General features: G+C 45.9%; 58 protein-coding genes (2 of these 58 cut by a window edge). 47 read left to right on the plus strand and 11 right to left on the minus strand.

Annotated features, from left to right (window positions below; translation table 11 throughout):
• Positions 1-439, minus strand: partial view of a serine O-acetyltransferase gene (gene cysE / locus J0L70_RS20210; RefSeq protein ID WP_017289025.1) — the 5' portion only. 275 nt of this gene lie to the left of the window's left edge; the window shows 439 of its 714 coding nt (coding positions 1-439); the start codon lies at positions 437-439; its stop codon lies beyond the left edge, outside the window.
• A gap of 1255 nt (positions 440-1694) precedes the next feature.
• Between cysE and nifB the strand changes: the two genes are divergently transcribed.
• The 11 genes from nifB (at position 1695) to J0L70_RS20265 (ending at position 13216) form a co-directional block, all read left to right on the plus strand.
• Positions 1695-3176 (plus strand): nitrogenase cofactor biosynthesis protein NifB, encoded by a 1482-nt coding sequence (nifB, locus tag J0L70_RS20215; protein WP_026148745.1) that lies wholly within the window; start codon positions 1695-1697, stop codon positions 3174-3176.
• Positions 3177-3349: 173 nt separating this feature from the next.
• Positions 3350-3751, plus strand: a complete 402-nt coding sequence (locus J0L70_RS32145; protein WP_071596173.1) for a DUF362 domain-containing protein — start codon at positions 3350-3352, stop codon at positions 3749-3751.
• Complete coding sequence (nifS, locus tag J0L70_RS20225) at positions 3633-4931, plus strand: cysteine desulfurase NifS (protein ID WP_287455675.1); 1299 nt, start codon at positions 3633-3635, stop codon at positions 4929-4931. Before J0L70_RS32145 ends, nifS begins: the two co-directional genes overlap by 119 nt.
• A 21-nt stretch (positions 4932-4952) precedes the next feature.
• Positions 4953-5837 (plus strand): Fe-S cluster assembly protein NifU, encoded by an 885-nt coding sequence (nifU, locus tag J0L70_RS20230; RefSeq protein ID WP_287455676.1) that lies wholly within the window; start codon positions 4953-4955, stop codon positions 5835-5837.
• Positions 5838-6019: 182 nt separating this feature from the next.
• A complete protein-coding gene (nifH, locus tag J0L70_RS20235; protein ID WP_017289029.1) occupies positions 6020-6910 on the plus strand; it encodes a nitrogenase iron protein in 891 nt (296 codons plus the stop codon).
• 124 nt (positions 6911-7034) lie between these two features.
• Entirely contained in the window at positions 7035-8516 is a 1482-nt protein-coding gene (gene nifD / locus J0L70_RS20240) for a nitrogenase molybdenum-iron protein alpha chain (protein WP_287455677.1), read from the plus strand.
• Between the two features lie 255 nt (positions 8517-8771).
• On the plus strand, positions 8772-10310 hold the full coding sequence (gene nifK, locus J0L70_RS20245; RefSeq protein ID WP_287455678.1) for a nitrogenase molybdenum-iron protein subunit beta: 1539 nt from the start codon (positions 8772-8774) through the stop codon (positions 10308-10310).
• 98 nt (positions 10311-10408) lie between these two features.
• Complete coding sequence (gene nifV / locus J0L70_RS20250) at positions 10409-11518, plus strand: homocitrate synthase (RefSeq protein WP_268242626.1); 1110 nt, start codon at positions 10409-10411, stop codon at positions 11516-11518.
• A 10-nt stretch (positions 11519-11528) separates the two neighbouring features.
• Positions 11529-11795 (plus strand): nitrogen fixation protein NifZ, encoded by a 267-nt coding sequence (locus J0L70_RS20255; RefSeq protein ID WP_017289033.1) that lies wholly within the window; start codon positions 11529-11531, stop codon positions 11793-11795.
• On the plus strand, positions 11792-11992 hold the full coding sequence (gene nifT, locus J0L70_RS20260; protein WP_017289034.1) for a putative nitrogen fixation protein NifT: 201 nt from the start codon (positions 11792-11794) through the stop codon (positions 11990-11992). Before J0L70_RS20255 ends, nifT begins: the two co-directional genes overlap by 4 nt.
• Before the next feature lie 603 nt (positions 11993-12595).
• On the plus strand, positions 12596-13216 hold the full coding sequence (locus J0L70_RS20265) for a (2Fe-2S) ferredoxin domain-containing protein (protein ID WP_287455679.1): 621 nt from the start codon (positions 12596-12598) through the stop codon (positions 13214-13216).
• 15 nt (positions 13217-13231) lie between these two features.
• Here the strand turns inward: J0L70_RS20265 and J0L70_RS20270 are convergent, their stop codons facing one another.
• Positions 13232-14836 (minus strand): helix-turn-helix domain-containing protein, encoded by a 1605-nt coding sequence (locus tag J0L70_RS20270; protein ID WP_268242624.1) that lies wholly within the window; start codon positions 14834-14836, stop codon positions 13232-13234.
• A 655-nt stretch (positions 14837-15491) separates the two neighbouring features.
• Here J0L70_RS20270 and J0L70_RS20275 point away from each other — a divergent pair.
• The 9 genes from J0L70_RS20275 to J0L70_RS20315 all read left to right on the plus strand — a co-directional run bounded on the left by J0L70_RS20275 (position 15492) and on the right by J0L70_RS20315 (position 23079).
• A complete protein-coding gene (locus J0L70_RS20275; RefSeq protein WP_017289037.1) occupies positions 15492-16493 on the plus strand; it encodes a cytochrome c oxidase subunit II in 1002 nt (333 codons plus the stop codon).
• 4 nt (positions 16494-16497) lie between these two features.
• Positions 16498-18168, plus strand: a complete 1671-nt coding sequence (ctaD, locus tag J0L70_RS20280) for a cytochrome c oxidase subunit I (RefSeq protein WP_287455680.1) — start codon at positions 16498-16500, stop codon at positions 18166-18168.
• 329 nt (positions 18169-18497) lie between these two features.
• Positions 18498-19103: a cytochrome c oxidase subunit 3 gene (locus J0L70_RS20285; protein WP_287455681.1), complete on the plus strand. Its 606-nt coding sequence runs from the start codon at positions 18498-18500 to the stop codon at positions 19101-19103.
• A 2-nt stretch (positions 19104-19105) separates the two neighbouring features.
• Positions 19106-19585: a hypothetical protein gene (locus J0L70_RS20290; protein WP_017289041.1), complete on the plus strand. Its 480-nt coding sequence runs from the start codon at positions 19106-19108 to the stop codon at positions 19583-19585.
• A gap of 53 nt (positions 19586-19638) precedes the next feature.
• Entirely contained in the window at positions 19639-20259 is a 621-nt protein-coding gene (locus J0L70_RS20295) for a cysteine dioxygenase family protein (RefSeq protein ID WP_017289042.1), read from the plus strand.
• A gap of 13 nt (positions 20260-20272) precedes the next feature.
• Complete coding sequence (locus tag J0L70_RS20300) at positions 20273-20545, plus strand: hypothetical protein (RefSeq protein WP_017289043.1); 273 nt, start codon at positions 20273-20275, stop codon at positions 20543-20545.
• Between the two features lie 13 nt (positions 20546-20558).
• On the plus strand, positions 20559-20825 hold the full coding sequence (locus J0L70_RS20305) for a hypothetical protein (protein ID WP_268242621.1): 267 nt from the start codon (positions 20559-20561) through the stop codon (positions 20823-20825).
• Positions 20812-21138 carry a hypothetical protein gene (locus J0L70_RS20310; RefSeq protein WP_017289045.1) on the plus strand — a complete coding sequence of 109 codons (327 nt, stop codon included), beginning with the start codon at positions 20812-20814 and terminating at the stop codon, positions 21136-21138. Before J0L70_RS20305 ends, J0L70_RS20310 begins: the two co-directional genes overlap by 14 nt.
• A 360-nt stretch (positions 21139-21498) precedes the next feature.
• Positions 21499-23079 carry a B12-binding domain-containing radical SAM protein gene (locus J0L70_RS20315; protein ID WP_287455682.1) on the plus strand — a complete coding sequence of 527 codons (1581 nt, stop codon included), beginning with the start codon at positions 21499-21501 and terminating at the stop codon, positions 23077-23079.
• 101 nt (positions 23080-23180) lie between these two features.
• On the opposite strand, the gene J0L70_RS20320 is transcribed toward J0L70_RS20315, so the two are convergent.
• Complete coding sequence (locus J0L70_RS20320) at positions 23181-23684, minus strand: orange carotenoid protein N-terminal domain-containing protein (RefSeq protein WP_287455683.1); 504 nt, start codon at positions 23682-23684, stop codon at positions 23181-23183.
• A 68-nt stretch (positions 23685-23752) separates the two neighbouring features.
• A complete protein-coding gene (locus J0L70_RS20325) occupies positions 23753-24322 on the minus strand; it encodes a fasciclin domain-containing protein (RefSeq protein WP_287455684.1) in 570 nt (189 codons plus the stop codon).
• A gap of 540 nt (positions 24323-24862) precedes the next feature.
• On the opposite strand from J0L70_RS20325, the gene J0L70_RS20330 reads away from it, so the two are divergent.
• Positions 24863-26440: a phytoene desaturase family protein gene (locus J0L70_RS20330; RefSeq protein ID WP_026148749.1), complete on the plus strand. Its 1578-nt coding sequence runs from the start codon at positions 24863-24865 to the stop codon at positions 26438-26440.
• Positions 26441-26552: 112 nt separating this feature from the next.
• The gene (locus J0L70_RS20335) at positions 26553-26984 is read left to right on the plus strand and encodes a universal stress protein (protein WP_287455685.1); all 432 of its coding nucleotides are present in this window, start codon (positions 26553-26555) and stop codon (positions 26982-26984) included.
• Positions 26985-27170: 186 nt separating this feature from the next.
• On the opposite strand, the gene J0L70_RS20340 is transcribed toward J0L70_RS20335, so the two are convergent.
• The gene (locus J0L70_RS20340) at positions 27171-27371 is read right to left on the minus strand and encodes a chlorophyll a-b binding domain-containing protein (RefSeq protein ID WP_017289052.1); all 201 of its coding nucleotides are present in this window, start codon (positions 27369-27371) and stop codon (positions 27171-27173) included.
• Between the two features lie 382 nt (positions 27372-27753).
• On the opposite strand from J0L70_RS20340, the gene rbp reads away from it, so the two are divergent.
• The 16 genes from rbp to J0L70_RS20420 all read left to right on the plus strand — a co-directional run bounded on the left by rbp (position 27754) and on the right by J0L70_RS20420 (position 39559).
• Positions 27754-28056 carry an RNA-binding regulator gene (rbp, locus tag J0L70_RS20345; RefSeq protein WP_026148750.1) on the plus strand — a complete coding sequence of 101 codons (303 nt, stop codon included), beginning with the start codon at positions 27754-27756 and terminating at the stop codon, positions 28054-28056.
• A 182-nt stretch (positions 28057-28238) separates the two neighbouring features.
• Positions 28239-28601 carry a pentapeptide repeat-containing protein gene (locus tag J0L70_RS20350; protein WP_287455686.1) on the plus strand — a complete coding sequence of 121 codons (363 nt, stop codon included), beginning with the start codon at positions 28239-28241 and terminating at the stop codon, positions 28599-28601.
• 66 nt (positions 28602-28667) lie between these two features.
• On the plus strand, positions 28668-31076 hold the full coding sequence (locus J0L70_RS20355) for an ATP-dependent Clp protease ATP-binding subunit (protein WP_287455687.1): 2409 nt from the start codon (positions 28668-28670) through the stop codon (positions 31074-31076).
• A gap of 90 nt (positions 31077-31166) precedes the next feature.
• Complete coding sequence (locus tag J0L70_RS20360) at positions 31167-33512, plus strand: NACHT domain-containing protein (protein WP_287455688.1); 2346 nt, start codon at positions 31167-31169, stop codon at positions 33510-33512.
• An 83-nt stretch (positions 33513-33595) separates the two neighbouring features.
• Positions 33596-34081 carry an allophycocyanin subunit alpha gene (apcA, locus tag J0L70_RS20365; protein WP_287455689.1) on the plus strand — a complete coding sequence of 162 codons (486 nt, stop codon included), beginning with the start codon at positions 33596-33598 and terminating at the stop codon, positions 34079-34081.
• Positions 34082-34220: 139 nt separating this feature from the next.
• Entirely contained in the window at positions 34221-34664 is a 444-nt protein-coding gene (locus J0L70_RS20370) for a response regulator (RefSeq protein ID WP_287455690.1), read from the plus strand.
• Between the two features lie 96 nt (positions 34665-34760).
• Positions 34761-35060: a P-II family nitrogen regulator gene (locus J0L70_RS20375; protein WP_190653265.1), complete on the plus strand. Its 300-nt coding sequence runs from the start codon at positions 34761-34763 to the stop codon at positions 35058-35060.
• Positions 35061-35216: 156 nt separating this feature from the next.
• Positions 35217-35618: a fasciclin domain-containing protein gene (locus J0L70_RS20380; RefSeq protein ID WP_190653266.1), complete on the plus strand. Its 402-nt coding sequence runs from the start codon at positions 35217-35219 to the stop codon at positions 35616-35618.
• A 212-nt stretch (positions 35619-35830) separates the two neighbouring features.
• Positions 35831-36028 (plus strand): NblA/ycf18 family protein, encoded by a 198-nt coding sequence (locus J0L70_RS20385; RefSeq protein ID WP_190653267.1) that lies wholly within the window; start codon positions 35831-35833, stop codon positions 36026-36028.
• A gap of 16 nt (positions 36029-36044) precedes the next feature.
• On the plus strand, positions 36045-36599 hold the full coding sequence (locus J0L70_RS20390; protein ID WP_287455691.1) for a pentapeptide repeat-containing protein: 555 nt from the start codon (positions 36045-36047) through the stop codon (positions 36597-36599).
• A gap of 39 nt (positions 36600-36638) precedes the next feature.
• Positions 36639-37100, plus strand: a complete 462-nt coding sequence (locus J0L70_RS20395) for an SRPBCC family protein (RefSeq protein ID WP_190653269.1) — start codon at positions 36639-36641, stop codon at positions 37098-37100.
• A gap of 63 nt (positions 37101-37163) precedes the next feature.
• Positions 37164-37451, plus strand: a complete 288-nt coding sequence (locus J0L70_RS20400; protein WP_190653270.1) for a pentapeptide repeat-containing protein — start codon at positions 37164-37166, stop codon at positions 37449-37451.
• A gap of 38 nt (positions 37452-37489) precedes the next feature.
• On the plus strand, positions 37490-37624 hold the full coding sequence (locus J0L70_RS20405) for a hypothetical protein (RefSeq protein WP_277880469.1): 135 nt from the start codon (positions 37490-37492) through the stop codon (positions 37622-37624).
• A gap of 164 nt (positions 37625-37788) precedes the next feature.
• Positions 37789-37995 (plus strand): hypothetical protein, encoded by a 207-nt coding sequence (locus tag J0L70_RS20410; protein ID WP_287455692.1) that lies wholly within the window; start codon positions 37789-37791, stop codon positions 37993-37995.
• Between the two features lie 458 nt (positions 37996-38453).
• Entirely contained in the window at positions 38454-39152 is a 699-nt protein-coding gene (locus J0L70_RS20415; RefSeq protein WP_268242612.1) for a MotA/TolQ/ExbB proton channel family protein, read from the plus strand.
• A 2-nt stretch (positions 39153-39154) separates the two neighbouring features.
• Entirely contained in the window at positions 39155-39559 is a 405-nt protein-coding gene (locus J0L70_RS20420) for an ExbD/TolR family protein (protein WP_190653273.1), read from the plus strand.
• 56 nt (positions 39560-39615) lie between these two features.
• On the opposite strand, the gene J0L70_RS20425 is transcribed toward J0L70_RS20420, so the two are convergent.
• Entirely contained in the window at positions 39616-40698 is a 1083-nt protein-coding gene (locus J0L70_RS20425) for a hypothetical protein (RefSeq protein ID WP_287455693.1), read from the minus strand.
• A gap of 531 nt (positions 40699-41229) precedes the next feature.
• On the opposite strand from J0L70_RS20425, the gene pstS reads away from it, so the two are divergent.
• From pstS to recR, 7 genes are all read left to right on the plus strand, one after another.
• Positions 41230-42267 (plus strand): phosphate ABC transporter substrate-binding protein PstS, encoded by a 1038-nt coding sequence (gene pstS, locus J0L70_RS20430; RefSeq protein WP_287455694.1) that lies wholly within the window; start codon positions 41230-41232, stop codon positions 42265-42267.
• Positions 42268-42456: 189 nt separating this feature from the next.
• Positions 42457-44265 carry an iron uptake porin gene (locus J0L70_RS20435; RefSeq protein ID WP_287455695.1) on the plus strand — a complete coding sequence of 603 codons (1809 nt, stop codon included), beginning with the start codon at positions 42457-42459 and terminating at the stop codon, positions 44263-44265.
• An 87-nt stretch (positions 44266-44352) separates the two neighbouring features.
• Positions 44353-45315: a phosphate ABC transporter permease subunit PstC gene (gene pstC / locus J0L70_RS20440; protein WP_268242607.1), complete on the plus strand. Its 963-nt coding sequence runs from the start codon at positions 44353-44355 to the stop codon at positions 45313-45315.
• A gap of 20 nt (positions 45316-45335) precedes the next feature.
• The gene (gene pstA, locus J0L70_RS20445; RefSeq protein WP_287455696.1) at positions 45336-46220 is read left to right on the plus strand and encodes a phosphate ABC transporter permease PstA; all 885 of its coding nucleotides are present in this window, start codon (positions 45336-45338) and stop codon (positions 46218-46220) included.
• 4 nt (positions 46221-46224) lie between these two features.
• Positions 46225-47034: a phosphate ABC transporter ATP-binding protein PstB gene (gene pstB / locus J0L70_RS20450; RefSeq protein WP_287455697.1), complete on the plus strand. Its 810-nt coding sequence runs from the start codon at positions 46225-46227 to the stop codon at positions 47032-47034.
• A gap of 369 nt (positions 47035-47403) precedes the next feature.
• On the plus strand, positions 47404-47754 hold the full coding sequence (locus J0L70_RS20455) for a histidine triad nucleotide-binding protein (protein ID WP_190653278.1): 351 nt from the start codon (positions 47404-47406) through the stop codon (positions 47752-47754).
• On the plus strand, positions 47739-48404 hold the full coding sequence (recR, locus tag J0L70_RS20460) for a recombination mediator RecR (protein WP_502711031.1): 666 nt from the start codon (positions 47739-47741) through the stop codon (positions 48402-48404). Before J0L70_RS20455 ends, recR begins: the two co-directional genes overlap by 16 nt.
• Positions 48405-48448: 44 nt before the next feature.
• Here the strand turns inward: recR and J0L70_RS20465 are convergent, their stop codons facing one another.
• On the minus strand, positions 48449-48940 hold the full coding sequence (locus J0L70_RS20465; RefSeq protein ID WP_287455698.1) for a hypothetical protein: 492 nt from the start codon (positions 48938-48940) through the stop codon (positions 48449-48451).
• 337 nt (positions 48941-49277) lie between these two features.
• Complete coding sequence (locus J0L70_RS20470; protein WP_287455699.1) at positions 49278-51836, minus strand: two-partner secretion domain-containing protein; 2559 nt, start codon at positions 51834-51836, stop codon at positions 49278-49280.
• Positions 51837-52061: 225 nt separating this feature from the next.
• On the opposite strand from J0L70_RS20470, the gene J0L70_RS20475 reads away from it, so the two are divergent.
• A complete protein-coding gene (locus J0L70_RS20475) occupies positions 52062-52268 on the plus strand; it encodes a hypothetical protein (protein WP_287455700.1) in 207 nt (68 codons plus the stop codon).
• A 51-nt stretch (positions 52269-52319) separates the two neighbouring features.
• Here the strand turns inward: J0L70_RS20475 and gcvP are convergent, their stop codons facing one another.
• The 3 genes from gcvP to gcvT all read right to left on the minus strand — a co-directional run bounded on the left by gcvP (position 52320) and on the right by gcvT (position 57042).
• Entirely contained in the window at positions 52320-55247 is a 2928-nt protein-coding gene (gene gcvP / locus J0L70_RS20480; protein WP_287455701.1) for an aminomethyl-transferring glycine dehydrogenase, read from the minus strand.
• A 278-nt stretch (positions 55248-55525) separates the two neighbouring features.
• Positions 55526-55915: a glycine cleavage system protein GcvH gene (gene gcvH, locus J0L70_RS20485; protein WP_017289076.1), complete on the minus strand. Its 390-nt coding sequence runs from the start codon at positions 55913-55915 to the stop codon at positions 55526-55528.
• A 32-nt stretch (positions 55916-55947) separates the two neighbouring features.
• Complete coding sequence (gene gcvT, locus J0L70_RS20490) at positions 55948-57042, minus strand: glycine cleavage system aminomethyltransferase GcvT (RefSeq protein WP_287455702.1); 1095 nt, start codon at positions 57040-57042, stop codon at positions 55948-55950.
• A 199-nt stretch (positions 57043-57241) separates the two neighbouring features.
• Between gcvT and J0L70_RS20495 the strand changes: the two genes are divergently transcribed.
• Positions 57242-57671, plus strand: partial view of a glucose-1-phosphate adenylyltransferase gene (locus tag J0L70_RS20495; protein WP_017289078.1) — the beginning only. It continues 866 nt past the right edge of the window; the window shows 430 of its 1296 coding nt (coding positions 1-430); the start codon lies at positions 57242-57244; the stop codon falls past the right edge of the window.

Consider the following 57671-nt stretch of genomic DNA (forward strand, 5'->3'; position numbering starts at 1 on the left):
CGACAACATGCTGCCCGAGAGTCGGATGACGCTTTCCAGTCTCTTTCCCAGTTCCGCCGAGCGTGACTCCTTGATAGATCAAAGTATAGTCACCCACGATCGCAGTTTCGCCGATCACCACTCCCATGCCATGATCAATAAAGACTGCTTGACCGATCGTTGCACCGGGATGAATTTCGATTCCGGTCAGAAAACGAGTCAGAAAAGAAATAAAGCGCGGAAAGAATGGAACACCACAACGATGAAGCCAGTGAGCTAAACGGTGAGAGGCGAGAGCGTGTAAGCCTGGGTAGCACACCAAGACTTCTAACCAGTGACGCGCCGCAGGATCACGTTCAAAGATGATTTGAAAGTCAGCCTGGAGCGTTTGCAAGCCGTTCCTGAGAAAAGAGGGAAAGGGATTAAAAGAGCGTTTGGGGAGAACTAAGGGCTGGAGCATCGCTTCTCAAGAGGGAATTAAAGCTATGTGTGCCTGGTCTGCTTTGCTTATAACAGGCAGGCAAAATGCTGATTCGGAGATCGCTCTGAATAGGATTTATTGAACTTATTAGCAATGTACTCAGCTTGCAAAGTCTGATGTACAAGCAATTTGAAATTTCTTTAGGGTGAAGGGACTAGCTTTTTTCAGGGCTAGCTCTAGTATTTATGGGAATAAGGATGAGTATTTCTACACTCAATTTGTCTAAGCTTCTATTCCTTACCTAGCAAGCTATTCAGCTTATTTCTAGTTCAAATTCTGCCACAAATTTGCCTGTACTCAACTGTACTCAAGCTGAGGAAGTTTGAGGCAAAACGAGATTTTCTGTATCTGTGGTTACGGTTTGAATTCTATTCTGATAGTTTTGAAAAAGCAAGTGTTCGATCGCAAATTGCTAGAGGTCATTTGCAATCCTTGAAGAACTGGATCAGTCATTCTCCAGCAATAGAAACGAAAACTGCTTAACAGTATTGCGGTTCGCAATTATTGCTATGCGCAACTGATATTTTTCACTATATATAGAACATTAAAAAATTATTAAGTCGATCGCTGAATTCAAAAAAGTGATATTTTAGATACAGATTTGAATTTCGGAATTGTCTGGAGTAACCACACTTCGGTTACTCCAGTTTCTAACCCCGCCTAAAGTGACTGAAAACTCAAGAGTTGAGTACAGGTTAATTCATCAAAAAACCAACTCAAAAATCCTTGAAACCTAATTAATTCAAGGATTCAACTAGAGTACAGAAAAACCCAACCCCCGCCCCTTTAATACTCAATCCCTCTGTTAAAAATACTCGCACCCTGCACCCCAAAATAATTTTTTCTCCTCTACAAATCGGGGTTTCAGCAGTTGAGTACATCTCTAATTATTTCAATAAATCCTATCAGCGCTCAGCCAAACGATGCAGAAAAACCTGGCTGCTATAACTTCCACAACACCAATCACTGAAGCTTCTACCTGGAACTGAGATTTATACCGTTCCTAACTTGAAGCAGACGTGTGTGGAGCAAAGTGATAACACCATGTCCCCGTCCAACCATGAAGTCGCTTTTGTCTGGATTGCTCACTAAAACAGCTCCCTTAACTTAACTAGGGTTTATTACTTGTTTAGACAAGTCTTGCAATCTCAACAGAAGCGACTTTCATTCCTTAGACTGTGACTGTGTAAACTCCTCCACAGGTGGCGATGTCCACTGACTATTCCGAAATTCAATGACACCACCACCCTCGGCATTGCTTACAACACCCGTTACCGATCTGACCATTAATAAGTCTACCGATCCGAATAACCCCCAGCCCAAATCATCCGATAGTAGCTGTGGTTGCAGCAGTAACCCAAATGCTACCCCCACAATGGATGACCGCCTGAGAGAACGAATCGAAAAGCACCCCTGCTATAGCGAAGAAGCCCATCATCACTATGCTCGGATGCACGTTGCTGTAGCGCCCGCTTGTAACATTCAATGTAACTACTGCAATCGTAAATACGACTGCGCGAATGAAAGCCGACCCGGTGTGGTGAGTGAATTGCTCACACCAGAAGAAGCAGCACACAAAGTGCTGGTGATTGCTGGTAAGATTCCGCAAATGACGGTCTTAGGAATCGCTGGCCCTGGCGATCCATTGGCTAATCCAGACAAGACATTCCGCACCTTTGATCTGATTGCAGACAAAGCTCCTGACATTAAATTATGCTTGTCTACTAATGGATTGATGTTGCCAGATCATGTCGATCGCATTAAAGCCCTCAATGTTGATCACGTGACGATCACGATTAACATGGTTGATCCTGAGATCGGCACGAAAATCTATCCTTGGGTTCACTATCGCCGCAGACGCTACAAAGGTTTAGAAGCTGCTCGTATCCTGCATGAGCGGCAAATGGAAGGCTTACAAGCACTGAGAGAGGCGGACATTCTCTGCAAAGTCAACTCGGTTATGATTCCTGGAATCAACGACAAACACTTAGTTGAAGTTGACCAAGTGATCCGCCAAAATGGAGCCTTCTTACACAACATCATGCCTCTGATTTCAGCTCCAGAGCATGGCACACACTTTGGTTTAACAGGTCAACGTGGACCGAATCCTAAAGAGCTAAAAGCCCTGCAAGATGAATGTGCAGATAGCAACATGAAAATGATGCGTCACTGCCGTCAATGTCGTGCAGATGCAGTCGGCTTACTCGGTGAAGATCGATCGCAGGAATTCACCAAAGATAAGTTCATGGAAATGGAATCTGAGTATGACTTAGAGACCCGGCAGGAAGTCCATGCAGGCATTGCTCAGTTCAAAGAAGAGATCAAGCTTGCGAAAGCAAAAGTGAAGCCGAGTGAGCGAGTGAAGAACAGTCCGAAAATCTTGGTTGCAGTCGCGACTAAAGGTGGTGGCATTGTGAACCAACACTTTGGTCATGCGAAAGAGTTTCAGATCTTTGAAGTGGATGCAAACGAAGCTAAGTTTGTTGGACACCGCAAGATCGATCAGTATTGCCAAGGTGGATACGGCGAAGAAGCAACGTTGGATCATGTGATTCAAGCGATCGCAGATTGTAAGGCAGTTCTCGCATCAAAAATTGGAGGCTGTCCTCAAGAAGAGTTAAAGAAAGCGGGACTGCAAGTTGTAGAAGCTTACGACGTGATTGAAAAAGTTGCGCGAGAGTTTTACGACGAGTTCATGACGGCACAGGTTAGTTAGCAGACAAACGAGGTGAGCGAATGAAGTCGCGCCTTGTACAGACAAAACTCACGCAGGCAGACTAGCTCCTACTTTTCTCCTGCCCGTGTACAGACACACACTTTGTCTATCGAGTCCCGAATTCATTCGCTCAGCATCGGGTGATCCGCCTATCGCAAATCGGGAGTCAAGCCATGAGCTACACGATTACCAGCCAATGTATCGGATGCAATCATTGTTTACCAGTTTGCTCGACAGGAGCCATTCAATATGATGGAACGCATCATTGGATCGATCCTAATCGCTGTAACAATTGCGCTGACTCATACTCCGTCGCCCAATGTGCAGCAACCTGCCCGACTAATTACGGATGTGTTCCTGGTACGACTTCCGTAGTCACTCATAGAGCGCTCTTTCACTCAGATGAGTACTGGAGAAAATGGTTCGCAACGTATGAACGTTTAGTCTGTCATCTCCATGACCCGAATCATAGCCCTTACTGGCAAAACTGGTTCGATCGCTATTCAGAAAGACTTTCCACCTTGCTCTCTCATCATTCGGGGACTCGCAATGCAAACCTGCATTTATCTAGATAACAACGCAACCACCCAGGTTGATCCACAGGTTGTTGAGGCAATGCTGCCTTATCTAACTCAGTACTACGGCAATCCCTCTTCGATGCACCGCTTTGGAGGGCAAGTCGGAAAAGCTGTCAAAACTGCTCGCGCTCAAGTTGCAGCACTCTTTAACTCAGAAGAATCTGAAGTCGTGTTTAATAGCTGCGGCACTGAAGGAAACAATACTGCAATTCGCGCGGCACTCGCCGCTCAACCTGAGCGCAAACATATCATTACGACTCAAGTTGAACATCCCGCCGTTCTCAACGTTTACAAGCAACTCGAAAAACAAGGTTACACGGTTACTTATCTCTCTGTCAGCCGCAAAGGTCAAGTGGACATGATGGAGTTAGAAGCATCCATGACGGGCAATACTGCGCTTGTGTCCATGATGTATGCGAACAATGAAACCGGAGTGATCTTCCCCGTCGAACAAGCAGGAGCGATCGCCAAAGAATATGGTGCGACGATGCATGTCGATGCAGTGCAAGTGGCTGGAAAAATTCCACTCAACATGCAGGACAGCACGATTGATCTGCTCACAATCTCCGGTCACAAGCTCCACGCTCCAAAAGGCATCGGCGCATTGTACATCCGCAAAGGTTTCCGATTCCGTCCTTTCCTACTCGGCGGACACCAAGAGCGCGGACGCAGAGCCGGAACTGAAAACGTTCCGGGTTTAATTGCCTTGGGTAAAGCAGCAGAACTCGCCCTTGAACATTTGCCGAATGTCAAACAAGAGAAAAAATTGCGCGATCGCTTAGAGAAAACTTTGCTCAAAACGATTCCAGAAATCGAAGTCAATGGTGGCGGCACAGAGCGATTGCCCAATACAACCAACATTGGCTTCAAGTATATCGAAGGTGAAGCGATTCTCCTCTCACTGGATCAATACGGGATTTGTGCATCTTCTGGGTCTGCCTGTACTTCTGGTTCACTTGAACCCTCGCACGTTCTCAGAGCAATGGGCTTACCTTACACCATTCTGCATGGTTCGATTCGCTTTAGTCTGTCTCGCTTCAATACAGATGCAGATGTCGATCGCGTTCTCGAACTCATGCCCCAAATCATCGATCGACTTCGTGCCCTCTCCCCATTCAATAGCGACCAAGCAGAATGGCTCCAAGGTAGAGAAGAAGCAGTTGCTACCAGTAAATAACCCTTTCAGTGAGATAAAGCTATGTGGGAATACACCGACAAAGTTCTGGATCTGTTCTACAATCCACAAAATCAAGGCACGATCGAAGACCCGAATCAAGAAGGAATTGCTGTAGTCTATGGCGAAGTTGGCAGCATTGCTTGTGGCGATGCATTGAGACTTCACCTCAAAATCGAAGTCGAAAGCGATAAGATTCTCGATTCGCGGTTTCAAACCTTTGGATGTACTAGCGCGATCGCTTCTTCTTCTGCCTTAACCGAGATGGTCAAAGGTCTTACCTTAGATGAAGCATTAAATGTCAGTAACCAAGACATTGCAGCATTCTTAGGTGGACTGCCAGAAGCGAAAATGCACTGTTCTGTCATGGGACAGGAAGCATTAGAAGCTGCCATCTTCAAGTATCGTGGTATCGAAGTCGAACACCACGAAGAAGATGAAGGCGCATTGATTTGTAGTTGCTTTGGCATTAGCGAACCGAAGATTCGTCGAGTCGTAATTGAGAACGGACTGACGACAGTAGAACAGGTAACAAGCTATGTCAAAGCAGGCGGCGGCTGTGGTTCTTGTCTTGCAGGCATTGAAGATATCATCACTGCGGTGATCGATGAGAAAGAAACTACGGCTGCCAGAATTGCGGCTGAAATCTCCGAGGCACAGACCCGTAAACCTCTGACCAATGTTCAGAAAATTGCACTGATTCAAAAAGTGCTCGACGAAGAAGTTCGACCCGTCTTGATTGCAGATGGTGGCGATGTTGAACTTTACGATGTCGATGGCGATTTCGTCAAAGTAACGCTCAAAGGAGCTTGTGGATCTTGTGCAAGCAGTACTGCCACGCTCAAAGATGCCGTCGAAGCTAAGTTGCGTCTTCGAGTCCTTCCCACCCTTGTTGTACAAGCGGTGTAACGTTCCTACCTAATGTCCTAATGAATTTAAAAAAATCTCTGCCCTGGGGCGAACGATCGCCACCTCCGTAAACGAGAGAGTGAGACGTTTCGATTCAACAGTTTTGATTGGAACGTCTCTACCCCCCCACCGACAACCTGAATTGACAAACCACACACCTAATTCAAAGGAGATCCATTCTCATGTCTGACGAAAATATTAGACAGATAGCGTTCTACGGCAAAGGCGGTATCGGTAAATCCACCACTTCGCAGAACACGATCGCAGCTTTAGCAGAAATGGGCGAACGCATCATGATTGTAGGATGCGACCCAAAAGCAGATTCCACCCGCTTGATGTTGCACAGTAAAGCACAAACCACCATTCTGCACTTAGCAGCAGAACGCGGCGCAGTTGAAGACCTCGAACTCGAAGAAGTGCTATTGACTGGCTATCGCGATGTTAAATGTGTAGAATCCGGTGGTCCAGAACCCGGTGTCGGCTGTGCAGGTCGAGGCATCATCACCGCAATCAACTTCCTTGAAGAAAACGGTGCTTATGAAGATCTCGATTTCGTATCGTATGACGTACTAGGTGACGTTGTATGCGGCGGTTTCGCAATGCCAATTCGCGAAGGTAAAGCACAAGAAATCTACATTGTGACTTCCGGTGAAATGATGGCAATGTATGCTGCAAACAACATTGCACGAGGCATTCTGAAGTACGCTCACTCCGGTGGTGTACGTTTGGGCGGTCTGATCTGTAACAGCCGTAAGGTCGATCGAGAAATCGAATTGATCGAAACCTTGGCACAACGTCTGAACACTCAAATGATTCACTTTGTCCCTCGCGACAACATCGTCCAACACGCAGAACTGCGCCGGATGACCGTGAACGAGTACGCTCCTGACAGCGCTCAAGCACAAGAATACGCAACCCTAGCTCGCAAGATCAAAGACAACACGAATCTCACGATTCCGACTCCGATCTCGATGGACGAATTAGAAGACCTCTTGGTCGAATTCGGTCTGTTAGGCGGCGACGAAGAGTACGAAAAAGCGATCAAGCAAGACCTAGCGAAAGCTGGCGCGTAGGACTTAGAAGTAGGGGAATTGGGGAAACTTCCCCTACTCCCCACTCCCTCACTCCCCCACCTCCCCACTCCCTACTCTCTCTCACCCATTCCACAACCTTCAGCACTCTCAGCGAGGCACACCTATGACTCCTCCGGAATCTGTAACCCTAGAAAACGAAGCTCCTGCTGTTGACCCCAAAGAACTAATCAAAGACGTTCTAGAGGCATACCCTGAAAAAGGACGCAAAAAACGGGAAAAACACCTCAACGTCTACCAAGAAGGCAAACCCGATTGCGGCGTTAAATCCAACATCAAATCCTTACCTGGTTCCATGACCACCCGTGGGTGTGCATATGCAGGCTCGAAGGGTGTGGTTTGGGGCCCAATCAAGGACATGATTCACATTAGCCACGGCCCGGTTGGTTGCGGCTACTATTCCTGGTCTGGTCGTCGGAACTACTACATTGGTACAACCGGAATTGATACCTTCGGAACCATGCAATTTACCTCCGACTTCCAAGAACGCGACATTGTATTCGGTGGTGACAAAAAGCTGGCAAAACTGATCACAGAACTCGAAGAACTGTTTCCTCTCAATCGCGGGATTTCCATTCAATCTGAATGTCCAATTGGTTTGATTGGAGATGATATTGAAGCTGTTGCTAAGAAATCCGCAAAAGAAATTAATAAAGCAGTGGTTCCAGTTCGGTGTGAAGGCTTCCGAGGCGTTTCTCAATCGTTGGGTCACCATATTGCAAACGATGCTGTACGGGACTGGATTTTCCCCAGAACCGATAAAGCGAAAAAAGATGGCACGATCGATGTTGATCCCACTCAATATGATGTAGCAATCATTGGGGACTACAACATTGGTGGAGATGCTTGGTCGAGCCGGATTCTGCTGGAAGAAATTGGCTTGCGAGTCGTTGCACAATGGTCAGGCGATGGCACTATCAACGAGTTGATCAATACGCCGACTGTGAAATTAAATTTGGTTCACTGTTATCGATCGATGAACTACATCAGTCGTCACATGGAAGAAACGTATGGTATTCCCTGGTTGGAATACAACTTCTTCGGGCCGACTCAGATTGCAAAATCGTTGCGCGAAATTGCTGCTAAGTTTGACGAAACCATTCAAGCAAAAGCAGAAGAAGTCATCGCCAAGTACCAAGCCCAGACAGAAGAAGTGATCGCCAAGTATCGTCCTCGTTTGGAAGGTAAAACCGTTGCTCTGATGGTTGGCGGTCTGCGTCCTCGTCACGTTGTTCCTGCTTTCTATGATCTCGGAATGAGATTGATCGGAACTGGATATGAGTTTGGTCACAACGATGACTACAAACGCACGACGCACTATATCGAAGATGGCACACTGATCTATGATGACGTTTCTGCCTTTGAGTTTGAGGAATTCATCAAGGAAATGAAGCCTGACTTGGTTGCTTCTGGAATTAAAGAGAAGTATGTCTTCCAAAAGATGGCACTTCCTTTCCGTCAAATGCACTCCTGGGACTACTCTGGCCCATATCACGGTTACGATGGTTTCGCGATCTTCGCTCGCGATATGGATATGGCGCTGAATAGTCCAACCTGGGGCTTAATCGGCGCTCCCTGGAACAAATAGTCTTTTGCTGCGTTTGGAGCAACTTCTGCTCCCTAAATCCCCCATGTATGGGGGACTTTGAGAACAGTAACTGATTCGATTTCGTGAGCACGCTTCGTGAGAAAGCTTTCTAAAAGCTTATTTCTTCAATCAATCCAGTTTTAACGCTTCAAAGTTCCCCATTTTGGGGGATTTAGGGGGCAAATCATCCCCAATCGCAGCAAACCTTTCCCTCTTCAAAATTCACCCTCCATCCTCTCTCTGGAGAACTCTCTCATGGCTCAGAACAACATTGATAAGATCCAAGACCACGCAACACTATTCCAACAACCCGAATATCAGGAGTTGTTTGCAGACAAGAAACAATACGAAGGTGGTCACTCCGCCGAAGAAGTTCAACGCATTGCAGACTGGACAAAAACCTGGGAATACCGCGAGAAAAATTTCGAGCGGGAAGCCCTGACTGTTAACCCTGCAAAAGCTTGCCAACCTCTAGGCGCAATTCTCGCAGCAGTCGGATTTGAGCAGACTCTTCCTTTCGTACACGGCTCCCAAGGGTGTGTAGCTTACTTCCGTAGCCACTTCACCCGTCACTTCAAAGAACCTTTCTCTGCTGTCTCCTCCTCAATGACAGAAGATGCAGCCGTCTTTGGCGGACTGAACAACATGGTTGAAGGCTTAGCAAACTCCTACAGCCTCTACAAACCTAAAATGATCGCCATGTGTACAACTTGCATGGCAGAAGTCATCGGGGATGACCTACAAGCCTTCATCAAAACCTCGAAAGAAAGAGGCTCTGTCCCTGAAGAATTCCCCGTTCCTTATGCTCACACTCCGAGCTTTGTCGGCTCCCACATCACGGGCTACGACAACATGATGAAGGGCATTTTGACGACCCTTACCGAAGGCAAGAAGGCAGAAACGACGAACGGCAAGATCAACTTTATTCCAGGGTTTGAAACCTATGTTGGCAACTTGCGCGAAGTGAAGCGCTTGGCTGAGGTCATGGGGGTTGACTATACGCTCTTAGCAGACAACTCTGATTATCTCGATTCACCCAACAACGGCGAGTACAATATGTACCCCGGTGGAACTCCGCTCGATGTCGCAGCAGATTCGATCAATGCAGAAGCGACGATCGCATTACAAGCCTACTCCACCACCAAAACCCGTGAGTACATCGCCAAGGATTGGAAACAGCCTATTTCTGTTGTTCGCCCGATTGGGATTCGTGGCACAGATGCTTTCTTGGTGAAACTCTCTGAACTCACAGGCAAGCCCATTCCCAAGGAGCTAGAAGACGAACGGGGACGCGCAGTTGATGCAATCACCGATTCACAAGCTTGGCTTCACGGCAAGAAGATCGCAATGTACGGCGATCCGGATCTCGTCATTGGCTTAGTCAGCTTCTTGCTTGAACTGGGTGCAGAACCGACTCACATTGTTGTCACCAATAGCAATGCTGAGTTTGAAGCAGAACTGCAAGCCTTACTTGATTCCAGTCCTTTTGGTGCCAATGGCAAGATCTGGGGTGGAAAAGACCTGTGGCACATGAGATCACTACTCTTCACTGAGCCTGTTGATCTCTTCATTGGCAACTCCTATGGAAAGTACCTCTGGCGCGATACCAAAACACCGATGGTTCGGATTGGATATCCGATCTTTGATCGTCACCACTTACACCGCTACGAAACCTTCGGGTACAAGGGAACGATCAACCTGCTCAACTGGATCGTCAATACGTTGTTAGATGAACTCGATCGCAACACAATCATTCCATCGAAGACCGACATCTCGTATGACTTGATCCGATAAAGCCGATCTCAGGTGGTGGGATTGTCTTTCCACCACCTTTCTTGCTTTGTGCATTTCTTTTGTGCATTTCTTTTGTGCATTCCTGGGGGACAAAGGCGATGAACCAGATCCAAATCAATGACACGACCTTGAGAGACGGAGAGCAAGCAGCAGGAGTTGCATTTACAATCGATGAAAAAATTGCGATCGCAAAATTCCTCGACGACATCGGTGTACAAGAACTCGAAATTGGCATTCCCGCAATGGGGAGACAAGAGACAGAAGCAATCTCTGCAATTAACCAACTTGGCTTAAATGCAAAGCTTCTTGGGTGGAATCGCGCTACCATTTCTGACATTGCGGCCTCACTCTCTTGCGGCTTGAGCCGAGTTCATATCTCAGTTCCCGTTTCAGAAATTCAAATTGCTGCCAAGTTTCAAGGACGTTGGCGATCGATGTTAGAACGCTTGCGGGACACGATTTGCTTTGCAGTAGATCATGGATTGTATGTTTCAGTCGGTGGCGAGGATGCTTCTAGAGCCGATGAAACCTTCCTGCTCGATGTTGCACTCTACGCCCAGGATTGGGGTGCGTCTCGATTTCGCTTCTGCGATACGGTTGGGATTCTCGATCCATTTAGTACATTTAACAAAGTGAAAGCTTTAGTTGATCGGTCTGACATCGCGATCGAAATGCATACTCACAATGATCTAGGACTTGCGACTGCCAATGCTCTAGCAGGCATCAAAGCAGGTGCAACTTCGGTCAATACAACCGTCAATGGTTTAGGTGAAAGAGCCGGAAACGCTGCGCTTGAGGAAGTGGTCATGGGTTTGAAGCAGGTCTATCATACGCCTGTTGGAATCGATACATCACAACTGCTTTCCCTGTCACGAGTTGTTTCCAAAGCATCCGGTAGTACAGTTCCACCCTGGAAAGCGATCGTCGGATCAAATGCATTTGCTCACGAAGCTGGAATTCATGGGGATGGAGTTCTAAAAAATCCAAAAACCTATGAGCCTTTCTCGCCTGAAGAAGTCGGTTGGCAGCGTCGTCTCGTTGCTGGTAAACATTCAGGTAAACATCTCGTTGCAAATCTGCTAGCACAGCACGGCATCATTCTAGAACTTGAAGAAACACAATCCGTTTTGAATTCGGTTCGGGATTTGTCGATGCAGTTGAAGCGAAGTTTGACGACTGAAGAACTCTTAAGTTTAGTCCCTCGATAGGAGTGATACGATGCGACCCGATGAAGTAGAAATTGATGATCAACCGCTTTATGAAATTGGTCATAAAGTAAAAACCCGCCGCTTGATTCGTAATGATGGAACTTTTCCAGGGCAAGACATCGGTGTAACTCTTGCTAAAAAAGGAGACACTGGCTACGTCGTGAGTATTGGAACGTTTCTACAGACCTATTACATTTACGCTGTTCATTTTATGCAGTCCGGTTTTGTAGTCGGTTGCCGGAGTAAAGAACTAGAATCCGCAGAGGAAGTGCTATGAAAGTGATGTTACGTAAAAATGCGATCGGGCATTTGGTTGTTTATGTGCCGAAGAAGGATTTAGAAGAAGAAGTTGTCAGTGAAGCGGAAACTGCGGACGGTAAGATTTACACGTTGGCGAATGGTTGGGAGCTAGCAATGCCCGTGATGGAGGAGCCGATGAAGTTGCCGCAGACGGTTGAGGCTCGGCGGATTTAGGGTAGGGAGTGGGGAGTGGGGAGTGGGGAGTGGTTACTCTTCGTCTCCCTTGATCATAGGCTGTTGATTGTGCTGCTTGCGGATATGCATCTCTTAGATGGGGTTTGAAACATATCAACTTGAAACATATCAACTTGAAACATATCAACAGTGTCCTCGCTCCGTTCTATCTCGCCCTGAAATGAAATTTCGGGCTAACAGTGCGAAGTCCACTAAAGGGACTGAAGACCTGATTTTGATTGGCTGTTAGTCCCGTGAACGGGACTTCGTTCAACTAGCCCCGAATTCATTCCGGGACAGATAAAAGCGGTGAACGATACGTTTCAAACATCCTTTTAGATAGGGCTTTGCGTTGTTGTAACTTATCTTGCTCTGATTAGTTTAAATCCCTTATTGGGAAATACTGCTTTTAATTTGACAATGATTCTCAGCTATTATTCTCCACTACTATCGGTGTTCCGGGGTTGCTAGCGCTGAACCAAGAACACGAAGCTATTCAAACTCTTTCTCCAAGTTCGTCTTGTCCTGAAACTAACTCTCAAAATGCACGTGCTTTAATGTTCAAGACCTGTCTACCTTGTATCCTTCACCGAGAGTCCTATTATGCTCATTGAAGATGCTCAATCCCGCGAATTTTGCTTAGATGGACAATTTTTAGCTTTCGTTGTCGAAAGTGGAAAACTCAAATATCTCCGGATGTCTGCCGCAAACGAAGAGATTCAAATCAAACTCTCAAAACAGGTTCGAGCTGCATTGTTTCGCTCGATCGAGCACTCCTCCCCTCTCCGCCCTCTAGATCCAATTCAAGTCACGGGTAAACAAAGCATTGACCCCAAATCTGGCAGCGTCAAACTGACCGCTCAGCAAATTTTGCGATCGCATCCAACTAGCGAAAAGCTCATTGAATTTAAGGGCGAAAAGCTCATTGAATTCAAGTCCGAGAAATCCTGCCCTGACAAACCCTGCTCTGATAAACCTTGCTACCGGGTCTTAGTTTGTCAAAACTCTAAATGCCAACGCAAAGGGGGACGAAAACAGCATCGCGAACTCGAAACAGCAATCCGCGATCGCGAACTGCACACCGTTGCCACCATTGAACGATCTGACTGCTTAGGCAAATGCTCAATGGCCCCCAACATTATGCTCATGCCTGGGAAAAAGCGACTCAGTGGGATGGAACCAAACGCGATCGCAGATCTCCTCAAAACCCTATCATCCAGATAATCAGTCCATCAGACATCACAATCCCAAGACTTTCTTCAACACTGCTTGATCCTGAGCTTTAATCTGAAATCGCCCATTCTCAATATCCCGAATCCAACTCTGGCTCTTTCCAGCCCGCTCAGCAAGCTGTCTCTGACTCAACCCAATACTCTTTCTCGCATTCACAATCTCGTCACTTGATAGCATCGACTGCGAACTTCGATTTTTAGACTTCTGCTGTTTCCCACTCTGCCGCTTTTTCTTCTTCTGCAACCCTGAAGACTGTTCCCAGTCCACGGGCAAAGCAAACGACAAAATTCGAGCATTCATCAATAGATTCCACTTCCCGCGAGGAGCCGCATCCGTTAATCGTGAATCTCCGCTGCCATCATTCATCCAGAACTCAAGCGCTTCTTCCGCATCATCTGGCAAACCTGCTAACTTCGACCACAACGGTCGAATCTCAGGCGGATAAGTCACTGGATCAAACTCAGGCTTTAACCCATAGTTATCCAACACAGATAAATCATTCTCAAACGCTCTGACAATCCGCTTTCGTTCCTCCCGTTGAGCATTGGCAAGCATAACTTTCTCTTCGCCATACGCAATCCGCATCAAGGTCGGCACTGTAACCCTTTGCTCTCTTCCAATTCGCACCTTAAATAGTAACCACAACAGCATCCGAGCTGCACCTTCATGCTGCTGCCAAATGCTCATAATCAGAAAAATCAAAGATTTCGGGAGATTACCGTATTGATAAAATGCGGATTGCTCTTTACACTCTTGCTTATTCAGAAAGTACTTCGCCCACGCACCCGCTTTGATCCTAAACGTCAAGCCAACTAAATGCTTACACTTCAAATCATCTTCTTGAAAATGATGCTGAATTTCGAGTAAATGCCATAAGCGACTATCAGAAAGCGAAAATGCTGGAACTTTACCTTGCTTTGGAAAATCGATCGAGGCAGTTAACCAACAAGGCGTTTCGACTAAATCTTTGATCAAATTCAGTTTGACAGGCTTACTCAAATCCTTTCGCTTGTCTAACCCTAGATAAGCTTCAATCTGTTGATCACTGATCACAAATTCTTCTTCCCAAGGCTTCTCTAAAGTGGTTGCATAAGCGGCATACAGCAGATGCAAACAAGCGGCTCGAATATCCATCTCATCTAAAATTTCTAAAGCATCCTGCTTAGTTGCAGGGATGGGAGAATCCCCCAGATCATTTGCTAATTTGAGCGTGATCAAGCCTTGACCGTGATGAATCGATCGCTGATATTCGACCGTTCCGTTTTGAACTTTCCAGGGTAAAGATTTGCGCTGAGCGAGTAGATTACACGCTTCCCAAATGACGATCGCAGAAGCAAACGGGCTATTCTTACCATTTGTAAACAATTCAGGGCTAGTAATCGGTCTTGTCTCTACAATTCTCGATCGACCTTTCATTGCTTGGTAAGGAAGCACCGAATTCTGAGTGCACACCGACAAACATTGAGGCTCGTCAAAATATCCTTCGCAGTCATTACAGAGCACTGGATTAATCCACAGAGCGCCAGTGTCCTCAATGCAAATAGCTCCGGTCGGGCATTGAGGACGACAGACATCACATCCCATACAGTCACCAGAAATTTTGTACGCCATAATGCTCCGTTGTTGGGGCAACACAGGTAGAGAGTAAGCTTGATCCGTCTAAGTCTCCTTGTTGTTGAGACCGCAAAATAAATTGAAGTTTTAACTGGAGCACACGTAACGAAAAGCAGGGGAGTATTTATACAAGTCAATTCGTATTCTTTTCTAATTGAGCTAGCAGCGTTCTACTGTTCAGCTTGAGCAAATCAACATTATTTTAACATTTAGAAAAGATTGTTCATAGTAAACAATCTCTGTTTTCTAAAACATAGCATTTTTTACATTTTTTCTAAAAATTATGCTGTAGATAACCGGCTAATTTAATGACTGTAATTCAAAGTCAAAATTGATTTTTTCTTGAAGCTCATCTGAGCGATTTCAAAATATGTTTGTTGCAAACATTCGTCCAAATTCGATTTGTAATTATCAATACATATCTGCAATTAATCTAATCAAAGCAGGGGTTATAGCGATCGTTTATCTGTCTAAATACAGAGGATTTTAAGATCTTCTTAACTTGAATTTGTCGCAAATCAGATTACGATTAAGCAGTAGTTTCAGATAGTAAAAGCTCGTTTTAATACTAGTCAATCTATCCCTTTAGCTTCAGCAATCGTGTTTCCGAATTTTGCAACATTGCTGTTTCTAAACTCGCTTGAAGCAACCTATGAACCAAATTCCTACTTCACTGCTAACCCTAATTGCAGGCGTTGTGATCACCTTGATCAGCTTCTGGGTTAGCCAAAACCATCACCTCCTGCCTGTGCAAGCTTCAGAGCAAGCTCCTTGGGTAGACGACTTCTTTAGCGTTATGGTCGGCATTGGAACTGCACTCTTCATTGTGGTTCAAGGCACAATTCTGTTTTTCACCCTCAAATACCACAAACCTGATGGCGACGAAACAGATGGCGTTCCGATCGAAGGCAACTTTGCTCTAGAGATTCTCTGGACTGCGATTCCCAGCATCATTGTGATTGGCTTGGGAGTCTATAGCGTTGATGTCTATGAACACATGGGCGGCATTTCTGCGGGTTCAGCAATGGCGCATGTCCACTCTGCTGCGACTCATGCTCATCACGATACGATGGGAACTGCGATCGCAGCACCAATGATTGCCGATGCAAGTGATGAAACGAGCAGTTCTACAGACAGTTCTACGACCAGTTCTACAACTCGCATTCCCGCCTATGGTCTCACCGAGAATCACGAAGGTGGACTGAATGTGAATGTAACTGCAATGCAGTATGCTTGGCTGTTTGACTATCCTACTGAAGGGGTCATGCCCGGTGAATTGCATGTACCCATCGGGCAAAAAGTTGTTCTCAATATGAAAGCTCAGGATGTGATTCACTCATTCTGGGTTCCTCAATTCCGCATCAAACAAGATGTCATTCCAGGTGAGCAAACCCAGCTCCAATTCGTCGCGACAAAACTGGGCGAATTTCCGATCGTATGTACCGAACTCTGTGGAGCTTATCACGGTGGAATGCGATCGACAGTCGTTGTGCAAACTCGCGAAGACTATGAGAAATGGGTCGAGGAAACCAAGATTGCTCAAGTCTCAGAGACAAATCGAGCAGTTGCAACCCTCTCTGACTCAGAATTTCTTGCACCCTATGCCAAAGACCTCGGCATCACCGCAGAACATTTAGCGCACTTGCATCCTTAGCATCATGGCTCAAACTCAAGATCAAAATCTAGTCATCTCTTCCGAGGCAAATCCGGCTGCCTCCCATCCTGCTTGGAAGTGGTATGACTATTTCACATTCAACACCGATCATAAAGTGATTGGGATTCAATACCTGGTCACTGCATTCTTCTTCTACTTAGTCGGCGGATTTATGGCAGTTGCAGTTCGGACAGAACTCGCGACTCCTGATCCTGATTTAGTAGATACCAGCTTATACAATGCTTTCATGACCAATCATGGAACAATCATGATCTTCTTATGGATTGTTCCTGCGGCAATTGGAGGATTTGGAAATTTCCTCATTCCTCTGATGGTGGGTGCGCGCGATATGGCTTTTCCGAAGCTAAATGCGATCGCATTCTGGCTCAATCCTCCAGCCGGGTTGTTACTGATGCTGAGCTTCTTGTTTGGGGGTGCTCAGGCAGGTTGGACAGCCTATCCGCCCTTGAGTATTATCACCGCTCCGATTGCACAATCGATTTGGATTGCTGCGATCGCATTAGTCGGAACCTCTTCAGTCCTAGGTTCGCTCAACTTTGTGATTACGATTTGGAAGCTGAAAGTTCCTAGCATGAAGTGGACGCAAGTACCGCTGTTTTGTTGGGCATTGATGGCAACCTCGATTTTGGCGCTACTCTCGACTCCTGTTTTAACGATCGGTTTAATCTTGCTGCTGTTTGACATCAACTTCGGCACGTCTTTCTATAAGCCAGATGCAGGCGGCAATGTTGTGCTCTACCAGCACTTATTCTGGTTCTACTCTCACCCTGCGGTCTACTTGATGATTCTGCCGATTTTCGGAATCATGTCTGAAGTCATTCCGGTACACGCTCGCAAGCCAATTTTTGGATATAAAGCGATCGCGTATTCCAGCGTGGCAATCTGTTTAGTCGGATTGTTTGTCTGGGTTCACCATATGTTTACAAGTGGAACGCCAGGCTGGATGAGAATGTTCTTTACGATTTCAACCTTGATTGTGGCTGTGCCGACTGGGGTGAAAATCTTTGGTTGGGTGGCAACGCTCTGGGGTGGAAAAATTCGCTATACCAGTGCGATGCTCTTCGCGATCGGGTTACTCTCAATGTTTGTAATGGGCGGTTTAGGTGGAGTTACTTTAGGAACAGCTCCATTTGATTTGCATGTTCATGATACTTACTATGTGGTTGGACACTTCCACTATGTTCTATACGGGGGTTCTGTGTTCGGCATCTATGCTGGAATTTACCACTGGTTCCCCAAAATCACGGGCAGAATGCTAGATGAGCGTTTGGGACGCATTCATTTTGCGTTGACCTTTATTGGGACGCACTTAACCTTCTTGCCAATGCACTACTTAGGCTTACAAGGAATGCCGCGCCGAGTCGCTATGTATGATCCGCAGTTTACTTCTGTGAATCAGCTTTGCACAGTTGGAGCCTATATTCTGGCAATTTCGGTCATTCCTTTCTACTTCAATGTGATTCGCAGTTGGAGTAAGGGTCAGCTAGCAGGTGACAATCCTTGGAATGCATTGACTCTGGAATGGACAACGAGTTCTCCACCGATGATTGAGAATTGGGAAGTGCTGCCTGTTGTCACTCATGGCCCTTACGACTATGGGATGAGTGAGCCGGAAGCGCCTCCATCTGCAAGCGAGCCTGCGCCTGTGCAGTAGTCGATCTGCTTATTGCGTTTTTGTTAGCTTTAGAGGATGTTTTAAAAGTATAGAAAGTTTCTTTGCTCTCGTTGCTATCCCGCCCGTGATTGAAAATCCGGGCTAACAGAAGCAAGTCCACTCAAGGGACTAAAAGACTGTCAACATCAAGTTTCCAGTCCTTTTCAAAGGACTTCGTACCGTTAGCCCCGACTTTCAGTCGAGGGGCGGGTGAGTGCCAGAAACGATACTTTTCAAACATCCTCTTGGTTCTGTAAATTCCGAAATTGAGAGAATTTAGAGAGCCATTCTCAAGCATTTCCAAACTTCTTGCTATCTCTTCAATCATCATGACTCAAGTTACTATCGACTCCACCCATTCAACCGCCTCACACGGCCACGAAGAACATCCCGATTTTCGGACTTTGGGGCTACTCACGTTTCTGATTTCTGAATCATTAATGTTCGGTGCATTGTTCGCGACTTACCTGTTTTTAAGAGGGATCACGCCAGATTTTCCTCCGAAAGAAACTGAAGTCGAACTGCTTATTCCTAGCATTAACACGATCATTCTGGTTTCGAGTAGCTTCGTAATTCACAAAGGCGATGTTGCTATCAAACAGAATGATGTGAAAGGAATGCGCCTCTGGTACAGCATCACAGCGTTAATGGGAGCAATTTTCTTAGGCGGTCAAGTCTACGAATACCTCAATCTCGGTTATGGTCTGACGACCAATACCTTCTCAAATTGCTTTTATATGATGACCGGATTCCACGGATTGCATGTATTCATCGGGTTGCTTTTGATTCTGGGAGTGTTATGGCGATCGCGTCGTCCAGGTCATTACTCTGCTACCAAACATACAGGCATTGAAATGGCAGAAATCTACTGGCACTTTGTAGACATCATTTGGATTATCTTGTTTGCCTTACTCTACATCTTGACTCAATTCTAACCATGTCCTCCCCAACTCTTTCCTGGTACGATGTCCCTGAAGATATCAAAGCAATTTTGCTCTGTGCTGCCAATGCTTGGGAAAATACAGCGCAGTCTGACCAGTATATCCTCGAAGCTCTCGCAAAAGCTGAAGTCAATTTAGATGTCTTGGTCACTGCCTATCGCTACTTTTTCTACAAAAGTAATGCTTGGATGGCACTGCAAATTGCTCAGAAAGTGATTGATCGTGTTCGAGAACTCGAAAAATTGCCTGAGCTGTGGAGTGACTTGAAGCCGATATTGCTCGATCGACGAGAAGATCCGAGCATTCGGCTTTACCTCAATGCCTATGGTGCATCAGGACTAGTTTGGGCAAAGTTGGGAGAGCTCGAAAAAGCAAAAGAGATTACTTCTCGGATTAAAGAAATCGATGGAAAAGAATTCGGAAGTGCAACAACTGTATTTGATGTATTAACTCAACCGCCTGAAGAAGATGACTAGCCTTTTCGGAACTCTGGAATCGCATAGAATTGACCTTCACCTCTCTCAAGACTATGAAAACCTTGGACTGGATTGTAACCGATGATGGACAGTGCCAGACTCGACCTGCAACACGAGAATGGGACTTAATTGAAGAACATTACTATCTTCATCGATTTCTGACCGAAGTCATTGATCTTCTCGCACAAGTCAAACATGAGGCAGATGAGTGGGATCATTTGCCCCAACTCCGTCGCTTAGTTCGTAAACTGATCATCAATTCTTACTATGTTCGTACCCAATTTCTCGAACCTTGCTCTAAAACAGGCAGTTCGGTTTTGACCTTATACGACGAAATTGGCTATCCTCTCACGGTTCAAAATGTTACTTTTGCTCCAGGTTTGGTTTCTCCAATTCATAATCATGGAACTTGGGGAATTACGGCTGTTCTGAAGGGGCAGGAAAAGCAAACCTTTTGGCGGCGAGTGGGTGATCCGGATTTCCCGAACAAAATTGAGCCAATTGGCGAAAAAATTATTAGCCCGAACGAAATTGTCAGCTTTGCACCAGACGCGATTCATTGTGTTGAAGCCATTGGGGATGAGCCGACAGTTAGCTTTCAGATCTATGGCGATACTCAGCCGCGATCGCGGTTTTTCTTCGATCGCGAAACCCATACTGCAAAGCCTTTCTAACCCTGATCTCACCATGAAAACTAACCTAGACGATGTTTTGGCAGTCTGTCTGATTACCTTCATCGTGATTACACCCGCATTGTTCGTATTTGCTTTAGTGTGGTATCACCACTTGCAGTTTATTCACCGATTGCCGGCTCTCTCTCAAATTTCAGAAGCTCTTTCTTTGATCAGCATGAGTGGATTCTTCTTGTTTCCACTCTGGACTGCCTATCAATCTTATCAATCTGCAAGATTCAAGCAAAAAGTCGCCCGCTTAGAACGTCTCTGGCAACAAAGTATTTGAGGAACCTCATCTTATGGCTGAAGCAATCACTGAAGCGAGACAAGCTCAGTATATCGAACTGATTCAAGAATTGATGATTTGTCCGAATGGGCAAGAACCTGAAGTGTTAGATGCTCAACCCGATTTAATTGATGCCGGATTTGTACAAACATTAGTACAAGTGTCGAGCATGATGGCTCACGAAAATAATCCAGATGGGGCAAGATTTCTGATCTACATCGCCCGTGAACTGGCAAAACAGCTTGGACTTTATCCAGAGAAACCCAATGATGATCAATAACTTAGAACTGACTGCAACCGAAGCCGGAGAATTAGCGATCGCATTTCTCACCCAAGATTTAGGAATCCCTGAACTTGAGCAAGAATGGTTCACTGTTCTGTCTTCAAAGTTTTTGGGTGTAAGCTGGTATGTCGTCGAGATTGGAATCGAAGGCATTCCAGATAAGTGGGTGGTGCAAGTTTATGACACTCGCGAATGTGATCCGAGCTATACTTTCGTCTCGCCAGTGAGTATAGATGACGATCATACGGATTTAGCAGAACTCCCAGAAGCGATCGCTGATGTTGTGATTGCAGAACGCAACGCTCGCTAAATTACAGCTCAACACACAACTCAACAAAAGAGGCGTTTCGGTTATGCGTCACTTGCACCAGATCGTGCAGCCGGACATTGAGCACAGCCGAAACGCGAGAATAGAGCGACTACAAAAAAGTAAGATACAAACTATCAGCAGCCTTAGTTTCTTCTATGTAAATGAAGGTAACAGTTTGGCGTGTCTATGTAATAAATTTTATATCTTCTGAATCTTGATTTAGAAACTGCTATCAAAATTAGAGCATTCCGCTTTCTCAAGAATCTCTCAATGAAGGGTAATGTCCGCCCTTTGAACGCATTGTTTCATTAGACGTGAGCTGACTTTACTTGTTCTTCCACGCTACGTTGAGAATTTGCTATGAAAGTACTTTTGCTCTATCCCAAATTTCCGAAAACATTTTGGTCGTACGATCGCTTCATTGAAATGGCAGGGCTAAAAGCTTTTATTCCGCCGCTCGGAATTCTAACCGTTGCAGCACTACTTCCATTAAATTGGGAAGTGCGATTTTGCGATCGCAATGTCAGAGTCGAAACAGATGAAGATTGGGCATGGTGTGATCTGGTCATCTTATCAGCGATGCTAGCGCAGAAAGCAGATTTCCATGCGTTGATTCGGAAAGCTGTTCAGCAAGGTAAAAAAGTTGCAGTCGGCGGCCCTTATCCCACTTCTCTGCCGGAAGATGCTTTAGCATCAGGCGCAGATTATTTAGTTTTAGATGAAGGTGAAGTTACGGTTCCACAATTTGTCAGTGCAATTGCAGTCGGGGAAGAACGAGGCATCTTTCGCGGGTTAGAGAAACCTGATGTATCCACAAGCCCAGTTCCACGATTTGACTTGCTGGATCTCGATGCTTATCTAATGATGTCGATTCAATTTTCGCGGGGATGCCCCTTCAATTGTGAATTTTGCGACATCATTACGCTCTATGGGCGCAAGCCGCGAACGAAAGAACCCCATCAAGCGATCATAGAGCTTCAAGTTTTATATTCTTTAGGATGGCGCGGTTCGGTGTTTATTGTCGATGATAACTTTATTGGGAATCAACGTAATGTGAAACGGTTCCTACGCGAATTGATTCCCTGGATGGAAGCCCACCACTATCCATTTACTTTTGTGACCGAAGCTTCAGTGAACCTAGCAGACGACCCAGAATTACTCGAGCTAATGGTGCAAGCAGGATTTTATGGGGTTTTTCTTGGGATTGAAACACCGGATCAAGATAGCTTGCAGACGACTCGAAAACATCAAAACATGCGTAGCCCTCTAGTCGAAGCCTGTCATACGATCACGAAAGCAGGGCTGTTGATCTATGCCGGATTTATCTTAGGCTTTGATGGAGAGAGAGAAGGGGCAGGCGATCGCATTCGTGCATTTGTGGAAGAAACAAACATTCCTCAGCCGATGCTCGGAATTCTCCAGGCACTTCCGAATACCGATCTGTGGGAACGATTAAAGCGAGAAAATCGATTACGGCAGAGTCAAGGAGACCTACTCGAAGTGGGAGATCAAAACACGTTGATGAATTTTGTTCCGACTCGCTCCCTAGATGAGATTGCGAGAGACTATATCAATACACTCTGGACACTCTACGAACCATCAAACTATCTGAAACGCTGTTTTCAGCATTGTTTAGCCATTTCTCCAAATCCGCGCTTAGCTCAAAACTTACATTTTCCGATGAAAAAGGGGTTGCGATTGATAGCACAGGTCATTTGGATTCAAGGCATTCGTCGAACAGAGCTTCGTGCTCAATTTTGGCGGCAGCTTTGGGAAATGATCGTCCGTAGACCTCGATCGCTGAATCTCTATTTTGGACTTTGTGCCGCCGGAGAGCATTTTGCTGAGTACCGTTGCTTAGCAAGAGATCGGATCATGCAGCAAATCGGACATGATCCATTAAAAGCCCCACAACCGAGCAAGCCAGTTGCAATGGTCTAGCCATCTGTAAAGTAGGGAGCAGGGAGCTAAGAGAACTACTCCCCACTCCCCACTCCCCACTCTTTCGAGCATTTACACCTCAAAAGCCTGGCTCAAACCAGTTATACAACTTGACTCAGAAAAGCCGCCTGCTGCTCTAAACTCAGCGATCGTAGAGCAGTCAACAAGTCATGTGCTTCTGACGACAATGAAAAACCAGACGGAATTGCTGGAATGCCATCGCCCAAGTATTGTCCCAGTTGATACCAGAACGCCAAGCGAGCATTACTATCTAGGGACTTATAGCGCGTAAGAGCAGGTTGAGTCGAACCCGGAACCAGTTCTAGCATTGCTTTACTAGGATGAGGATCAAGTGCAACTTCATCCCCTTTTGCAGTCTCATTTGCTAAGAAATCACTTAGTGTTTGTAACTGCTCGTCTTGACGTTGCTCGTGAATTTGTTGAATCAATGGGACAATCTCTCCGCCCATGCTTGAAACATGAACGGGAATCGATCCAGAAATCTCTTGTAATAGCATTCCCAATGTTGCAAGTTGCTCCTCAACGGGCAATTTTTGAAATGCTAAAGCAGCTTGATCCAGACTGCTAGTGTTGATAGAAGTCATCAGAAAATCTCCCAAGCAAGGTGATAATTGAATTTCAGTTGAATCTACTGCACACTTGATCTGCTGAACTATTGCAGTGAAGCTAATTGATCACGTAGCTCTCTCGGCATTAAAACGCGGTTAATTGCATGAACCACACCATTTTCTGCCTGAATATCCGCTTGGACAACGCTACCATCATTCACGATAATTCGTTCTGGAGTGACACGAACCGCAATTCCGCCGCCTAGCACTCTCGTTGTTCCCGTACTAAAATCATTTGCAGTTACTTCCTGCGGGATAATGTGATAAGCAAGCACCTGTCGGAGCAAGTTGCGATTCTCAGGTTGCAGCAAGCGATCGAGCGTTCCTTGAGGCAGCGCAGCAAATGCGGCATCAGTCGGAGCTAAAATCGTGTAATTTCCTCCGCGAGATTGTAGCTCGTTCGTCAGTCCTGCTGCTTCAACGGCTCTTGCAAGTGTCGTAAATGAACCCGCTCCAGCCGCCTGCTGAAGTAGAGGCGCAAGACGTTGATTCTCAGTTGTTCCAGTCTGCGGATTTGTTTGTGCTTGAGCAGGAAGAATGGTTGCTGCACTCAGTCCTGCAAGCACAGCTAATGCAGAGAGCGATCGTAGAAACTTATTTTGGTAGTTATACATTGCGAATTGTTTCCATTCATGAAGTTTTGTGATGTGCTTCTAAGGTAAGTCGTAGAAATGTACAGACCTTCTGTCAAAAGGATTAATATTTTTAATACAAATCATCTATATATCTATAGATGTCGCTTCAGCATGTGATTCGTAATAAGCTAGAAAAGTCTTGCCTGCCTCAGTCAAAAGGTAAATCTTCTGACAACTCATAGCATAGAGGTAGGTATAGTAAAAATTCAGAAGAAATTTGCCTCTTGGCTGCAAAAAAATCATTTGAGGAACTTATGTTGCGTTTAATGTGGAATTCCTCACAAGTTCCTCACAATCCTCGTTTACGCTGATGTCAAAGATAGAAAAGCAGCCCTCTATCAACGAGAAAACGTGATGAGACCCTCTCTTGTTTAGTCTTACATTCCGAAGTGCTCGTTCTTCTTAATCGGCAACATTCAGATACATCCTTCTCTCACTTGCTTGCATAACAGTTGGGAACATTGTTTCCTTGTTGTGCAAGTTTCCTGATCCTTTGCACTGCAACGTAAGGTGATTGATATGGAACGTTTTGATTACATTATTCTGGGCGCAGGACTAGGTGGACTCTCCACAGCCGCTTGTCTGACTCGTCAAGGTCATCGAGTCCTCATCCTAGAACAGCATGATATTCCAGGTGGTTGTTGCCATACCTTTGACTATGGAAACTACCGCTTCTGTGCTGATGTACACTATATTTCGCAATGTGGAGAAGGACAGACAATCGATCAATTTCTCCACTATATCGATCGAGAAGTTGAGTTCAACAGTCTTGATCCCGAGTGTATCGATCGAGTGATCACAAATGAAGCTGATTTTAGAATTCCGTTAGGCTGGGAAAATTTGAGAAATCGTCTTCTGCAAACCTTTCCAGAAGAAGCAAATGCAATTCGTCGCTACTGTGATGAAATCAAACTCATTCACCAGCAAGTGCATGACCTGACTCAAGAAGTGAAATGGTTTAATCAGCAGTGGACAGACTGGCTGAAACTTCCCAAATACTGGCACCTCTTCGCCCGCCGCAATTGGACATTGCAAATGCTCTACGATCAGGTCGGGCTATCTCCAAAACTGCAAGCCATTCTCGCAGGTCAGAGCGGCGATTACGCGCTCCCACCCAATGAAATTGCACTACTCACCCATACAGCACTCGTCTGGGACTACTCAGAAGGAGCTTACTATCCGAAACATCACTTCAAATTCTTTGTCGATACGATTACAGATGCGATTCGTCAAAGAGGTGGCGTGATTCTCTACTCGACTCCAGTGGAGCATATTCAGGTCACAAATCATCAGGTTACTGGAATCATTGCGAATGGTAAAACTTATTCTGCCAGCAAGGCTTACATCAGTGATCTTGATCCAAAACTGACTGTCGGATTAATGCATGATGCTGAAGCCTTGAGTTTGAAAGAACGCGATCGCTTAACAAAGTATGACTATTCTGCCAGCGCATTTAATATTTATCTCGGACTCGATGAACGCTTTGATCCGGCTCAATATGGCATTGGCAACTGGAACATTTGGTACTATCCAACCGGAAATCTGAATGAAGAATATCAGAACCAACTCGCAGGCGATCTAAGCCATCCGTGGATCTTTTTATCCTGTCCAACGCTCAAATCTTCAGAACCCGGTATGGCTCCTCTTGGGCATCATGTGTTAGAAGTCGCAACAGTTTGTCCCTATGAAGCGTTTGCTGAACTGCACAAGACAGATATGCAGGCTTACAAGGCGAAAAAACGTGAGGTCTATCAACATCTCATGCAAAGTGTCCGAGATTTGATTCCAGATGTCGATCGCTACTGCCGAATGAAAGTCTACGGAACACCGACGACGAGTGAGTTTTACCTCGGACAACCCGAAGGCAATATCTATGGAGCAAAGTTAGTGCCTCGTCAAGTCGGATTAAATCGATTGGGCTACAAAACTGAGTTGCCGAATTTATTCCTGGTCGGGGCAAGTGCTGGCTATCCAAGCGTTCCCGGTGTGATTGGGAATGGCATGGATGTAACAGAACTTCTAACAAGTAGACCAGTCTGGCATCAAGCAGAGCGGCGATCACAACTCGTCCAAGAACCCGCAGCTAGTTTTTACTAAAGGACAAGCACCATAATGCACTGTTGAGGAACTTGTGGCTACGACCTGTGCATCCTCACACGTTCCTCAACTAACTCGATTATATTGAGCACTGTAGCAGGGGGTAAAAGCAATGTTCCGAAGAATTTTAGTCGTTCTTGAAGATGCTCCATCTCAGCATTGTGTGTTTAACACTGCGCTCCGATTCGCTAGAGCAAATCAAGCTCAATTATGTTTAGTTGATCTGAGAACACATCCAGCAGCGATCGCACATTCGCTGGCAGAAATGGCGATAGGCTTGGGAATTCAGGTTGACATTTCAGAACTGAGCGAAAAGACGGAGCACGCTCTGATTAGAACGGCGAGAAATTGGTACGCTGATTTGATCGTCATCGGTCACGCACTACATCCGACATTGTCTCCAATCTTGCCCTGTACCGTGCTGATTGTGCAGCAAGAACAAGAGCATACCATTTCTATGACAATGCAATTAAAACCACAAGTCCCAGATGTTGCAGTGCGTAATCGCTTAGAAAGGTTGCTTGACCTTACACCCAGTTCTTAAATTATCCATTGAGAAACCAGCATAGAAAAGAGATCGGAGCGCAATGGTGATTCATCAACCTGCATAAAATTTGAAAAGTCCCCAGAACTAGGGGCGCGATTGATTCGCTCCAAAGTTTGAGGACTAAATTATTGAATAGTTATACCTGGCAAACACCTCTGTTGCTGAGATGTAAGATCCACCACTCTACTTAATCAGGTGTAGAACATCGCGCAGCACACTAAAGCCTGCTAGGTCCCACGCTAAGTAAGCAAGGAATCCGATCATTGCTAATCGACCGTTCCAGAGTTCTGCTTGAGGATTGAAGCCGAAAAGAAAAGCATTGCGATCGACACCATTGTATTCTGTGGCAACAGGAGGTAAGTTAGTCGCTTTGTTCGATTGCATTGTTACACTTCTTAATGAACTTCTATTTACTATAGTATCGGCAGAATTCCCATCGAGCCTATACCTTTGGGGGTATCTCTGAGTGTTACAGAGAGAAGTTACAGCGCAATACGTAGATTTGAGCGCTAAATTATCCGCTTTGTCCTTTGCAATCTTAGAAAATGCTTTCAACCTTAGAGCGTGTTGTCAGTAGATAAAAAACTCTCATTGCTTCTATTAAGCTACACATCGGATTGTTTCTATTAAGCTATACAGTCGTTGAACTTTTAGAAGCTGTGTTAGGCTGAAGGCTGAAGCGATATTTTCGGCTGTGTAATTCCTTATCATTAAGTGTTGCTCCGAACCTAAATCTCTCTACATTATGATTCTGGAGCCGTTTTTTATGTCAATCTACGTTGGCAATCTTTCTTACGAAGTGATGCAGGACAACCTCAGCGAAATTTTTGCTGAATATGGAACCGTTAAGCGAGTTCAGTTACCAACCGACCGGGAGACTGGACGAGTTCGGGGCTTCGCGTTTGTCGAAATGGCAACCGACACTGAGGAAGAAGCCGCGATCGAAGCTCTCAACGGAGCCGAGTGGATGGGGCGCGATTTGACCGTCAACAAGGCAAAACCTCGTGAAGAGAGAAGTTCTTCTAGTGGAAGTTGGGGCGATCGCAGAGGCGGCTCTTCTCGCCGCTAGATTCTGATCGAGCAGGGAGCAAGTACAACTCTACCGTCTTAAAGGCAGCTCTTACAGAGTCTGCCTTATTGTCGATCTCTGAAAACATGATTCATGGCTGGATTGAAAATGGTGCAAGCGTTTCAACTCACCTATTTTTTCATGCAGCGATACAGCATTCCTTAACTAAACCCAAGAAACAAATGAATACGAAAGAACTTCTGAGCCGATACAATGCAGGACAACGGGACTTTCGGAATCTGAACTTAATTGCCGTAAATTTCAGAAGTTTAAATTTCAGAGGCATCAATCTAAGCGGTGCAAACTTAACCAAGGCAAATCTGACTAAAACGAACTTAAGTTACGCCAATCTCAAAGGCGCAATTTTAGTTGGAGCAATGTTAAGCGAAGCAAACTTCACAGGTGCAAATCTGACTGAGGCAAATTTAAGCAATACGAATTTGGGTGAAGCAATTTTGGGTCAGACCTATCTTAAGGGTGCAATCTTGCCAGACGGAACCACTCCCAGCACCCTCTCGAACCGTCTTAAAGTGCCGCAGATCTAACAGTCAATGCTTGAGATTGAGAAAATCATAGTTTGAGCAACGCTTCCATTATCAGAGGAAATCCCTGTGTTTGATAAATTTACAGAGAGAAGCATTAGGGTTGTGAATGCGGCTCAAATCGAAGCTCGTCGCCTTGACCATAATTATGTTGGCACAGAGCAGCTTTTGCTAGGTTTAATTGCGACTCGACCCAGTATTGCTGCACAAGTGTTAACGGATCTAGACATTACTCTGGAAGAAGTACAAGAGCAAGTGCAGGCAGTGATTGGTCGAGGGACTGGACTGTCTCGGACTGAGATCCCCTTTACTCCCCGGAGCCGGCGTGTCTTAGAGCAGTCCTTAAAAGAAGCAGAGCGGCTCGGACATAGCCAGGTGGAACCAGAGCATTTGTTGCTGGCGATCGTGCAAGATGAGGCGGGATTAGCCACTCAGGTTTTAGAACGGCTAGGCGTGGAGCGGGTTGAAGTTCGGATTAAAGTGCTACAAGCCATCTCTGAAGCTAAGCCCATCTTAAAAGGGAAGAGTTCCGGTCGCAAGAGCACACCGATTTTGAATGAGTGCGGCACGAATCTGACTGAACTTGCGGCATTGGGAAGGCTTGATCCGGTAGTCGGTCGTCAGCAAGAAGTAGAACGGATGATTCAGATTCTGGGTCGCCGCACGAAGAACAATCCGATTTTAATTGGTGAACCGGGTGTCGGAAAAACTGCTTTAGCCGAAGGATTAGCGCAGCGTATTGTCGATCGAGACGTGCCCGAATCGCTTCAAAATCAGCAAGTTCTCACGTTGAATATCGGAACTTTACTGGCTGGAACAAAGTATCGAGGTGAGTTTGAGGAACGACTCAAAACCATCATGAAGGAAGTTCGCTCATCGGGAAACATCATTTTAGTCATCGATGAAGTTCATACTTTGCTAGGGGCAGGTTCTGCTCAAGGCTCACTCGATGCTGCAAATATTCTGAAACCTGCTCTCGCGCGCGGCGAACTGCGCTGTATTGGAGCAACAACGCTCGATGAATATCGTCAATATGTTGAGCAAGATGCAGCACTAGAACGGCGATTTCAGCCCGTGATGATTAATGAGCCGAGCATTGAAGAGACGATTCTGATTTTACAAGGATTACGCAGTCGCTATGAGCAGCACCATCGGCTAGAAATCTCGGATCTTGCACTAGAAGCGGCGGCAAAGCTTGCCGATCGATATATTTCTGATCGGCTGCTCCCAGATAAAGCGATCGATTTGATTGATGAAGCCGGATCTCGCGCTCGAATTCTTCACGGCAAGAAATTCTCGCTTGATAAGAGCATGAGTGAACGACTCAAACAGATTTTGCTCACCAAAGCAAGCGCGATCGCACAACAGGACTTTAAACGTGCTGGTGAAGTGAGATCGAGTGAGCTGACTCTGCAAGCAGAGGTTCAGACCGAGGCTCCAGCATTTGGTTCTGCAATCGTTGTGGATGAGGTCGATATCGCTCACATTGTCTCATCTTGGACAGGCGTTCCGGTGAACAAAGTCACCGAACTTGAGTCAGAACAGTTAATGCAGATGGAAGAAGTTTTGCATCAACGACTGATTGGACAAGAAGAAGCGGTCAGCGCGATCGCACGAGCTACTCGTCGGGCAAGAGTGGGCTTAAGCAATCCCAATCGCCCGATCGCATCATTTATTTTCTCAGGGCCAACGGGAGTCGGCAAAACTGAGTTAGTCAAAGCATTAGCCGCCTGCTTTTTTGGATCTGAATCGGCGATGATTCGACTAGATATGTCTGAGTTTATGGAGCGCCATACCGTTTCTAAGCTGATTGGTTCTCCACCCGGATATGTGGGCTATAGCGAAGGCGGACAGTTAACAGAAGCCGTTCGACGCAAGCCTTACACCGTTGTGCTATTTGACGAAATCGAAAAAGCACATCCCGATGTATTTAATTTGCTGCTGCAAATCTTAGAAGATGGTCGCCTAACCGATGCGAAAGGTCGGACTGTGAATTTCAAGAATACCTTGCTCGTGATGACCTCGAATGTTGGTTCCAAGGTGATTCAGAAAGGAGGCGGTGGACTCGGTTTTGAACTCTCGACGAATGCTCCAGAAGCATCTTATAACCGCACTGTTGCTTTGGTCAATGAAGAACTGAAGCAGTACTTTCGCCCAGAATTCTTGAATCGTTTAGATGACATCATTGTGTTCCGACAATTAACACATGATGAAATCAAACAAATTGCGAATCTCTTACTGAATGAATTTTCAGCTCGCTTGCTAGAACAAGGCATCACACTGGAAGTGAGCGATCGCGTTAAAGATCGCCTCGTCGAAACGGGCTATCACCCAGAGCAAGGCGCACGTCCGCTGCGACGAGCGATCACTCGTCTACTCGAAGATAGTCTAGCTGAGACGATTCTCTCTGGTCGAGTTAAGTCTGGAGATTCTGTGAAAGTCGATTTAGATGAGCATGGACAGATCGAGATTGTTTAAAGAATTTAGTCGAACAAGACTGTAACGAAATCAAACGCTTATATTTTTAGTAGAGGAATGCTTTGATTTTTAATATGAGCCTTTTATCTTATGGTCAAACGCTCACTTCAGGCATCGCCCACTGGTATTCAACAGGCTAAACGTGCGTTTGCTCTCAAAGGCTGGACGCAGGAAAATCTGGCAGGGGAAGTGAACTTAAAGACCCGTCAACCAATCTGGCGCTTTTTCACTGGGCAGCCCGTTGATCGCCAAATTTTTCTAGAAATTTGTTCGATTTTGGATTTAGATTGGCGCGAGATTGCACTTGATCCGCCTGTAGATTTTCCCGTACCTGGAGAACGAGCAAAAGCAGTTCCTCTCGATGTGGATAGTTTAGTCCAGCAAGTGCGATCGCAACATCGAGACACGATTCAAAATCAGTGCGGCATCTTGCAGTTACTTGATGTCAACCGTCCGGTGAGAATTGATGACATCTATGTCGATGTCAATATTTTAGAAGAAATTGCCAGCCAACAATGGTTCGAGATCGCTGAACTACAAAACATAGAACCGACTGACTTCGACCGTGTGGGCTTAGGAGACGTTGAGCAAAAGCAGATCCCAGGAATGCAGGCAGTCGAGACTTATTCAAAGCTGAGAGTTTTGGGAAAGCCAGGAGTCGGAAAAACCACTTTTTTGCAACATCTAGCGATTCAGTGCAATCGGGGAGAATTTGCTGCTGATCGAGTGCCGCTCTTTATGGCAATGAGAGAGTTTGCAGAAGAATCTAGACACAGTGGCACTTTTAGCCTTTTTCATTATGTTTGCTCTTGCTTTGTCCCTTCTGGCATTTCAGACCCCGCCGTGATTGAAACATTGTTGCAATCGGGTCGAGTTTTGCTATTAATGGACGGTATTGATGAACTGCTGAATCAGGACAGTGCATCGGTTCTACGAGAAATTCGTCAATTCTCAGATAAGTATCATCGCAATCAGTTTGTTGTTTCCTGTCGGACAGCGGCTCAAAAGTTGCAACTTCGAGGCTTCACCGATGTTGAGATTGCACCGTTCACCCAAGCGCAAATCACAACATTCGCGCAAAAGTGGTTCGCCGTATTCAGCCGAACAACACCGCGATTAGCGCAGAGCGCAACTCCGAAGGAACCGCAGCAAAATCAGTCCGTTGAGTTTCTGCAGAAACTCGACCTACCGGAGAACTGGCAGTTTCGCCAACTGGTTGTTACTCCTTTGTTTCTGCACCTTGCCTGCTGGGTGTTTCATGGTCAAGAAAAATTTCCAACAAAGCGGACTGAATTTTACAAGCAAGGACTCGATCTGCTGCTGGGGAAGTGGGATGAAGCCAGAGGAGTCGAACGCGATGATGCTTACCGAGGCTTTTTACTACCTCAGAAGCTAAGATTACTGAGCCAATTAGCAGCAGTCACTTTTGAGCAGGGTCAGTACTTTTTTGAACAACGTATTATTGAACAGTACATCGGAGACTATCTACGAAACTTACCGAATGCGTCGTTAGAACCCGAAGAACTGCAACTTGAAAGCGAGGCGATGCTAAAAGCGATCGAGGCACAGCACGGACTCTTAATTGAACGAGCGCGAGGCATTTTTTCATTCTCCTACTTGGCGTTTCAAGAATATTTCACGGCTCGCAAAATTGTCGCGAGTCATAATCTGCGAGCATTAGAGCAAGCATTAGGAAGCTTGGTGAGCCACATTACCGATCCCCACTGGCGCGAAGTGTTCTTGTTAACGGCAGCAATGTTGCGAAGTGCAGATTCGCTCGTGCAGTTGATGAAACAACAAATTGATGCGTTAGTGGCTCAAGACCCCTATTTACAAGATTTCCTAATGTGGGTCAGCCAAAAATCCCAATCGATTCCAATCGAACCGAAAGTTGCAACCACGCGCGCATTTTACCTTGCACTTGCTCAAGCCCCCCATACAGCAGGACAGTTTGCCTTAGCAAGTACCCTAGATCAAGGCATGTTTTTAGATGCGGCATTAGAGAACTTGCTGCTGGAGTTTGCCACCGACCATAGCCAGGATTTTGCCTATATCAATGCGTGTAGTGAAGCGCTCAACAACATTCTGGTGATGGTTCTGGATGCTGGATTCTATAAATCTCTGCAGCAGTTGAGAGATCAGTTGCCCGCTCCAAGTCAAAATCGAGAACGGCTTCAGGACTGGTGGCAGACAAACTATCCGGCTTGGGTGACACAGTTGAAAAGCACAGTTGCGCATTATCGTAACATTCAGCATCCCTGGCAGTTTAGTCCTGAGCAACAGCAAGTCCTACAGCGTTACTACGATGCCAACCAACTTCTGATTGATTGCTTGAATAGTAACTGTGAAGTCACAGCCGCAATTCGACAAGAGATTGAAGCGACGTTGCTCTTGCCTCAGAAAGAGTTAGAGGATCGAGAATGGCAAGGAGAATGAATTGCATCGAAATCAAACAATTCATACATGAAATCAAACATCGCTCTGTCAATGTGGTTGTAAAAGATTAGGGGAATGTAATCATGAGTGTGATTCAAAAATTAATCGTGAACGCAGACGCAGAGTGCCGCTATCTTACGCCAGGAGAAATGGATCAGATCAAAGGCTTTATGATGAGTAGCGATCATCGATTACGCTTGGTCAAAACCTTAACCGAAAGCCGCGATCGCATTGTTAAAGAAGCCACCAGACAATTGTTCCAGCGTCGTCCCAACTTAGTCTCTCCAGGTGGCAATGCTTATGGCGAGGACATGACCGCAACCTGCTTGCGGGATATGGATTACTACCTGCGCTTAATCACGTATAGTGTTGCTGCTGGAGAAACGACTCCGCTTGAGGAAATCGGATTGATTGGAGTGCGCCAGATGTACAATTCTCTTGGTACACCGCTTGAGGGCGTGGCTGAGGGTGTTCGTGCCATGAAAGCGATGACAACTTCACTTATGTCGGCAGAAGAAGCAAGTGAAGTTGGTACGTATTTTGACTATTTAGTTACTAGGCTTCAGTAAGCTAGAGTTTCATCTGTCCTTCGGCAGGACTTAGGTAACGATTTGTCTCGTAATCAATCAATTGAGTTAGAAAGTCAAGCAGCATTAATTTAGAAAGAACGTAGGAAGGCAACTCTGTTGTTTTACTGGGTCTATTGATATGTTGAACTTGAATAAACCTCTAAATCCTAAGCCCCTCAACGATGTCCAGATTCTTATTGTAGATAACGATCGGGACAATAGGGAACTCTATGCTTTTGTGCTTGAAGGCTGTGGTGCAGGAGTCATCACAGCAGGTTCAGTCCAGGATGGATTAGCTTTGCTGCATGGGTGGATACCTAAAGTTTTGATCTGTGAAATGAGATTTCTAGGTGAAAGTGTTTATCCACTGATTTGCCGAATTAGATATCTTGCGCGCAAGCATAGCAGAATGATTCCGATATTGATTATTTCAACCTGTTCTCGAACAGAATTTACTCAGCACTGGAGGTTAAAGACAGAAGGGTATTTACTCAAACCTGTGAGCCTCGATGATTTTGTAGATGAAGTTTGGAATCTGACCCAAGAGACGGAAATTACTTATCCACTCAACATTCAAAGTTGAGTACTGATGCAGAGAATCGGCAATGCATATTGTGCATTACTGAGTAGTAGGCTGAATTGATTGATACATTTAATCGATACTTTGGAGGAAAATGATATGTCTACTTCTTTAGCTCAAGGTGTCCTTGTCACGATTATTGGTGAAGCTGTCTTACAAGAGAGACTAATTCGTCTGTTATCAAAGCTAGGAGTATCCGGCTACACAATTATTCCAGCCCAAGGAGGAGGAAGCCATGGTAAACGCATGGGAGACATAGCAGGGTACAACACCAATATCGAACTCAAAACCATTGTCACTTTAGAAATTTCGGATCAACTGCTCGAAGACCTAAAGCAATATCAATCAACCCACGCTCTAATTGCATTTCGGCAAACCGTAGAAGGATTGTTTGATTAGATCTATCTTTGGAGAGATTCATCTGTTATGAGCTAAGAGATCGTTCACACAATATAGCTCAAGCAACAATTCCAACATGAAATCAAACACGGAGCTGACATACTCATGATTGTTAGCGTAATCAACGTTAACGAGTAACAAACGAAGGTGACACTCATGGCTGATATTGTTGATACTGCTGTTAAAGCTGGTTCTTTTAGCACTCTAGCTGCTGCTCTCAAAGCTGCTGGTTTAATTGAGACGCTCAAAGGTAAGGGGCCATTTACAGTGTTTGCACCCACGGATGAGGCCTTTGCTAAATTGCCAGCAGGAACAGTAGATGGATTGCTTAAAAACATTCCCCAACTCAAGAAAATCCTGACTTATCACGTCGTCTCCGGCAAAGTCATGGCTGCGGATGTAACTAAGCTGAAGTCAGCGAAGACAGTTCAAGGTTCAGATGTAAAGATTGATGCCTCAAATGGGGTTCAAATCAATGACTCTCATGTGACAACCCCCGATGTAGCGGCGGATAATGGAGTCATTCACATCATTGATACGGTACTTATGCCTGCATAAGTTAAGTAGCTGAGGAGTGGATCTCTAGATTCGTTCTCTAGAGGTAAGCTACAATAGATGAATTACTTTAGCTCTCACCCTTGTCTCTACAGAACCGGGTGGGAGTTTTCTATCAGTTGAATCACGCTAGATCCACAGCTTCATTTTGTCTAGTTCGTGATTTTCCATCAGGTTCGCAATTTTTATCTTCACTAGGATTATCAGAGGTCAATATGGATTCATCGATCGGACTCACTCTAGAGCAAGAATTCAACCTCAGAGAATTCGCAGATCAAGCTCATCAGATGTCCCGTGAGCAGGCTCAAGAATTTCTGATTGTACAGTATCGACTCATGTTAGTTCAGAAAACGATGTATCTAGGGCTTCTCAAGCAGGAATGGAAATTGGAACTCAATCCCACCAATATTTAAACTCAGGAGAAACATAATGAATGCTCAAGAGATTGTAGAACTCTATGCAACAGGACAACGAGATTTTAGCCATGTTAAACTGCTTCAAGTCTGCCTAACAGATGCCAAGCTGATTGGAGCCAAGCTGATTGGGGCTGAGTTAGTCAGAGCGGATCTGCGTGGAGCAAATCTCACTGATGCTCACCTTAACCAAGCAAAACTCAATCAAGCAAATCTAGCCGATGCCGCAATGATTCAAGCTTGCTTGATTCATGCAGACCTGAGTGGGGCAGACCTAAGTGGGGCGAATTTGACTCATGCAGATTTGAGCGGTGCAGATCTCAGTGAAGCTAAGCTAGGTGGGGCAAATTTGCGGAAAGCAGACTTGAGCAAGGCAGATCTAAGCGGTGCTGATTTACGAGGCGCAAATTTGACTGGAGCCGATTTGAGAGAGTCAGATTTGAGTGATGCAGACCTCAACGGCGCGCATTTGAGTGAAGCGAATCTAACGGGAGCAACAATTCAAGGAGCCAATCTCGACCATGCAGGGTTCAGTAAAACGATCATGCCTGATGGCAGCATTCATGACTAGCTTAAGGAATGCTCATGAACAATGATGGGTGTGACAATCATGCTTGAACGTAGTGTAGAAGTAGATGTGAGATGTTCCGTAGAACAGGTTTACGGTCTATGGGCAAATTTAGAAAACGTTCCTCGCTGGATGCCACTTGTCAAAAGAGTCAGTCGATTACCTGGGGATCAAGAACTCTGGCATTGGACGTTTGGTTTAGGCTTTCCGCTTCTGACTGAGTGGACTTCGCGCATTACTCAACGCATTCCTTTGCGTTTAATTGTTTGGCAATCAGTTTCTGGACTCTCAAACCGAGGTTCTGCCGAATTCTTTCCAAGCGATCGTGGTTGCCGCTTACGGCTGACGATCGCTTTCGACTTACCAGGAGGAATTGTAGGAGCTTTATTAGAGAGAGTTGGTGTGGATCGCTGGTTAGAAACTAATCTAATAGAAAGCTTAAATCAGTTTCAGTCGCAAATTGAAGCAGAAGTAATTCGACAGACTGTTCAATCAGGTGGCTAGAAAAGCTATTAAGCTCTACAATAGAGATACAGCGATCGCGCTACACGTCGCGAGGCGACCAAGATGAATGCTAATGAAGTCCTCAAACGATACGCAGACGGACAAAGGAATTTCAGAACAGAAGATTTGAAAAACTTGAACTTTGTGAAAGCAAATTTAAGCGGAGTTGATTTTACCGGAGCAAATTTGGCTGGATCAGACTTGAGCAGTTCAGACCTAAGCTATACAAACCTAAACTGGGCAACTTTGAAAGGAGCTAACCTTAGCGGAGCAAACTTAAAAGGCGCAAAACTGCCCAATGGCAGTATACACAACGACTTTTTGGAATCTGCTAATTACTTAGGTACTTAGTCTACTGAAGGCGAGAACTCTTAATGGGAGGAAGGGACATGGCGAAAGAGAAAAAAGGCAATAGAGAGGCTAAGAAACCAAAAGCAGAGTCTCAAGGTACTAAGAAACAGAAAAAAGACCCGAAAAGATATGACGGGAACACAACCGGATTATTTGGAAATTTGAAAAAGTAGAATCTGATTCTATTTTCCGCTTTTCTAACAAGCCAGAGTAAATGGTTTCTAGCTTCCACTGCTGATTCAGCAATAAGTCGGTGGAAGTTTTTTTATTCCAATTTATAATTCCAAAGTTCAAGATTTTATCTTTTTCACGATCGCATTAGAAAGCAGTTTTTAATATGTCTATTTCAACCAATACTTCCCTAAGAGTTCAGCCCCAAGAAAATTTTAACCTCAGCAGTCAAACTACGTTCGATCGTAGTACAACGAGCCAGCATCTCTGTCCTTGCTGTTCGTATGTTCTGCTTCGCCATGTCAGACTAGATGGAGTGTACTGGCGATGTAGTCATTGTCATGCAGAGATGGCTGTTTGGCGTAGTGCATAGCTGGAAATAAGCACCTTACACAGCATCCTGATTAAGGCTAGAAAAAGCTGATCAAAAGCTGGAGACTGCTGAAGGGTTCCATGCAGCAATTTTGACAGGTGTGGGGCAACTCTTCAACGCTAGCACGCACCATTCGCATAATTTGAACCCAGATTCCATCGAACTTCATTTGAGCAGTATTTTCCCATCTCTACATCTGTAATCCTGTAGAGTGTATTCGCTATATTCCTGTTCTTCAATTGATTTGCAAGCAGCTAGTAAGTCCATGGCTTAGAGGCAAGCAGTTAAGAGTCACCAACACCTTAATTAAAAATTCGGCTGTTCCTTACCTTACCTTAACCATTTTTCTACGTTATTTCCGTTATTCTCAACGTTGGTGCATTATGCGTTGACATCTTTCCTCTCAGTACTTCATTGACTGTTAATTCGTTTGTTCTTTTGAGCGGTTCTGCCAAACTATGTCTAATTTGTACGAAGTTGTAGCGAAAGGGGGACCATTGATGCTTCCCCTCGTTGGTTTATCGGTTGCCTCTTTTGCATGTGCCTTCGATCGTGCAGTATTCTGGTTTCAAGTGCTCAGAACCGAAGACCGAGTCGCACATCATATTTTAGACGCAGCACAATATAGCTTGACCGATGCTCGAATGATTGCGGAGAAAGCCAGTTCGCAACCGATTGGACGCTTCATGTTAGCGGCTCTAAAACTCAACCAGCCCAACCCAGAAACTTTCCGATTGGCACTGGAAACGGCGGGTGATGAAGAATTTGCCAAAATGCGCAGAGGCGACAAGATGTTAGAAACAGCCGTCGCGATCGCGCCCCTGCTCGGATTGCTAGGAACTGTAACAGGTCTGATGTTGACCTTTGCCAACTTGAACGTAGGCGGCGCAACGCTCGGAGCAGAACAAACCACCAAAGCGGCAGCCGGAATCGCTGAAGCACTCACAACCACGGCTTGCGGTATGGTCGTCGCAATCATTGCGTTGGCACTTCTAAGAGTCTCTGTCACTCTGCAATCTCAGCAGATGGAGTATTTCTCTAAAATCGGTGGCGAGTTAGAACTGATTTATCGCCAAGTTTGGTACGAACCTTGGACAAATGAATTGGCGAAAGCAGGATCGGCTCAGTTATCTTCTGAACTCTCTGTCGGGAGCTAGGCATGAAATTTAACAAATACCAGCAAAGCCAAATTCCAGAGGTGAATCTCGTTCCGATGATGGACGTGATTATGACGATTCTGACGTTTTTCATCCTGGTATCGATGACGCTAACCAGTTCCAAATCTGTGGACGCAACGCTGCCTAGTACCGATAAAGGAGTCAACAATAAACCTGCTCCTGATCCGCTGATCATTGGAATGACACGGGCAGGACAAACAGAAATTAACAATGCAACCGTCACAGAAACGCAGATTGCAGAACAGGTTGCAGCTTATTTTCAAAGAAATCCACAGGGCGCGATCGTGCTCAAAGCTGATAAGTCGCTTGCTTACGAAAAAGTGGTTCAAACTCTGGGAACGCTGCGAGATGTCGGAGGCGATCGCGTTTCTTTAGCGATCGAGTAGAGAGAGCGCGCAGAATGGATAGTTTGATCGGGACATTCATCATGTCCCGATTTTTCTTAGCTTTTCGGATCTTTGAGCCACGTTACAATGATCGTTCCAGTTTGATCTTTCGTGGGGATCAAATTTAAGTAGAACGTAGTACTTCCTTTCTTTAAGCGATACAAGTTACCGCCGCCATACTGACCTTGCTCTGAAATCTCAAAGAAACCTGATAGTCCAGCCGCAGACATGGATTGATAGAAGTTCATCGGATTTTGACCTTGTGCTAGCTTCGGTGTTCCATCAATTCCGGGGCGCAAGTCTGGAATCGCTCCCTGCTGCAACTCTGCCTCACTCACAATGTTATAGAACATCTGCGGTTGAGCAAAGTTTTCCGGTGAAGCAGTGTTCGCAGGATTATCTGAGCGATCGGCTTCTACTAAGAGATCCGCCAAAATTTGGTAGTACTCTTCAGGCGGACTCACTGATTCCTTCAAGGTTGCGAGATCAGTCACCTTTTGTTCAGAGAGCAAAATTACTGTTGTAGGAGCGTCAGCAAATAAGCTGAGAAACAGCGTTTGACCATTTTTAGCCGTCACGGTGTAGATCTTTGCGTTCGCGTTCTCTTCAGCTAAGGTAACAGTGAATCCTTTTGCTTTGGGTTGCGATTGATAAAAGGCTGCTACTGTGGGTAAATTTGCAGTCGCAATCCGGCAATTCTCACCTAACCCTTTGCCAAAACAATCCGGAGTAGAGGGTTGATAATGCGGGAAATCGACAAACGAGGTTGCCCCACCACTGGCAGGATTTGCAACTTGACCTTTTTCAGGAGGTGCTTCTTGCGATCGCGCCGCTTCGGGCTTGGGTGGTTCTGGTTTGATCACAACCGGATTTGCCGCAGGGCGATTGATTTTAGGCAAACTGGGTTTATTGGGATTTGCAATCTTCGCTTTATTTTGTACCTTCACTTTTGTTGTCGGAAGCTGCGTAATTTTAACGGGTGCTTCCTTATTTTCAGGCGGCTTTGGTTTTTCCTGCGGGAATGGAGCAAACAATAAGAGAGCGTGCATTCCAATTGCTGCTAAAAGCATCGGTCGGATGAAGGCACGCGCTGGAGCAGGGATCGCTGGCATAACAGGCATTGAGAGAGTTTTAGTCATGGGATTCAGTCAGATTGAACGTCAACACAAGAAATCGATTGAGAAGAAATCGATCGAGAAAAAGTTACAGTGAGGAAGGCTCCAGCTATTTTGCAATTCCTCAATGTGGCTTGAAATTTCTAGCCGTCTACATAAACCTGAACTCTTACATGCCGAGCTAAAAAGCTCCAGAACATTTCAGTTGTGATCACTTAAATATTTCTTGAATTTCAGAATGTTGTCATCATTTTCATCGTTTGTGAATACAGATGAGCATTTCTGTTTTCTGGAATACAGGGAGGTAGGCTACACCTTATCTGTACCAATATACATCTCAAGGTGGATTTGTAGCGATAACTTTACTGAGACATTTAGTACATCGCATGTGTAAAGAATCTATTTCACTAGCATTCCAATTTGGTTAACCTAAGATTTAACCAAATTTAACCAATTATTATTTTTTCGTTTGTCTTCACTTAACTACTAGAGTTGTAGGGTGTTCAGTGTTACCTAAATTGATGCACCACAGTCTTTGCTCAAGGACACAACACAATGGCACTCTCGACAGCTTTTCGCCGCGCTGCTACTGCGTCTGTAGTAACCATTGCGCTCACGCTTACTCCAGTTTTGACCGCGATCGCCGAAGCCGTCACACTCAATGGAGCTGGCGCAACTTTCCCGGCACTCCTGTATGAACGGTATATTTCCGAATTTAAGAAGAAGAATCCTGGCGCGACGGTGAACTATCAAGCAATCGGAAGCGGCGGTGGGATTCGCCAAACTATCGCAGGCGTTGTAGACTTCGGCGGTAGTGATGCGGCGATGACCGATGACGATATGAAGAAGGTCGATCGCGGCGTGATTTTAGTCCCAACGGCAGGTGGTTCTGTCGTGCCCATCTTCAATCTTCCTGGGGTTTCTAACCTTAAACTTGGTCGCGAAGTGCTACCGGACATTTTTTCAGGTCGGATCACCCGTTGGAATGACCCAAGAATTGCGAAAGATAATCCGGGTGTGAATCTACCTAACTCCGACATTAAGACCGTTGTTCGTGCCGATGGGAGTGGGACAACGTTTGTGTTTGTAAACCACCTCAGTGCAGTCAATCCGTACTTCAGAGGGCGTGTGGGCGTGGGAACAGCCCCCAAATGGACGACAAATCCGTTGAAAGGGCGGGGCAATGCAGGGGTTGCCTCTACTGTTCAGAAAACGTCGGGATCGATTGGCTATGTTGAGCAATCTTATGCTGAGAAAAATAAGCTGAACGTTGCTCAGGTGCAAACGAAGCGGGGGGAATGGTTGTCTCCGTCACTAGCAGAGACCAACAAAGCCATTGCATCCTTGAAACTCCCGGATAATTTTCGGGTGTTTGATGGAGATCCAGACGCAGGATATCCGATTACAGGGCTGACCTGGATGATGATCTATCGCCGCTATGACAACCCTGAAAAAGCAGCAGCCGTGAAAAAGTGGGTTGAATGGGTTCTTACAGAAGGTCAAGAACTCAATGATGACTTGAATTTTGCTCGAATTGCACCGAATGATGTGCAACGGATTTTGCAAGTGGTCAGAAACGAAGTCAAGCCCTAGTTTCTAAAAATTCCTCCTCACACTTTTACATTGTTTCTTCACGCCTTTTGAGCTTACGCGCTCGAAGTTGAGCGATCGAGATAAAGGAGCCGTGCCGTCAGAGTTGCTTTTCATTTTCGATGCTGAATTTCGAGTCGCGTCGGCTCTTCCTTCAATTTTCATTCATTCTTGCGATGTGAGGACTATCAAATGTTACGAACAGTTTGGCATTCCCTTGTGTTATTGCCTGGGTTATTTTCTATCTTTGCGATCGCGGCTGTTGCTGAAACTTCGCCTGCATTAACGCAAGTCGAAACTTCAGTCAATCAGCTTGCAAGCGAAGCCCAACCTTCACAGCTTGCTGGTCAGGTTACTTCGGTTTCTCAACTTTCTGATGTTCGCCCGACAGACTGGGCATTTCAAGCGTTACAGTCTCTCGTTGAGCGGTATGGTTGTATTGCAGGCTATCCCGATCGTACCTATCGAGGCAATCGTGCTTTAACGCGCTACGAATTTGCAGCAGGTTTGAATGCTTGCCTCGATCGCGTCAATGAATTGATTGCAGCAGCAACCACTGATTTAGTGAAGCGAGAAGATTTAGCAACTCTGCAAAAGCTCCAAGAAGAGTTTGCAGCAGAGTTAGCAACGCTGCGGGGCATGGTGGATAGTTTAGAAGCGCGCACCACTACGCTAGAAAAACAGCAATTCTCGACAACCACCAAGCTGACCGGGGAAGTCATTTTCTCGGCAGCACAAGCGTTCGGAGATGAAAGAGCGATCAACTCTGATCAACAACGAATCATTGATGCAGCAGCAACGCCCGCAGCACGGGAAACAGCAACTACAGCCGCGATTGGAGCAGGATCAGCGCGAAATGTACAAGAGAATCTAACCTTGTCTAGTCGGGTGCGAATTGGTTTTGATACCAGTTTCACAGGTCGCGATCGCTTAAGAACTCAACTGCAAGCCCGGAACATTCCCTCTTTTTCAGGTGCAGTCACCAACACAAACATGGCTCGTTTGGGCTATGACGGCAGCAATGACAACAGTGTTTCATTGCGTCGCCTAGAGTATCGTTTCCCACTCGGAGATCAAACCACGGTCTTTGTTGGAACGGGAACGGGTGACGGGTTAGAATTCAACGATTCTATTCCGACCCTCAGTCCTTTTGAATCCAGTGGTTCTGGTGCAATTTCCCGCTTTGGTCGCTTTAACCCAATCTACCGTGCTGGTAGCGGAACGGGTGTGATTGTAAACCATCGCTTAGGGCGAGAATTTACCGTTGGCAATCGGTTTACCTTGTCTTTAGGTTATTTAGTCCCCACTGGAGATGCACAAGATCCAAGCCTCGATCGAGGTTTATTTAGTGGCAACTATGCAGCGATCGGGCAGTTAGTCTATCAACCGACCCCTAATTTTGGACTTGGCTTTACCTATGTAAATGCCTACTACACAGCGGGTTCGGGCATCTCAGGTAGCACAGGCAGTGGCTTTGCTAACAATCCATTTGGTAGCACAGGTAACATTAACGGCGCGGGGAATATTCCAACCACTACAAATCAATTCGGACTCCAAGCAAATATTCGGTTGAATCCTGGCTTAACATTAGCAGGCTGGGCAGGTTATACCGATGCGAAGGCAAATCGCCGAGTCAACACGATTTCTGGTCAAGGAACCGCTCTCAATCCAGCGGTTCAGGATGGAGATAATGCTTCTATCTGGAACTGGTCAGTCGGACTTGGGTTCCCTGATCTCTTCAAAGAAGGGAATTTTGGCGGATTAATCTTTGGGATGCCGCCGAAAGTGACGAGTAGTGATTATGGCCCGACCACAGGAACGGGCGTGATTCGTCGCCGTCGCGATCGCGATACTTCTTATCACTTGGAAGCATTCTACCGCTATCGCTTGAATGACAATATCGCCATCACACCGGGTGTTCTGGTGATCTTTAATCCAGAGCACAATTCGGCAAACGATACGCTCTTGATTGGCACCATTCGTACCACATTTACCTTCTAAATCTACCCTTGGGGTACTTCAGATCTGTGAGTACCCCTTTTCCTTGCCTTGCTGCTGTTTCCCAATCCCAATTGTCACCCAATTGTTATGAGTTCTTCGCTTTCTTCACGATCTCCATCTCCATCACCTTCGATTACGGATGGAAATACAGCATGGCTTGATCGGGGCTTTGCTTGGGTGCTTCAGGCTGTTGCATTAGCCTCGATCGGAGTATTGCTGTGGATGGGTTGGGTGATTTTTAAGTCTGCTGCTCCCGCAATTCAGGCATTTGGGTTGGGATTTTTATCGCGTCAGGAATGGGATGTCAATCAGCTTCAATTTGGTGCTCTGACTTACATTTACGGAACTCTTGTGAGTTCTTTTATTGCACTCTTATTTGCGGTTCCAGTTGGCATTACCGTTGCCATTGTGACGAGTGAGAAATTCTTACCTGCGGTAGTGCGATCGCTGTTAGGATTTCTAGTCGAACTGATTGCTTCAATCCCTAGTGTCATTATTGGTTTTTGGGGAATCTTTGTCTTGATTCCATTTATGAAACCGATTCAACTCTGGCTGCATCAGCAATTCGGTTGGATTCCGTTCTTTAGTACTGAAACCTTTGGACCAAGTTTACTCGTTGCTGGAACGATTCTAGCTGTGATGATCTTACCCACGATCGCAGCAATTAGCCGAGATGTGATGACAAGCATTCCGCAAGAGTTAAGAACTGCTTCGATGTCACTCGGTGCAACGCGGTGGGAAATGATTTTCACCATTCTCTTACCTGCGAGTGCTTCAGGAATTGTCGGAGCCGTCATTTTAGCGTTGGGTCGGGCGTTAGGCGAAACGATGGCTGTAACGATGGTAATTGGGAATTCGGATCAAGTTAGCTTATCGTTGCTAGATGCAAGTAATACGATTCCTGCAATTTTAGCAAACCAATTTCCCGAAGCATTAGATGAATTACATATCGGCGCATTGATGTACTTAGCATTGATTTTATTTGCATTAACGTTAATCGTTAATATTATCGCGACCGTATTGGTAAAAATCGTAAGCTTCAAGCGTTAGTCTTTTATTGATTTTGATCAATGTCAAGTTTTTTTGATCGGCAACTTACAAAGCCATTATCGGTTGATCGCCGTTTGTTCAGTTATGGGATGAGTGCGATCGCAGTTCTGCTCACCGGACTCGCGTTACTTCCGCTTTTGTCTATTTTGTTTGAAATTCTCCGTCAAGGTTTACCCAATTTGCGATGGGAAGTTTTGACGAATCTTCCTGCTCCAGTGGGGGAAGCAGGTGTCGTAAGCGGATTTGCTAATGCGATTCAAGGTACAGTCCTCATGGTTGGACTTGCCGCGATGATGAGTATTCCGTTTGGTATTCTCACAGCTATCTATCTCGTTGAAATTGGACGTGGAAATACTATTGCTCAGATTGTTCGATTTGTGATGTCAATCTTGAGTGCAGTTCCCTCGATCGTAGTTGGTGTTTTTGCTTATGCAGTGATTGTACTTTCTACGATTTTGGGATATCGCGGTTTTTCTGCATTAGCGGGTGCATTCGCATTAGCCGTGATTATGCTACCCATCATTGTTTTGTCAACCGAAGAAGCATTAAAGCTAGTTCCAACTCAGCAGCGTTTAGCTTCCGCCGCATTGGGTGCTAACTCGATTCAAACAACCTTCAAAGTTGTATTGAAAGCGGCATTACCTAGTATTACGACTGGAGTTTTATTAGCGATCGCTCGTGTTTCTGGTGAGACAGCACCATTACTATTTACTGCATTGTTTAGTCAGAACTGGGTCGAGCAAGCTTTCAACCCAACGCCATCACTATCCGTGATGATTTACAACTATGCAAGCTCAGCCTTTCCTGAGCAAAATCAATTAGCTTGGTCAGCATCGGTTGTGCTGTTGGGCATTGTTATTCTCACCAATTTACTGTCCCGGTTGATCACTCGTCGCCATCCATAACACTATGAAACCCGATTCCAGTATGCAATTTGCTTCTCAAGCCACCGATTTAGCCCTTTGTGTCAAAGATTTAGCCGTTTACTATGGCACTCGCAAAGCGATAGAAGGTGTGTCGATCGAGATTCCTTCTGCACAGGTAACCGCGATCATTGGTCCTTCGGGCTGCGGTAAATCTACATTTATCAAAACACTGAATCGCATTGGTGAGCTTGAGAGCAATATGCTTATCGAAGGAACGATTCAGTTCTTTGGGCAAGATATCTATAGTAATCGGGTCAATCTCAATCGCTTGCGGCGGCAAATTGGCATGGTCTTTCAGAAGCCGAACCCGTTTCCAATGAGCATTTACGATAATGTTGCCTATGGAATTCGCGTGTTTAGTCGTCCTTCCCGCTCAATGTTGGATGAAATGGTAGAATCTGCCCTCAAAAGTGCAGCGCTGTGGAATGAAGTCAAAGATCATTTGAACAAGTCAGCCTTAAGCTTGTCAGGTGGGCAACAGCAGAGGCTTTGTATTGCCAGGGCACTAGCTATCAAACCCAGAGTCCTACTCATGGATGAGCCATGTTCGGCGCTCGACCCGATCACAACAATGAAGATTGAAGAACTGATCCAGGAATTGCGGGAACAATTCACGATCGTGATTGTGACGCACAACATGCAGCAAGCCGCACGGATCAGCGATCGAACTGCATTTTTTAGTACCGATGAAAGCCAAATTGGACAATTAATCGAAGTTGATGCAACGAGTAAAGTATTTAGTGCAGCAACCGATGTCCGCACCCGCAATTATGTCGAGGGTCGCTTTGGTTAGAAAATTTTGGGCATCATACTGCTTGAAGCGGTAGGTAGATAGGAGCAATGAACTTGAAGATAGTTGCTGCGTTTGCGTCTCGCCCTGAACTGGAAGTTCGGGCTAACAGTGCGAAGTGGGTTGAAACCCACTGAAGAAGACGTTGCGATTGGCTGTTAGTCCAGTTTAGTGGACTTCGCACGGGTAGCCCCGAATTCATTCCGGGGCGAGTCAGCAACGAAGCGAGAGGACTCGCCCCGGAATGATGTTTAATCATGCCCATCTACTTATTTTCTTCGAGTCTAAGAATTCATAACGATTCCCCAAACTGCATTTTGGTCGAGTCTTTCCTGACATACAATAATCAGCGAACCACTTTTAATTGCTGTCATGAGCGACTCGAACGACACAATCTTCGGCAAGATTATTCGTAAAGAAATTCCTGCTGATATTGTCTACGAAGACGATCTTGCCCTTGCCTTTCGCGATGTGAACCCACAAGCCCCCGTTCATATCCTGGTCATTCCCAAACAACCGATCGCGAAACTCGCCGATGCCGAATCTCAGGATCATGCCCTGATGGGCCATCTCCTCCTCACTGTTAAACGGGTCGCCGAACAGCAGGGACTCAGCAACGGTTATCGAGTTGTCATCAATACAGGTGAAGATGGCGGACAAACCGTGTATCATATGCACCTACATCTTCTGGGCGGTCGATCGATGAGTTGGCCCCCCGGATAGAAGCGGTTTACGCTACGATCGAACTCAGCGCAATCGGAGGAAGGACAACGGTTTACACACGCCCTTTAGCTCGTCTCATCGAGCAACTTCAACACCTCCCAGGTGTCGGTCCTAAATCAGCCCAACGTCTCGCACTACACATCCTCAAACGTCCCGAAGAAGAAGTGAAAGCTTTGGCAATGGCGTTGATGGAAGCGAAGCTGCAAGTTGGGTTCTGTTCTGTTTGCGGTCATTTGTCGGCTGAACCCGTTTGTGAGATTTGTCGATCGCCTCAACGCGATGCGAAAACCATTTGTGTTGTGGCAGAGTCTCGTGATGTGATTGCGCTTGAGAAAACGCGGGAATATCGCGGGAAATACCATGTTTTAGGCGGGTTGATTTCCCCGATCGATGGGATTGGTCCTGAGCAATTGAATATTAAGCAGTTAATTCGACGAGTCAGCCAGCAGAAAGTAGAAGAGGTGATTCTTGCGATTAGTCCGAGTGTGGAAGGTGAAACAACGACGTTGTATGTCGGGAGTTTGCTCAAACCCTTTACTCGTGTGACTCGGATTGCATTTGGGCTACCAATGGGTGGAGATTTAGAATATGCCGACGAAGTGACTTTAGCACGAGCATTGGAAGGTCGGCGCGATTTAGAGGGGGTTTGAGCCGCTTCAGATTAATCAATTTGTCTGGGTGATAGGAAGTCACTCTAATTTTGATGCGTTAAAAGACTAGATAGATCAAGTTTGAAACTCAACTCAGCGGCACCAGCTTTAGCCAAATTCGTCAGTTTCTGCGCGATCGCGTTCAAATCTCTCCGACTCAATCTGTCACGTTCAGGAGATTGAATATACTTCGGAGTCTGGTTTAAAATGTTCGGTTGTATGAGTGGAACCAGTTGTCCTGAAAGCCAACCACGACTATCGTAAGCCAACTCCCAAGGCTGGATGAGGAAGACCCCTGATGGCTGATGTGGAACCGCAGAAATCAGTGTGAAAGTGTTGTCCTTCAGCCCAGCAACATCTCCAACGGAAAGAGAAAGACTGAGACCGAAGGGATTGCCGTCTACAGTCTTGCTTCTACTTTGGAAAACAATCTCTCCCGGTGCATTCGGATTGGGACGAACTGCGCGCGCATTCAAAATCGTTTCTGTGGTCGGATCAATCTCACCGATCGTCACCGTGTCAGTTTGTTTATACATGAGAAATAAGAACGCTTGACTCAGGGTTTTACCGACAGAAGTTAATGTTTCACTCAGACGACTGAGAAAAGTTTTGGAAAAAGCAGGATCTGGAGATAGAGTCCTTAAAGATCCTGATGTAAAGAAAGGGGAGCTTACAGTTGCGGACAGTTGATCTGGGAAAAGTGATGGCAGCGTAGCTCTGTCGATCAGCGTTAACTCAGTCGATAATTTAGATGAAGTTTGCATTGGTTGCTCCCCTGGATTCAACTCGCTAACTCTTCTGATTCTTTGCTGATTTTAATCACTAGGTTGCAGCAGGCGATTGCAGAAAAGTGCAAAGGTTATCGTTCAGTATCTAAGAACATTCCCGACTTAAAATCAAATCGCCATTTGAAAGTTGATACACCCCCTGCGGCTCAATGATTGGTTCACCGCGTTGCCAACTTGCAGCCGGACTCACAGGTTGAATCGTTCCAGTGGAGTAAATAGAGATATCTCCAGGATTTGTGGGTAATCCACCTGCGCCAATAATGTAGAAAGTATTTTGGCGATCGCGAACCATACAGCGATTGGCAAGCAGTTGGTTTGGATCAACCGAATTTTGCGAAAGTTGTGTCAGATCGTTTTGTAAAAAAGTAATATCTGGCACTCCAGTTACCGTACCAAACACCACACCACTTGCATTGACATCAACACGACCATTGGTGAACAACGCATTGAGCGCCTCGCGATTCGTTGTCGGTGGCGCAGAACGATAAAGCGGATCGCTCAAAAAAGCACGAGTCTTAAATTCAATTCTGCCCCCGTTCCCTGCTGGCGCAAACGCTAAAATATCACTGTTCTCTAAAGCCACGATCGCATCTGCATCTAAAGTAATATTGCCACCATTACCCACGTTACTATCTGTAGTAATCTTACTATTTCTCCATAGTGCAATTGTCCGAGCCTCTACAGTAATCTTACCTCCCTCCCCCAAGCCCTGACTACGAGCCGTGATTTGAGTGCTATCCGTTAAATTGATGGAACGACCTGTAATCCTAATATTTCCACCTCTGCCCATTTCGTTTGAAATGCGTGTCGCAAAAATTCCATTCACAATGCCTTGGGTAGCAAATTGAGAGGTCGAGGTCAGATCGCCTTGAACATTGAGCAAGATATTGCCTGCATTTCCTTGATCGAAGTTACTAGCACTGATACCTGCTCCATTGACCAGAAACAGTTCAGACGCATTGACTTGAATCGTTCCACCTTGACCACTGACCAGCCCACTTCTGTTACCAGAATTAATGACTGCACCCGGAAATCGAATAATCCGCTCGTTAAAGTTGGGATCAAAGCCAATCAACCGAGCAGTTCCGGTTGCATTAATTGTAATATTGCCAGCTTTGCCACTTCCTTGCGTCAAGGCAGTCAGTTGCGCCCCACCGCTCACCTCAAATGTATCGGTGTTGATCGTAATACTGCCGCCTTCACCACTACTGGTCGTCCGCGTATTGACCAATGCACCATCAGCGAGTCGAAAACTTCTCGTTCTCATCGAAATATTCCCTGCTTTCCCGCCGGCCCCTGTACTACTGGATAGGGCACTAGAGTTGCCGCTGATTGTTCCGGTGCCAGAAATATTGACGGAATCTCTTGCCACAATTGTGATGGTTCCTGCATCTTTATCAGCACTAAAGGTTTCAGTAATGAAGGAAGTTCCTCCTGTTAAATTCAGCTTGTCAGTTTGAACAGAGATTGCCCCACCTGTTCCTTGCCCAAATGAGACAGAGGCAATGATCGCTTCATCTGAAGCATTCAAAGTTTCTGCTTGAATGACAATATCGCCTGCATCTCCAAGACTGTTCATCAGTGTATTGGAGAGGACGATCGCGCCATCAGTCAAATTCAACTGTCTCGTCTTGATAAAAATTGAGCCCGCATTCCCCGAAGCACCATTTGTCACCTGATTGTAAATGCCTGATAGGGTCAGCGTTCCAAAGCTAGAGCCAATCGGTTCAAGACCAGAACCGGAAAGATGGATTTCGTTTGCATTGAGGGTAATGATGCCCCCATTCCCTGCGCCTTCAGTCCCAGCAACAAACCGCGCACCTTGATTCGCAGTCAACCGATTTGCATTCACCACCAAAGAACCATTCTTTGCACCCCGGACTGACACTCTCGCTCTGTTATCGAGCGTGACATTTGCCAGTAAGCGATCGCTAGGAAATTGCAGTCTGAATGTTTCGCCATTCATGCTCAATCCAACCGTGCCTGAGCTTGCCAGCCCTCCGAGTTCGAGATGTCCTTCCAGTGCATTGAGATTGCCATTATTGAGGAGAATATCCCCACCGACGAGGAGTAAACTTCGACCGTTGGGTACGCGCAATCCCGTAATCGGAATTCCACCAGGGCTGACCAGTCCAGTAAGCGTATTTGCATTATTCCGAATTTGCCCGGTTGTTGCTTGACTGAACAAAAATGCAGAGGGATCGACGGCAAGTAATGGATTTTGGGAAGGCACAGAAGCGGTCGCCGAGAACGTTGCACCTCCTGGAAATTGCAGTGCATCTGCTGTGGTTGCAACAAATGAGCCACCGATCTCCAATTGAGCATTTTGACTGAAGAGAATACCATTTGGGTTAATCAGGAAAAGATTTGCACTGCCTTGCGATCGCAAAACTCCATCAATCTCTGATTGCTTTCGACCCGTGATCCGCGCAAAAATATTAACAATACTGGAATCATTGAGAAAGCTAGCAATGCTTTGCGTTGGGACATCAAATTGTGCAAAGCTATGAAATAAGTTTCTGCTTCCAACGGTTGTTCCGCCTGTAATCTCAAAAATGGCTCCCTTGGGAGTTACAGTTGTATTTGTTGAGCCATCACTAATGATTTGAGCAGTTGTCGGGCATGTCACTGTAAGCGTCGCCATACACCCAATGATCCTTAGCCAAGTGCAATGATTCATGAACGCAGCCCCTGAATAGAACTCTGGAAAGACTGAATCTACATCAAGCTTTTCCGGAGGTTGGTTCTGATGATATTGTTTCTTTCAGGGTTAATCAAGGTTTCGTCGTAGGTCTCCTTGACAAGAAGAAGGATTGTTCTCACAAATGCAAGCTACGATAAAATTGAAGCGGTAGATCAATTCATAGCTATGGGTAAAGAAGAAAAACTCCTCAAATATTGGCGCGAACTCTCATCTGTAGATCAAGACCGCGTTCTGGAGTTTACACAGTCGCTTCAGGAAAATCATCGTCCGACAGAAACTAAGCAAATGAATTCTAGAGAGCGAGTTTGGCAAGCTTATCTAGAATCAGAACAAGAAAATCAAAAGGTCTATCAACGTCTTGCAAACTCCTGAATTTTGAGCATGAAAGGGAGGGCATTGCACCCTCCCAGGTTTAGTAAGTAATTAGCTTTCGTAAGCATCCATTGGTAGACAGGAGCAAACTAGATTACGATCGCCAAAGGCATTATCAATTCGTCCAACGGCTGGATAGAATTTGTTTGCTTTTGTCCATGCCGTCGGGAAAATTGCCTCTTGCCGTGGATAAGGACGATCCCAAGTCTCAGACGTGAGATCTGCAACTGTGTGAGGTGCATTCTTCAAGAGATTGTTCGTGCGATCGACATTGCCATTCTCAATGGCTCGAATCTCTTCTCGAATCGCAATCATGGCATCACAGAAACGATCGAGTTCCGCTTTCGATTCACTCTCAGTCGGCTCAACCATGACCGTTCCTGCCACAGGCCAAGAAACTGTTGGCGGATGGAAGCCATAATCGATCAATCGTTTTGCAATGTCATCGACTTCGATATCTGCATTTTTCTTGAATTCACGCAGATCGAGAATACATTCATGCGCGACCCAGCCATTCTTGCCCTTGTACAACACGGGATAATGTCCTTCCAGGCGTTTTGCAATATAGTTCGCGCTCAGAATGGCAATCTCAGTTGCCTCGGTCAAGCCTTGACCGCCCATCATTGCAATGTACATCCACGAAATCGGCAAAATGCTAGCACTGCCCCAAGGCGCGGCTGACACGGCTCCAATTCCCGATTCTCCACTCGTTGCCACAACCGAATGATTCGGCAAGAACGGAACAAGATGCGAAGCGACTCCAATAGGGCCAACTCCAGGGCCGCCACCTCCATGCGGAATACAGAAGGTTTTGTGCAAGTTCAAATGGCACACATCTGCACCAAAATCACCGGGACGACACAAGCCGACTTGAGCATTCATGTTTGCGCCATCCATGTAGACTTGCCCCCCGTTCTCGTGCACGATCGCACAAATCTCTCGAATGCCTTCTTCAAACACACCATGCGTTGAAGGATAAGTCACCATCAAGGCTGCTAGATTCTCTCGATGCTGTTCAGCTTTTGCTTTGAGATCTGCAATGTCGATGTTGCCTTCGTGATCACATGCGATCGCAACAACTTTCATCCCTGCCATGACTGCACTCGCTGGATTCGTGCCATGAGCAGATTGAGGAATCAAACAGATCGTGCGATGAGTATCACCCCGACTTTGATGATACTGACGGATAACGAGCAAGCCAGCATACTCACCTTGAGAGCCTGCATTCGGTTGCAATGAAATGCCTGCAAATCCGGTAATTTCAGACAGCCAGGATTCGAGCTGTTGGAACAACGTTTGATAGCCTTGAGTTTGATTCGTCGGTGCAAAAGGATGAATCTGTCCGAACTCTGGCCAAGTAATCGGAATCATTTCAGCAGTTGCATTTAACTTCATCGTGCAAGAGCCGAGCGGAATCATCGCAGACGTAAGAGAGAGATCTCTCGACTGCAAGCGATACATGTATCGCAGAAGTTCCGTCTCCGATCGATAAGCCGAAAAAGTTGGATGAGTCAGATATTTGGAAGTCCGAATAAACGCAGATGGAATTTGAGGATCAGGAATCGCAGGCAGCGATCGACCTGCAAAACAACCGACTAAATCGAGTAAATCCGCTTGAGACGTGGTTTCATCGATCGAGATCCCCACGGTATCGGAATCAATCTTGCGTAAGTTGATCCCTTTCTGCAACGCACGCGCCAGAACAGCATCCGCATCACATTCGACTTTGAGCGTGTCAAAGTAAGGCTCAGTTCCAAGCTTGAGTCCGAGTTTTTGCAGCGCGATCGCTAATTGTGCAGTTAAACGATGAACGCGATCGGCAATTTTTCTCAAGCCTTCTGCACCGTGATACACCGCATACATGCCCGCAATCACAGCGAGTAAAACTTGGGCTGTACAAATGTTGCTCGTTGCTTTATCCCGGCGAATATGTTGCTCGCGAGTTTGCAGCGCCAGTCTCAAAGCAGGCTGACCATTACGATCTTTAGAAACACCAACTAATCTTCCAGGCAATTGGCGTTTGTAAACTTCTTTCGTCGCAAAGTAAGCCGCATGAGGGCCACCATAACCGAGCGGAACCCCAAATCGTTGAGTATTGCCGATCGCAATGTCAGCTCCAAATTCTCCCGGTGCTTTCAGCAGGGTCAAACTCAACAGATCAGCCGCAACCGTCACTAATGCGCCCGCTTGATGAGCACGATCGACAAATTCAGAATAGTCATAAATCGCGCCATCGGTTGCGGGATATTGCAGCAATGCCCCAAAGATCGGAGTGTCAAATTCAAAGGTTCGGTGATCGCCGACGATTACTTCGATTCCAAGTGGCAATGCACGAGTTTGAATCACTTCGATCGTCTGAGGATGACATGCTTCTGACACCCAGAACGTCTTCGCTTTATTTTTCACAATGCCATAGCTCATGGACATCGCTTCTGCTGCTGCTGTGCCTTCATCTAGAAGTGACGCATTCGCAATTTCCAAGCCTGTTAGATCCATGATCATGGTTTGGAAATTCAGCAGCGCTTCGAGCCGTCCTTGAGAAATTTCGGGCTGATACGGCGTGTATTGCGTGTACCAACCTGGATTTTCGAGAATATTGCGCTGAATGACAGGAGGCGTAATGCAATTCGAGTAGCCCATGCCAATCAACGATCGCAGCACTTGATTTTTCGACGCGATCGCTTTGAGTTCCTTCAAAAGCTCATATTCACTCCGACCCGATCGAATTTGTAGCGGACGCTGAATTCGGATGCTTTTTGGCACAGCCTGCTCGATTAGATCGGAAGTCGAGTTTAATCCCAATACCGCGAGCATTGCTCGAATTTCTTCACCTCGCACCCCGATATGTCGATCGACAAAGCGATCGGTATAAGTCAATTCAGGAGTCGAAACAGTGGATTCTGAAGGTTCGGACGAATCGAAATCGAGCGAGCGAGCGTAGTCGGACAATGCGGACACGGACACTGTGGGTTCAGACATAGATTACGAATCGTTTAGAGTGACAAAAGCAGGTTCGATTCTAAGTCAATTTTCGGAGCCGCAAATGTTTGAGAAGACTCAAAATCTGAAGCTCAGACAGATTAACCTAGCCTAAATGAGGCTTTAAAGCTGAAATTCCAAACCATCAAGCACGTTGAACGTTCAAGATATCAAAATTTGTTAGACACATTCTGCAACAATTAACCCGCCAGCGGAACTAGCGGGTGTAAAGCTACAGTGAAATTGCCATGTAGATTTCGGAAATTACTGAGAAATTTTCAAGCACCCTCAACCTGAGCACGGTATTCATCGGCTGACATCGCATCGTCAATCTCAGTCGAATCGCTGATTTGCACCTTGATCAGCCATCCGTCTGTATAGGGAGCGTCTACCAATTTCTCTGGCGAATCCATCATTTCTGTATTTGCCTCTAGCACGGTTCCGCTTACCGGAGATTTCAAATCTTCCACCGCTTTCACGGATTCCACGGTGCCAAAATTCTCGCCTTTTTGAACCTCAGTTCCAGGTTCTGGCAATTCCAAAAACACAATATCGCCAAGCTGATCGATCGCGAATGCGGTGATCCCGATCGTGGCAGTGTCGCCATCGAGCTGGACATATTCGTGAGAGTCTGTGTATTTCAGTGTGTCAGGATATTCAAATGCCATGATGTCTAAACGTATCGAAGATTTTTCTTATTCTATTTGCTTGCGCGGTAGAACGGACGCTTCACGACGATCGCGAGATAGTTCTTCCCTCGAATGCCAATTTCGACTTCCTGCCCAGGTTTCGATAGCTCAGTCGGAACATAGCCAAGCGCGATCGCTTGTCCGACCGTCGGTGCTAACGTCCCACTGGTGACAATTCCAACCTCTTTCCCTTCAAAGAAAATCGGATAGTCATGTCGCGCAATATTTCGTCCTTGCATTTGTAATCCGACTAAGCGCTTGTTCACGCCGTTTTGTTTTTGCTCTTCGAGGACGGATCGCCCGATAAAATCACCCTTGGTATCGAGATGCACAAGCCAACCAAGCCCCGCTTCTAAGGGCGTTGTTGTCTCGTTAATATCTTGTCCGTATAACGCCATTGCCGCTTCTAATCGCAATGTGTCCCGCGATCCCAACCCGCAAGGAGTCACGCCGGAATTTAACAACGATCGCCAAAGTGCGATCGCGGCTTCTGGTGCGAGCATCACTTCAAATCCATCTTCTCCGGTATATCCGGTACGCGCTAAGAAGGCAGGCTGTCCTAAAACATGCGCTTCTAAATGCCCAAAGGCTTTCACCCCTGACAAATCTTGATCGACGATCTCGCTTAAATATTCGACTGCCTTCTTCCCTTGCACTGCGATTAAAGCTTGAGTCTCTGAGAGATCTTGAAACTCGATCCCACTTAGATTTGCCAGCATCCAATCGCGATCTTTCTGAGTCGTTGCGGCATTCACAATCACGACCCAGCGATCGTCGCCTTGAAAATAGAAAATCAAATCATCAATGATCCCGCCTTGCGGATTTAGCAAGACTGTATATTGAGCTTGTCCCGACTGAAGGCGACTCAGATCCGATGGCACAAGTTTTTGGATTTGTGTCAAAACATCCCGACCGCTCAGCGTGAATTTACCCATATGGGAAATGTCAAACATGCCTGCTTGCGATCGCACAGCCTGATGTTCTTGAGTAATTCCGCCAAATTGGACAGGCATTTCCCATCCCGAAAAACCCGTCATCCGGGCATTGAGTTCGATCGCTAATTCATACAACGGAGTTCGACGCAAAGCTTCCAAAGGCTGACTCACAAAAAACTCAACACAGATATTCTAAACGTAGCGTTACTCCTGAACTCAGGGGTTTGAATGTATTCTAGAATGCAAATATCTACGGATTCGAGAATATTGATCCCTGATTTCAATTTCTCTGCCTCAAACCTCTTGTCAACTTTGCCATACAGACAGAAACTAATGGTGGGAGTCGAAGTGGAAGTGCGAGGTTATTTTTGTGAAAAAAGTTTTAGCTATTATTTTAGGAGGGGGTGCTGGAACCCGTCTGTATCCATTAACCAAGCAGCGGGCGAAGCCAGCCGTCCCATTAGCCGGAAAATATCGACTCATTGATATTCCAGTCAGTAACTGTATCAATTCTGAGATCTTTAAGATCTATGTTCTGACGCAATTCAATTCGGCTTCTCTCAACCGCCACTTAGCTCGCGCTTACAATTTTTCAGGGTTCAGTGAAGGATTTGTTGAAGTCCTCGCCGCTCAGCAAACTGCCGAAAATCCGAACTGGTTCCAAGGAACTGCCGATGCGGTTCGCCAATATATTTGGCTGTTTCAAGAATGGGACATTGATGAATATGTGATTCTGTCGGGCGATCACTTGTATCGCATGGACTATCGCGAATTCGTTCAGCGTCACCGCGAAACTGGAG

The sequence above is a fragment of the Leptolyngbya sp. UWPOB_LEPTO1 genome (assembly GCF_017302695.1).
Lineage (GTDB): Bacteria > Cyanobacteriota > Cyanobacteriia > Leptolyngbyales > Leptolyngbyaceae > Leptolyngbya > Leptolyngbya boryana.

Bases quoted from the DNA above. Each gene is read 5' to 3' on its own strand.
- J0L70_RS20415 (WP_268242612.1), top strand. From the start codon at position 38,454: ATGTCTAATTTGTACGAAGTTGTAGCGAAAGGGGGACCATTGATGCTT.
- J0L70_RS20470 (WP_287455699.1), bottom strand. From the start codon at position 51,836: ATGGCGACGCTTACAGTGACATGCCCGACAACTGCTCAAATCATTAGT.
- J0L70_RS20385 (WP_190653267.1), top strand. From the start codon at position 35,831: ATGGATTCATCGATCGGACTCACTCTAGAGCAAGAATTCAACCTCAGA.
- J0L70_RS20360 (WP_287455688.1), top strand. From the start codon at position 31,167: ATGGTCAAACGCTCACTTCAGGCATCGCCCACTGGTATTCAACAGGCT.
- J0L70_RS20370 (WP_287455690.1), top strand. From the start codon at position 34,221: ATGTTGAACTTGAATAAACCTCTAAATCCTAAGCCCCTCAACGATGTC.
- nifH (WP_017289029.1), top strand. From the start codon at position 6,020: ATGTCTGACGAAAATATTAGACAGATAGCGTTCTACGGCAAAGGCGGT.
- J0L70_RS20435 (WP_287455695.1), top strand. From the start codon at position 42,457: ATGTTACGAACAGTTTGGCATTCCCTTGTGTTATTGCCTGGGTTATTT.
- nifB (WP_026148745.1), top strand. From the start codon at position 1,695: ATGACACCACCACCCTCGGCATTGCTTACAACACCCGTTACCGATCTG.
- J0L70_RS20325 (WP_287455684.1), bottom strand. From the start codon at position 24,322: ATGTATAACTACCAAAATAAGTTTCTACGATCGCTCTCTGCATTAGCT.
- nifD (WP_287455677.1), top strand. From the start codon at position 7,035: ATGACTCCTCCGGAATCTGTAACCCTAGAAAACGAAGCTCCTGCTGTT.
- J0L70_RS20405 (WP_277880469.1), top strand. From the start codon at position 37,490: ATGGCGAAAGAGAAAAAAGGCAATAGAGAGGCTAAGAAACCAAAAGCA.
- J0L70_RS20270 (WP_268242624.1), bottom strand. From the start codon at position 14,836: ATGGCGTACAAAATTTCTGGTGACTGTATGGGATGTGATGTCTGTCGT.
- gcvP (WP_287455701.1), bottom strand. From the start codon at position 55,247: ATGTCTGAACCCACAGTGTCCGTGTCCGCATTGTCCGACTACGCTCGC.
- apcA (WP_287455689.1), top strand. From the start codon at position 33,596: ATGAGTGTGATTCAAAAATTAATCGTGAACGCAGACGCAGAGTGCCGC.
- J0L70_RS20475 (WP_287455700.1), top strand. From the start codon at position 52,062: ATGGGTAAAGAAGAAAAACTCCTCAAATATTGGCGCGAACTCTCATCT.
- nifV (WP_268242626.1), top strand. From the start codon at position 10,409: ATGAACCAGATCCAAATCAATGACACGACCTTGAGAGACGGAGAGCAA.
- J0L70_RS20310 (WP_017289045.1), top strand. From the start codon at position 20,812: ATGATGATCAATAACTTAGAACTGACTGCAACCGAAGCCGGAGAATTA.
- nifT (WP_017289034.1), top strand. From the start codon at position 11,792: ATGAAAGTGATGTTACGTAAAAATGCGATCGGGCATTTGGTTGTTTAT.
- nifK (WP_287455678.1), top strand. From the start codon at position 8,772: ATGGCTCAGAACAACATTGATAAGATCCAAGACCACGCAACACTATTC.
- J0L70_RS20330 (WP_026148749.1), top strand. From the start codon at position 24,863: ATGGAACGTTTTGATTACATTATTCTGGGCGCAGGACTAGGTGGACTC.
- J0L70_RS20315 (WP_287455682.1), top strand. From the start codon at position 21,499: ATGAAAGTACTTTTGCTCTATCCCAAATTTCCGAAAACATTTTGGTCG.
- J0L70_RS20290 (WP_017289041.1), top strand. From the start codon at position 19,106: ATGTCCTCCCCAACTCTTTCCTGGTACGATGTCCCTGAAGATATCAAA.
- J0L70_RS20300 (WP_017289043.1), top strand. From the start codon at position 20,273: ATGAAAACTAACCTAGACGATGTTTTGGCAGTCTGTCTGATTACCTTC.
- J0L70_RS20425 (WP_287455693.1), bottom strand. From the start codon at position 40,698: ATGACTAAAACTCTCTCAATGCCTGTTATGCCAGCGATCCCTGCTCCA.
- pstS (WP_287455694.1), top strand. From the start codon at position 41,230: ATGGCACTCTCGACAGCTTTTCGCCGCGCTGCTACTGCGTCTGTAGTA.
- J0L70_RS20265 (WP_287455679.1), top strand. From the start codon at position 12,596: ATGCTCATTGAAGATGCTCAATCCCGCGAATTTTGCTTAGATGGACAA.
- J0L70_RS20410 (WP_287455692.1), top strand. From the start codon at position 37,789: ATGTCTATTTCAACCAATACTTCCCTAAGAGTTCAGCCCCAAGAAAAT.
- J0L70_RS20420 (WP_190653273.1), top strand. From the start codon at position 39,155: ATGAAATTTAACAAATACCAGCAAAGCCAAATTCCAGAGGTGAATCTC.
- pstB (WP_287455697.1), top strand. From the start codon at position 46,225: ATGAAACCCGATTCCAGTATGCAATTTGCTTCTCAAGCCACCGATTTA.
- rbp (WP_026148750.1), top strand. From the start codon at position 27,754: ATGTCAATCTACGTTGGCAATCTTTCTTACGAAGTGATGCAGGACAAC.
- J0L70_RS32145 (WP_071596173.1), top strand. From the start codon at position 3,350: ATGAGCTACACGATTACCAGCCAATGTATCGGATGCAATCATTGTTTA.
- J0L70_RS20375 (WP_190653265.1), top strand. From the start codon at position 34,761: ATGTCTACTTCTTTAGCTCAAGGTGTCCTTGTCACGATTATTGGTGAA.
- pstC (WP_268242607.1), top strand. From the start codon at position 44,353: ATGAGTTCTTCGCTTTCTTCACGATCTCCATCTCCATCACCTTCGATT.
- J0L70_RS20275 (WP_017289037.1), top strand. From the start codon at position 15,492: ATGAACCAAATTCCTACTTCACTGCTAACCCTAATTGCAGGCGTTGTG.
- J0L70_RS20320 (WP_287455683.1), bottom strand. From the start codon at position 23,684: ATGACTTCTATCAACACTAGCAGTCTGGATCAAGCTGCTTTAGCATTT.
- gcvH (WP_017289076.1), bottom strand. From the start codon at position 55,915: ATGGCATTTGAATATCCTGACACACTGAAATACACAGACTCTCACGAA.
- J0L70_RS20400 (WP_190653270.1), top strand. From the start codon at position 37,164: ATGAATGCTAATGAAGTCCTCAAACGATACGCAGACGGACAAAGGAAT.
- J0L70_RS20455 (WP_190653278.1), top strand. From the start codon at position 47,404: ATGAGCGACTCGAACGACACAATCTTCGGCAAGATTATTCGTAAAGAA.
- nifS (WP_287455675.1), top strand. From the start codon at position 3,633: ATGACCCGAATCATAGCCCTTACTGGCAAAACTGGTTCGATCGCTATT.
- J0L70_RS20465 (WP_287455698.1), bottom strand. From the start codon at position 48,940: ATGTATAAACAAACTGACACGGTGACGATCGGTGAGATTGATCCGACC.
- J0L70_RS20390 (WP_287455691.1), top strand. From the start codon at position 36,045: ATGAATGCTCAAGAGATTGTAGAACTCTATGCAACAGGACAACGAGAT.
- J0L70_RS20380 (WP_190653266.1), top strand. From the start codon at position 35,217: ATGGCTGATATTGTTGATACTGCTGTTAAAGCTGGTTCTTTTAGCACT.
- J0L70_RS20295 (WP_017289042.1), top strand. From the start codon at position 19,639: ATGAAAACCTTGGACTGGATTGTAACCGATGATGGACAGTGCCAGACT.
- J0L70_RS20395 (WP_190653269.1), top strand. From the start codon at position 36,639: ATGCTTGAACGTAGTGTAGAAGTAGATGTGAGATGTTCCGTAGAACAG.
- J0L70_RS20340 (WP_017289052.1), bottom strand. From the start codon at position 27,371: ATGCAATCGAACAAAGCGACTAACTTACCTCCTGTTGCCACAGAATAC.
- J0L70_RS20350 (WP_287455686.1), top strand. From the start codon at position 28,239: ATGAATACGAAAGAACTTCTGAGCCGATACAATGCAGGACAACGGGAC.
- ctaD (WP_287455680.1), top strand. From the start codon at position 16,498: ATGGCTCAAACTCAAGATCAAAATCTAGTCATCTCTTCCGAGGCAAAT.
- J0L70_RS20305 (WP_268242621.1), top strand. From the start codon at position 20,559: ATGGCTGAAGCAATCACTGAAGCGAGACAAGCTCAGTATATCGAACTG.
- J0L70_RS20335 (WP_287455685.1), top strand. From the start codon at position 26,553: ATGTTCCGAAGAATTTTAGTCGTTCTTGAAGATGCTCCATCTCAGCAT.
- J0L70_RS20255 (WP_017289033.1), top strand. From the start codon at position 11,529: ATGCGACCCGATGAAGTAGAAATTGATGATCAACCGCTTTATGAAATT.
- pstA (WP_287455696.1), top strand. From the start codon at position 45,336: ATGTCAAGTTTTTTTGATCGGCAACTTACAAAGCCATTATCGGTTGAT.
- nifU (WP_287455676.1), top strand. From the start codon at position 4,953: ATGTGGGAATACACCGACAAAGTTCTGGATCTGTTCTACAATCCACAA.
- J0L70_RS20285 (WP_287455681.1), top strand. From the start codon at position 18,498: ATGACTCAAGTTACTATCGACTCCACCCATTCAACCGCCTCACACGGC.